Raw genomic sequence first — 56,173 nt, forward strand, 5'->3', positions numbered from 1 at the left:
CTGCCCGGACTCTACGACTCCAAACCGAACGACCCCAGCGCGCGGCGCATCGGTTCCTATCTGATGTGGGTAGCCATCGCCTCCACCTGTGTCACCAGCTCGCTGTTCATGACCGCCTTGGCGCCCAACCTGCTGGCATCGGCCCTGATCGAAAAAATCGCCGGCGTGCATATCTCCTGGGGCCAGTGGTTTATCGCCGCGGCACCGGTCGGCTTGCTGTTACTGGCCGTGCTGCCCTTGCTGGCGTACTGGCTGTATCCGCCGCAGATCAAGAGCAACGAAGAAGTGCCGGCCTGGGCGGCCCGCGAACTGGCCGATCTGGGCCCACTGTCAGGCCGCGAAAAGATCCTCTTGGCGTTGGTGGCGAGTGCGCTCGGACTGTGGATATTCGCGGGGGATTGGCTCGACCCGGCCCTGGTGGGCATCCTCGTCATCGTGTTGATGCTCCTGACCAATGTCATCACTTGGGATGACGCATTGGGCAACAAGGCCGCCTGGAACACCTTCGCCTGGTTCGCCACCTTGGTGGCCCTGGCCGACGGGCTGACCCGGGTGGGCTTTGTGCCGTGGTTTGGTCAATTCGTCGCGGCGCACCTGAATGGATTTTCTCCAACCGTTGCCATGCTGTTGCTGGTGGTGGTGTTTTATCTGGCCCATTACCTGTTCGCCAGCTCCACCGCCCACACCACCGCGCTACTGCCGGTGATGCTGGCGGCCGGAATGGGGGTGAGCGGCATCGATCTGCAAGCCTTCGCGCTGCTCCTGGGTACGTCCCTGGGGCTGATGGGCATCATTACGCCCTATGGCACGGGGCCGAGCCCGGTCTACTACGGCAGTGGCTATCTACCCAGTGCCGATTACTGGCGCCTGGGCTCGATCTTCGGTGGGTTGTTTCTCATTCTGCTGCTGGGCCTGGGCGCGCCCTGGATCCTTGCGTTGTCTTAGAGTCGCGGCGTCAACGACCTGAGAAAGCTTGTGACCGTTGGTTTTTTGACAGTCCTCTGCGGCGTGTAACGCTGACGCTACTCCAAAACCAAGATTGAGAAACCCAATGTAGTGCCCGGCTCAGTTGGACCACTACAGTCAACGCCCAGCGCAGCAGACACAAAAGCCCGCATAAGGCGGGCCTCTGCAAAAGGATCGTTCAATTACCGGTTAAAGCGCTCAACCAATGAGTATTGCGTGAACGCGGTCTTGGTCAGTTCTTTGTTCAGGTCCGCCGACTGATGTGCCTGTTCCGAGGTTTGATCGGCCAGATGGGCTATCGTGGTGATGGTACGACTGATTTCTTCGGCAACGGCGGTTTGCTCTTCAGTGGCCGCGGCAATCTGGCTGGTCATATCAGTGATGTGAGAGACCGCTTCGCTGATACCCACCAAGGCTTTGTCCGCCTCGAGCACCCAAGTCACCCCTTCTTCGGCCTGACGATGACCGCTCTCCATGGTCTGCACGGCGTTGTTGGACGAGGTCTGGAGTTTGGTGATCAGGGCATGGATCTGAGTGGTGGATTGCGAGGTACGCTGGGCCAGTTGGCGTACCTCATCAGCCACCACCGCGAAGCCCCGGCCCATGTCGCCGGCGCGCGCGGCTTCGATAGCGGCATTCAGTGCCAGCAGATTGGTTTGATCGGCAATACCTTTGATCACGTCAACGACGGTCCCTATTTCGTTGCTGTCCTTAGCCAACTGAGCAACCGTCACACTGGTCTCGCCGACAACGGCGGAGAGGCGCTCAATAGCCTCGCGGGTGTCTCGTGCCACATCTCGGCCACGACTGGTCAGCAGGTTGGCCTGTTGGGTGGCATCAGCCGTACGCTGGACGTGGCTGGCGACTTCCTGGGTGGTCGCGGCCATCTGATTGACTGCGGTAGACACCTGTTCGGTTTCGACGCGCTGGCGATCAAGGCCATCTGAGCTGCCAGTGGCAAGCACATCGGATTGTCTCGCCAATGCACTGAGTTGTTCGGCGGTATCTTGCAAGCGTGTTAAACAGGTCTTCAGGCGCAAAGTCTGGCTGACGAAGGCCGTTTCCAGGCGCCCTTCAGGTCCAAGTGCATCGCTGTACATCTGGGCAATCAACGAGTCGGAGGTTGAGGGCTCAGCCATCTGCAACAGGCGCAGCGTTCCTCGCCTCTGCCAGCGTGAAGAAAGCAAGCCCGTCGGCACAGCTATACCTACCGCCATAGCGATCGCCACGGGTGTGCTGAAGAACAGACCGCCCATGGCACCCGCCAACCCCATAGCCAGGTACGGCAGGCAATCCAACAGAACCGGCAGCCATGTGTCTTGACGGGGGATGGCCGGCTTTCCCTGGCTGATGCGTTTATAGAGGGATTCAGCACGGCGAATCTGATCAGCCGTCGGTTTGACTCGGACCGATTCAAAGCCCGCCACCTGGTCGCCTTCAAATATCGGCGTGACGTACGCGTTGACCCAGTAGTGGTCGCCATTTTTGGAGCGGTTTTTGACGATACCCATCCACGGGCGGCCTTGCTTGAGAGCGCCCCACATATGGGCAAACACGGCAGGCGGGACATCAGGATGACGGACAATATTTTGCGGGGCGTCAATCAGGTCAGCACGATCAAAACCACTGATCTCCACGAAGGCATCATTGCAGTAAGTAATAACGCCTCGGGCGTTGGTCGTCGAGATGAGTTTCTGCTGCGGTGCGAGTGAAATCTCACGCTGCGTAACGGGTTGATTATTTCTCATTCCTACCGCTCCTATGTCCTTAAAAGACTATCGGCAGACATCAGTAAAAATCGATGTATTTTCTTAAAATTCCTTTTAATAACAATGAGTTGCATTAATATCTCTTAATGCAAAATGGATCTAATCTTGAGCTTCCCCGTATCTTTGATTGCTTTAGAAAACAGATTTCGGAGCGAAAGGAATCTGCATGTTAAACAGTAAAAAACCTGCTTTGGGCACATCAGCCAAGCCTCCAACGCTAATGGCCACGGTGTCAGGTTAGCTGGTAATGGCGAGTTATCACTTTTTAAGAAGCCCCGCCACTGCTGCGGCCGCGGTAGGGATGACAGTTAGCTGCCCCATCGCACAGAAAGTGGCCTGCGACGTAATGGATATTGAGTCCATGACTTGAAGGTATGAGGTTTTTTGAAAGGCCATTTCACACTGTTTGAATACGCGCGTGGCTCACGCCGCCTAGCGGGCCCGACTAAAAAACAACGCCGCCTCAATGCCGATAGCATGGGTTGAAGCGATGCCCAGATCAAAATCGACGATGAAAGATGGTGGCATAAAAACACTCGCCCCCTCGTTTGGCATTGTTAATCATAAAGATAACAGACCGTTCGATTTAACGTGGTTTATAACGAATTTTAGACCCAGTAGAGTGATTCGCATATCGCCCACAAGCACGAATCACACAGGGAAGCACTCATGAATCCACACGCCACTCCGGTTAAAACAGCCATCGTCTACCACTCGGGCTATGGCCATACCACACGTATGGCAATCGCTATCGCTGAAGGCAGCGGCCCCGACGCTGTGCTCGTTGCAATCGACGCCGAGGGGAATATTGCCGAGGATGCCTGGCAAATTCTCGCTGGCGCCGACGCGATCCTGTTTGGTTCGCCTACCTACATGGGAGGCCCTAGCTGGCAGTTCAAGAGATTCGCGGACGCCTCCTCGAAAATCTGGTTTGAGGGCGGATGGCAAAACAAGATCTTTGGCGGCTTCACCAACAGCGCCAGCATCAACGGCGACAAGCTCAATACCCTTGAATACTTCTTCCTGCTCGCCGGGCAGCACGCCGGCATCTGGGTGGGCATGGATATCAAGCCGGCGAACGTCAAGGCGTCGAAGCGCGATGACCTGAATCGTATGGGCTCCTATATCGCGCCGATGGCGCAGACACCCGCCGATGCATCCCCTGAAGAGATGTCGTCAGGTGACCTGGAGACCGCACGTCTCTATGGTGTGCGTGTCGCTTTGATTGCCGGATATTTGCGATCCGGAAAATCTCAGAGCGCCTGAAATCTCAGCACCCTCCGGTTGGGGACGGACGAAAAAGTTCGTCTCGCTATTCCAGATACGGCGTCAGCACCTCTTCGACCCATTTCATGAATACGCGGACCCGGCGCGACAGATTGTTCCGATGTGCTACGACGAGGGACACGGCGAGCGCCCGGCGACGCAAATCGGGGAGGATCTCTACAAGCGCGCCACTCTCCAGGTATCGACCAATCCCCAGGAGTGGCGCCTGAATCAGGCCCAGACCGGCGAGGGCAGCCGCTTCGTAGGTCTGCGCGCTGTTGACGTGTAGCGCGCCTGGCAGCTGAAGCGTCGCGTAGCTGTCGCCGTCCGGATATTCCCATCCATAGGGTCTTGCACCCAACATCGTCGAAAAATGAATGATCTGATGTCCCTGGCGCTGGAGATCGTCCAGCGTTCGAGGGACGCCATAGCGCGCCAGATAGGCAGGGCTCGCTGCGTTGACCATGCGCAACTGGCCCAGTGGGCGGGCAATCAGCGTCTCGTCCCCTATGGGGCCAAGCCGCAATACACAGTCGAACCCTTCTTGAACCAGATCGACTTGCCGATCCGTACTCGACACCTCCAACTGCAACTCGGGATAAGCCGCCATGAAGGCCGGCAAGGCCGGTACGATAGTCGCGCGCGCCACCTCGGTCGGAAAATCGACCCGTAAACGCCCGCGAAGTGTCACGCGATCATCTGCGAACATCGAGTGCAGGTCATCGACTTCAGCAAGCAGGTCGCGGGCACGGGCATGAAATGCGCGTCCATCCTCCGTCAACTGCACGCTGCGCGTCGTCCGGTGCAGGAGCCTGACACCCACCTCCTCTTCCAGCCTCCGGACCGCCGTTGAGGCCCTGCCCTTTTGGATGCCCAGGCTATCGGCAGCACGGGTGAAGCTGCCCATTTCCGCCACCGTTATGAATATGAGGATGGGGTCGAGATTCTGCATTTTCGTGCCTCGCATTGTTCACCACAGAGAGAACAGTACGTTCACTTTGTCAGTGCTTATAACATCCCGGAGACACAGTAAGCTTCGAAACTGAATAATCCCAGCGGAGAATGACAAGTGTCCGAAGCTATGAAGCTGCGTCAGCGGCCTGAAACCATGACCTCGCATCGCGTCCTGTGGGCCGGTCGGATAATGAGCGCGTTGGTCGTTCTCGCCCTGGTGACAGACGGCACCCTTCAGCTGTTCGCGCCGGCGCAGATGGCGAGCATGCTGCAGGAAACCGGGTTCGCGATGGACCTGACCCATGTGATGGGTCCGATCATACTCATCTGCGCCATCCTTTACGCCCTCCCGGCCACCGCCGTCCTCGGCGCGATCCTGGTGACCGGCTTTTTGGGAGGGGCCATCTGCGCCCATGTTCGCATTGGTGAACTGGGGTCGCCGCCGGAAATCATTTCCCTGCTTCTGGGCGCGATGACATGGACCGGCCTCTACGCGCGCGATCCCCGAATCCGGGCCATTCTGCCGCTCAACCGAATCAAGATCGCGCCGAGGCGCTGACCTACTCACTGGCGCTCACGCCACTGGCCTGGGACAAAGCAGTGCGGAGCAATCAGCACCGATGTGATTCAACCTATGAAAGTCGGCTGCTGGAGATGCTGTCGGGCTGTTTTATGTCCGCAGAAAACGCTCATGACGGAGATGGATCGGCATGCCGAGTCATTCCAGAAGCGAAACCAGGCGAGGCTCGATGGAGGTTTCGAGCACCTCATGCCTGCCGATGTCGCCGGCATGAATGATTCTTTCGCAGCCCTTCAGAGCGGCAAGGGCCTCGGGACGGAGAAAGCCGTGAGTATCGGAAATCACTCCAACTTTCATGCAGCGCACCGCAACGGACTAGAGGTGGATAGCCAGTGTACCCACAAGTACCTCGGGCGTTTATGGGATAGCTGACCCGTGCTACGACTCGACAATCGAGTGGCAGTACCGCTGCTTACCGGGATCGAGGGCAGTTTGCCCTTGAGGGCTGGCTCGAGATCCCTTACTGGTCAAGCCAGATGACACGTCAGGACTTCGTGCGAGCGACGAGCGACGTGCCGCACCGACATCAACACGCGTGGCCAGTACCTGGTTGAGCTGGCGCAATTACCCTGAAGTCAGTCCGGCGTTCATGCCCATGCGCAGATGAACCGGCAGTCGCTGTCAACACCCGGTAAAGTGGGAAGCATGCCCACGGCGACCAACTCACACCTCGGGGAATCAGTTGACCGCGTTGAAGCGCCGATTAAATGCAATCACCTCATCATGTGAAGGTTTTTTGGCGAAGAGTACAGGGAGCTGTGTATTGAACGCCTCCCGCTTCTGCGCTGCCGCGCCCTTGACTGCGGCACTCAACGCCGGACGCATCTGATCCGCGGTGTAATCGCAGCAGTATGCTGGAGTGCACGGCTGTTGACGCCACGAGTCTTCGAGGCTGCCACTGTCGACCGGCTCAAATCCAACTTCATCGACGAGCTGCATCACGAGACGTTTATGGCCTGCATCATCGCCAGCAACGGCGACTCCCAGACGGCCCTCTCCACCTTTGGGCTTACCCAGATTCTCTAGCGAATAAGCCAGGATATTGTTGAAGGCCTTGATCACCGGTCGACCGAGCTGCTCGCTAACCCACACACTCTCCGTTTGACCATCTTCCAAAGCCGGGATGCGCTCATCTCTCAAACCTGGGTAATAGTTACTGGTGTCGACTACAGGAACCGAGGCTGGTAGCGCAGCCAGCAGGTTCTTTGGGAGAGCCGCCATGGCTGGCTGGGGAATGGAAAGAATCACAGCATTGGCGTCGTTGAAGACATCTTTGAGGTCAGAAGGAACGGCGCCGGCCTCTTTGGCAAAGGTGCTCACCGCCTCCTTTCCCCGAGAGTTGGCTACACGAACCTCGTGGCCAGCCGTGACTAACCGACGGGCAAGAGTTCCGCCAATAGATCCGATACCAACGATCGCGATTTTCATAATGCCTCCCAGGATTCAAAGTCCGGATACGGTATTATCAATGCTGCAACATTCGCAAGAACCGACGTTTTTGTCTGTAACCCACCAAAAGGTAAGTATCAATGGCGCGCGAATGGGAATGTGAGAACCCTTTAAGGCGGCAAGCTTGGTCTGCCGCCATCAACGCTACGCTTCGTGTTTTGGAGGGCAAGTGGAAGATCGTCATCATCAATGAGCTGATGGCCGCAAAAGGTCGGCCGCTTAGGTTCTCCGAATTGGAAAAGCTGATTCCCGATGTCACGCAGAAGATGCTTATCCAGCAGTTGAAAGGACTCCAGCAAGACGACATTGTTCAGCGCACCCTGTACCCAGAAGTACCTCCGAGGGTGGAGTACGCGTTGACAGCGCTTGGTCATGCGCTCGGCCCTGCTATGACAGCGCTTATCGACTGGGCCGAGCTCCGTCACCAGCACGAAGCCAAGCGCCTTCAAGCGGGAGCTCTATAGCGCCAAGAAGATTTCGGACCAGCTAATTCGGCCTGTGGACTTCCCCGAGCTCAGCCTGCCCGCCTGATCGCCGGCGTTTTCTCAGTCACCCAGGAGAGGCGTTCGGAACGGTCGACTTGTGACCATATATCTTATCGGTCACAAGTTGTCAGTCCGCTATAGGGTGAGTAAGCTGTTCTCATGAATCAGCCATCGATATCTTCGCCCAGCGCCCGTGGCCCAGCCGATCACGACATTCGCAACCAAATTGTCGCGGCGGCCAACGAGCATTTCAGTCAGTACGGCTACGGCAAAACCACGGTTTCCGACCTGGCTAAAGCCATCGGCTTTTCCAAGGCCTATATCTACAAATTTTTTGATTCCAAGCAGGCGATCGGCGAAGCCATCTGTACAAATTGTTTGGCAGAAATCGTTGCGACTGTTGAACAGGCCATCAATGTAGAGACCCTTTCAGCAACAGAGCGCTTTCGACGGCTGGTCAAAACGGTGATCGCCACAGGTGTGAACCTGTTCTTTAATGATCGGAAACTCTATGACATTGCGGCGTTTTCTGTATCGGAGCGTTGGCCCAGTTCGCAAGTTTATGATGCACAGATCAAGCAATTTATTTTGCAGATTGTGCGTGAAGGGCGAGAGGTCGGTGAGTTTGAGCGCAAGACCCCCTTGGACGAGACAGTAGAAGCTATACATCTTGCCCTGCGGCCATTCGTCAATCCTCTACTGCTGCAGTACAACCTCGATTTTGTCGAAGAGGCACCCACGCTCACCTCCAATCTCATCTTGCGCAGCCTCATGCCTTGATCTTCGGCTAAGGCTCGACTACCTGCCGGTCTGAGCGAGACATCACCCAATCGGTCTTTCACTTTGCCCTTCCTCCAACCGTCGAAGGGCTTTTATTTACCCATGATGTGACCATTGACTAAAATGGTCACATGAATAAATATGACCCTCCGTTGCTTCTGCTGTTTTATCTCGGTGATAACCATAGAGTTCCAATAATGAAAAAAATATTGCTCATGAGCCCACTTGGGCTCGCCATTGTGCTCGCCTCTTCCAATGTGTTTGCGAGCGGCTTCGCTCTCAATGAACAGAGCATCAGCGGGATGGGCTCTGGATTTGCCGGCCGTTCCTCCTCTGCTGAAGATGCGAGCACGGTCTTCGGTAATCCGGCGGGCATGTCACGCTTGAAAAGAGAACAAATCAGCGTAGGGGCCGCGACGCTTTTCGCGAAGTCCGAGATAAGCCAGACCCGCAGTACATTCGGAGGCCAGGAAGACGGCGACATGGTGCCCACGACTACGGTGCCTATGGGTTACTACGTCAAACCTATTGATGAGCACTGGGCGTTCGGCGTTGGGTTTTATGTGCCTTTCGGCCTGATTACCGATTATGGCAGCGGCTTTGCGGGGCGTTACTACGCGAACAAAAGCGAGATCACGACACTTACGTTCCAGCCCACCATCAGCTATGCCTTCAACGACAAAGTTTCGATCGGGTTCGGTCCCACCATCAATCGTATCAGCGGCGAGTTGTCCGGGATGGTGCCCAATCCGCTCAGCCCTGGTCGCAATGACGGAAAACTCAAGAGTACCGGTGACGATACAGCCCTCGGTTTCAACGCCGGCATTCTGGTGCAGGCTACAGATCGAACTCGCCTCGGATTGACCTACCACTCCAAGGTCAGTTACCACCTGGATGCCAAGACCAAGGTCACCGACGGCATCTTTAGCTTGTTGGGGGTTAGTGGCCAGAGCTATGACGCTTCGCTGGATGTGGATACGCCGGAGTCTGTGGACTTCTCGATCACTCATCAGCTCAGTAATGACTGGACTCTATACCTGGGGAGCACTTGGACCCGCTGGAGTCGCTTCAAGGAATTAACCATCGAGAACAAGGGGTTACCACCTTCATTGAGCGGCTCGCTGGGCACTGTTACCGAAGAACAGAACTGGCATGATACCTGGGCTCACGCTATCGGTACGGCGTACAAACTGAACGAGCACTGGGTACTTCGTGCAGGCTTGTCAGTCGACCAGTCGCCCACCAACAACACCAATCGTGGACCCCGTATTCCAACGGGCGACCGAAGGGTTATCAGCTTCGGTGCCGGCTGGACTCCGGTGGACAATGTCACGATCGATATTGCTTATTCCTATCTGTGGGAAGAGAGCGTGCAGGTCAACGATACCTCCGCGACCCGGGGCGCATACAGTGCCAAGTACAAGAACAGCGCGAGCGGACTCGGCACTTCCGTTAGCTATCGTTTCTAACATAGAGCGTCGTTCTACGATAATTGTCCGGCCGGGAGTTATCTCCCGCCCGTTTAAAGTTCATTGCCCTCGGGGGGGCAGCCGCTTGGTCGCCACTCGCACGCCCATAACGAGCGACATAAGCCCCTGATGAAATCGACGTGGCGTGGCCCAAGTCAAGACGGTGATAGCCTTGTTGCCAAAACCTGGCACGACACTCATACGTCCGGTTTGCAGCGCACGGATCTACTTGCTCAACGATGACCTCAACGCCGAAACGTTCGCGCAACTCCGCTGATAGCGCTTCGAGCCTGCTCAGCCGGCGTGCCACCAAGACGAGTGATTTCCCTTGTGCTGCGTATTGCCGCGCTTGAGGCTCCGGTGATGAGAACCCAGGAATTCTCGCTCGTTTTCATATCGCTGTTCTCTGGTTGGTTGAGCAGTTTCGGCAGTTGACCGCAGCGCAATCAGAGCGACCGGGATCAATGGGCGCCAGTCGACCAAGCGACGCCCGCTCTGGATTTGGTAGTAGCGTGCGCGCATAAAGCACCACGTCGCCTGATTAAGTCATCGAGTCGCCACGGACCTGGCGTCGGGAGGTTGCCAGCCCCCACCTAGCGCCTTGAATGCCGCGACCGCGGCCCGCGCCGATTCCGTTCGCGCCTGCGCTCGCGCATCGGAAGCCCGCAGCATCGTTTCGTCGGCGTACAAGACATCGATCAGGCTGGCCGTGCCTTTCTCGTAGGCAATGAACGACGATTGGCGAGCCTGTGTCAGAGATGCCTCGCCCCCCGTCAGAGTGGTTGCCTGAACTTCCCGATTCACCAGGGCGGAGAAGGCATTCTCAACATCCTCGGTAGCGCGTAATACGGACTGGCGGTAAACGGCCAGGGCTTCGGCTTCCTGCCCCTTGGCTTGATCGATTTGAGCGTTTATGCGGCCAAAGTCGAAAAGCCTCCAGCGCAGCCCCAGTACACCCGCCGACTGATTGGCGCCGCCGGTGAAAAGGTTGCCGCCGGATACGGCCGTGGCGCTACCCAGCAATGCGCTAAGGGAGAGTTTCGGGTAGTACTCGGCAATCGCCACCCCGATGTGTGCATTGGAGGCCGCCAGGCGGCGCTCAGCCACGATGAGATCCGGCCTACGGCGCAGCAGATCGGCCGGCGTTCCCGTGGCCTTTATCTGCGGTGCAAGAGGAATGCTCCCTGCATTTTCCAGTTGCGTGCGATGAGTACCTGGCGGTGTACCGAGCATTACATCCAGTGCATTCATGGCAGCATCCAGACTAGTCTGCAGCTCCGGCACTGTCGCTTGGACCTGCGACAGCGCGCCCTCAGTCTGGTGAACCTGATAGTGGGCAGCGAGGCCCTTGCCGTAGAGCAAGCGGACTTTCTCTAACAGTTCCTGCTGCGTTTTGACTTGTCGGTTGGCAATGTCCAGCCGGGCCTGCAATCCGCGGAGAGTGATGTAGATATCGGCGGTTTGCGCAGCGATGGCCAGTCGTGTGGCAGCGGCGCCCGCCTCAGAAGCCTGGTACTCGGCGAATGCGGCTTCGCGCCCGCGTCGCAGGCCGCCAAAGACGTCAAGCTCCCAGCCAGCACCAAGGTTAACCTCGTAGGAGCTTCCATACCGATCATAGCCAGGTGTTGAGTTCAATACCTGGCCGAGCGGGGTCTCGACTGACTGGTAGGAACGCGCGGCCTGACCACTGATGTTCCCCGAGGGCAGTAAGGCAGCATTTGCGGCCCCCAATCCTGCCCGCGCCTGCGTGACTCGCGCCGACGCCTGCGCCAGATCCAGGTTCTGTTCAAGAGCCTTGGAGACAAAGTCGGTCAGCACTGGATCACCAAAACCTTCCCACCACGCCACAAGACTGGCCGGTGTCGCGACAGGCCTCTGCTCGACAGCAGGCTGACCCTGATAACGATCCGAAAGAGGAGCGTCCGGACGTTGATAGTCCGGACCGACCGCGCAGCCTGCCATCAAGCTGGCGCTCACCAAAAGAGCAATGGGACGGAGGGGCGGCATTGAGGTTCCTTCAATCGAGGACATTTGTGACCATATTACTCAATGGTCACACACTGTCAATAAACGCCGTTTGATCAGGCCACAACGACCGCTAATGAATAATGAGAAAACCTGCGTGGTCACGGGGAACCTGAACATCCAATAGAATGTGACCATTGACAGATATAGTCACTAAACTGAGAATGTGCTGCATGTCCTATTGTTTAAGTAAGGGAACCTATGCGCCGGCTTCGACCTGTCCCTATTGCTGCTTGCTTGCTACCTCTAGTCCTGACGGCGTGTGGCGACTCATCCACCGTTGAAGATCCCCGCACGCATGCTCCTCTGGTGAGGTCCTCTGCGGTTCAGGGTTCGTCCGACGTTTCACGCTCTTTCACAGGTGTCGTGGCTGCCCGCGTCCAGGGTGACCTGGGTTTTCGGGTATCAGGCAAGATACTTGAGCGTCTAGTTGACACGGGGCAGACCGTTAAGCGGGGTCAGCCGCTCATGCGTCTCGACCCAATCGACCTCGGCTTGCAGGCGCGAGCACAGCAAGAGTTGGTCATAGCCGCCCGGGCCCGGGCCAAGCAGACAATTGATGACGAGGCCCGATATCGCGACCTGGTCGCCGCCGGGGCCATTTCTGCATCGGCGTACGACCAGGTCAAAGCCGCGGCGGATACTGCAAAAGCGCAGCTCAGCGCTGCTGAAGCGCAGGCTGACGTGGCTCGCAATGCTTCTGGTTATGCGGTGTTGTTGGCTGATTCCGACGGAGTGGTGGTGGAGACGCTCGCCGAGCCCGGGCAAGTCGTCAACCCGGGGCAGCCTGTGGTTCGACTGGCGCGGGCCGGGCAGCGCGAAGCCATCGTGCATCTGCCCGAGACGCTACGCCCAACAGCAGGATCCACCGCGCAGGCGACGCTTTACGGCAACACCATGGGTACTGTTACAGCGAAACTGCGGCTGCTTTCTGACTCGGCCGACGGTATGACACGCACCTTTGAGGCGCGGTATGTGCTTGAGGGCGCGTTGGCCAATGCGCCGTTAGGTTCGACCGTCACTCTTCGGATCGCCGAACGCAGCGCAAATGGACAGGTGCTACAAGTGCCGATCGCTGCTGTTTATGACCCAGGTAAAGGCACTGGCGTGTGGGTCATTACTGGCGAACCAGCGAAGGTGACCTGGCGACCTGTTCGGGTCTTGGGCTTGAGCGATGACGCGGCGCGAGTTGCAGGCGATCTCAAGGTCGGCGAACAGATTGTCGCGTTAGGTGCACATCTACTGCGCGATGGCGAGGAGGTGAGACTGGCCCAACAGGGTAACGTCAAAGTCGCCGGGAGCCATCCATGAGCCAGGGGCGTTTCAATCTTTCGGCGATCGCCGTTCGCGAACGCTCGATCACGGTATTCCTGATCTTCCTGATCGCTGTCGCAGGGATCCTGTCGTTTTTCCAACTGGGGCGTGCGGAAGATCCCCCGTTTACGGTCAAGCAACTGACGGTCATTACCGCGTGGCCGGGCGCTACGGCACAGGAGATGCAGGACCAGGTCGCAGAGCCACTTGAAAAACGCCTGCAAGAACTGAAATGGTACGACCGCACGGAAACCTACACCCGTCCAGGTCTCGCCTTCACCATGGTGACACTGCTCGATCGCACACCGCCCTCCCAGGTGCAGGAGGAGTTCTATCAGGCGCGTAAAAAGCTCGACGACGAGGCCAGCAAGCTACCGGCGGGTGTCATAGGCCCGATGGTCAACGACGAGTTTTCAGATGTGACATTTGCGCTTTTAGCCTTGAAAGCCAAAGGCGAGCCGCAGCGACTGTTGGTGCGTGATGCGGAGTCGTTGCGCCAGCGCCTGTTGCATGTACCGGGCGTGAAGAAGGTCAACATCATTGGTGAGCGGGCCGAACGCATCTTTGTTTCCTTCTCCCATGATCGGTTGGCCACCCTGGGCGTATCTCCTCAGGACATCTTTGCCGCGCTGAACAATCAGAACGTGCTCACGCCTGCTGGCTCAATTGAAACCAATGGGCCGCAAGTCTTCCTCCGTCTCGACGGTGCCTTCGACAAGGTACAGAAGATTCGTGACACACCTCTGGCGGTTCAAGGTCGAACACTGAAGCTCTCGGACGTGGCGACGGTCGAGCGTGGTTATGAAGATCCGGCCACCTTCCTCGTGCGTAATAACGGTGAGGAGGCCCTCTTACTGGGGATCGTCATGCGCGAAGGCTGGAACGGTCTTGACCTGGGCAAGGCACTGGACGCGCAGAGGAGCAAAATCAATGAAGGCATGCCGCTGGGCATGACACTCACCAAGGTCACCGATCAGTCTGTGAATATCAGTTCCGCCGTCGATGAGTTCATGATCAAGTTCTTCGTCGCCCTGCTGGTTGTGATGCTTGTCTGCTTTCTCAGCATGGGCTGGCATGTAGGTATTGTGGTGGCGGCGGCTGTGCCGCTGACGCTGGCCGTGGTGTTTGTGGTGATGGCGGCCACTGGAAAGAACTTTGACCGTATTACCCTCGGGTCGCTGATTCTGGCGCTTGGACTGCTGGTGGACGACGCCATCATTGCTATCGAGATGATGGTGGTGAAAATGGAGGAAGGCTACGACCGCATCAAGGCATCGGCGTACGCCTGGAGTCATACGGCCGCACCGATGCTTTCCGGTACGCTGGTGACCGCTATCGGCTTTTTGCCCAACGGCTTCGCACAGTCGACAGCCGGCGAGTACACCAGCAACATGTTCTGGATCGTGGGCATTGCCCTGATTGCCTCCTGGGTGGTTGCGGTGGCCTTTACCCCATATCTGGGCGTGAAGATGTTGCCGAAGATCAAGACGGTCGAGGGGGGTCACACGGCCATCTACAACACCCCTAATTACAACCGCTTCCGCCAGATTCTGACACGCGTCATCGCCCGTAAATGGCTGGTGGCCGGCACTGTTATCGCTACGTTTACCGTGGCGATCCTCGGCATGAGCCTGGTCAAGAAGCAGTTCTTCCCCACCTCGGACCGTCCAGAAGTCTTGATCGAAGTGCAAATGCCCTATGGAACCGCCATTGAGCAGACCAGCGCCACCACCGCCAAGATCGAGGCCTGGCTGCAAAAGCAGGCTGAAGCAAAAATCGTCACGGCCTATATCGGGCAAGGTGCGCCACGCTTCTACCTGGCGATGGCGCCGGAACTCCCTGACCCATCGTTCGCGAAGGTTGTGGTGCTGACGGACAGCCAGGAGGCACGTGAGGCCCTCAAGTTCCGTATTCGTGAGGCGGTGGCCGAAGGACTTGCCCCAGAAGCGCGTGTCAGGGTTACGCAGCTGGTGTTTGGTCCGTATTCACCTTTTCCTGTCGCCTATCGGGTGATGGGACCTGACCCAGCAAAATTGCGCGAGATCGCCGACCAGGTACAGGAAGTGATGCAGGCGAGCCCCATGATGAGAACCGTCAACACTGACTGGGGCCCGCTGACGCCGACACTGCATTTCACCCTGGATCAGGACCGCTTGCAGGCGGTGGGGCTGACGTCCAGCACTGTCGCGCAGCAGCTGCAATTCCTGCTCGCGGGGGTACCGATCACGGCAGTACGTGAGGACATTCGTTCGGTGCAGGTGATCGGGCGTGCTGCGGGTGATATCCGGCTCGACCCTGAAAAAATAGAAGGCTTTACGCTCGTGGGCACGGCGGGCCAGCGGATTCCGCTGTCCCAGGTAGGAGAAGTCGACGTCCGCATGGAGGATTCGCTCCTTCGGCGTCGTGACCGCACGCCGACCATTACCGTGCGCGGCGACATTGCCGAAGGTCTGCAGCCACCGGACGTCTCGAGTGTGATCATGAAGGAGCTGCAGCCGGTTATCGACAAGCTGCCTGATGGGTATCGTATCGAGCAGTCGGGAGCCATCGAGGAGTCGGGCAAGGCCGGCCAGGCCATATTGCCGCTGCTGCCGATCATGATTGCCGTCACGCTGCTGATCATCATCCTGCAAGTCCGTTCGATCTCGGCAATGATCATGGTGTTTTTTACCTCGCCGCTGGGATTGATTGGCGTGGTGCCGACATTGCTCATCTTCCAGCAACCGTTTGGTATCAACGCCCTGGTCGGCCTGATCGCACTTTCGGGCATTCTGATGCGTAATACGCTGATTTTGATTGGACAAATCCATCACAACGCACAAGAAGGACTGGATCCGTTCCATGCAGTGATCGAAGCCACAGTACAGCGTGCTCGCCCGGTGCTGCTGACAGCACTGGCAGCTATCCTGGCGTTCATCCCCCTGACTCACTCTGTCTTCTGGGGGACCCTGGCCTACACACTGATCGGAGGTACGTTCGTCGGAACCATCGTGACGCTGGTGTTCCTGCCGGCGATGTACTCAATCTGGTTCAAGATCAGCCCTGTCAATCAGAGGCAAACTGAAACAGCAGACTGATATAGCACGCGAACCGATTTGAAGAGAGGACGCCACCCCGTCCTCTCGTCGTTCACCTCATTACTCACGCACTCTCAATAGGTTTGGATTCGGTGGAGCTTGACGCGCAGTCTTGGCAACCCACCAATCAGCATAGCGTTGACCTTTTCGCCAATATTCGCTTGAACGCTACGAGTAAGCACCCGTTGGGGAACAAGCGATTTAATATCTGTCTTTCAATCTGGCTTTTAAGTACAGCAGGCATATTTAGAGAGTCGCTTACTTTCCCATATTTTGACTCATCAAACCATCCAAAACAGGCAATTGATTGGCCGCTTGCCATGCGCGAAAGTTTTTACAGCCTTCCACATTCACTTCAGCAGTATTGCTGCGCGAATCACAGATCATGGACCACTTCCGCTGCAACGTCGGATACTTGACGAACGCATCTTGGGTGGGTGGCTGGCAGCCGGACAAAGTGGCAACTGACATGATGACGGCGGCTAATTTCCAAGCCGTTGAATAATGTTTTTTTAATATCATGATTATCAGCACTCCAACCAAGGAGGCTCTCCAAACCTTGTTGGACGGATCTAACAACTGTCTCCAGTCGTTGAGGGCACATGAGAATCCTACGAACTGAATGGCTCTATTGCTAGATCCACTTTCAGGTCATTTGATAGATCCATTAAATTAATGGATTTCCCTCAAATACATGTCGCTCTCTCTGGAGCTGACGCTCAATCTGGTGGAAACGGCCCCAGCGGTACCGTATCAGGCCACCGCGCCGACCGATTTCTGATCACCGACGTCACCAATCAGAGCAAGAGGCTGTCGCCCCTGCAACTCACGTTCGAGAGGACAGCCTGTGACCTCCATGGGATCTGGATCGCCCCTGGAAGGCCAGGCCTATGTCAGTGTCGCGGTAATAACGGCCATCTCCATGAGCCAGCCGGACGCTGCTATCGATAATGAGCAGGAGTGCGTTGATCAGTGCAGTACGCCGGGCATTCATAGGCGAGGACAGGCGTCACTCCCTCACCGACCGAATGCTCGATTTTCACACTGACGGACGCTTGCTGCCAGGCAATGCCTCCGGACAAATGATCGATTGCAGGAGATACGATGAAGTCCTCAAAACACCTGGATAACGCGCTCGAGGCTGCCGGTTGTATTGAAGAAAAACTCAAGGCTGCGGTAGAGGCATGGCGGGCCGACATTGACCGTTTCGCTTCAAGTTATGAACTGAAGGGGGTCGATCACGAATTAAGGTGTCAGTACCGATGCAAAACTGACAATCGTATAGAACGTGATAGGGCCAAAGAGCAACGGCCTGACAGAATCGGAAAATGGATGGTCATTCTGATGACCACGGTGATAATAATTCTAACTGTTTTTAAACTACACATTGAAAGCCTTTAAAATTTTGGCAGTCCCTGCTGGTGCCAAGACCACCTGACATCAAGGTTTCAAAAACTCAACGTCAGTCGGCAAGCTTGTCTCTCTTGATCTGCGCTCACACCGTACACAGCAGTGAGCATTTGTGGGACGCGGCAAGGACGCCGCCATGGCCCCCCCTTCCCCTCGAAGCCCTCATGTTAAAACAATGTTTCCATGAGGCACACCCTGTGACAGCACGTGCGATACAAGAACACTACATCCAGAACTGAGAGCAGAGCCCCCTGCTCTCTGTACGACTGTGCGCGGCATACGTGTAGTTGCGCGCAATGAGCTAGGCCGTTTCCTACATTTTCACCGGAAGTGGCTGGCTATCTCACCCAGTGAGTTTGGATCGATGATTTGACCTGGTTAGCTGTCGTTGGCAGCACCTTCCCAAGTGGTCGTGATCTTCGAGGCCACGGTGTGCAGATAGCACATTGATCATCCCTAGTTCGCCCAGCATTCGGAAGCGCGAACAGTCGTCGACACCCTCGCCGATCGAATGCCCCAACCCCACCGTGACGGAGACCTACCGTCAGGTGGTGCCTCCTCGTCACGTCTGCATTGAGTAGGAGACACCATGAGTAGATCTATGGCTTTGTATAACGCGCTGTCAGACATCAGCGTACCACCGGAAAAAGCCAAAGCCGTCGTAGAGGCTTGGGAGGCCGAAGTGCGAAACATAGCAACGAAATCCGACTTGGTACGAGCGGAGAAGCAGTTGATCCAAAAAACCGTCGATCTGGGTCGAGAGCTGCGTGGCTCGACCCAAGAGATTAGCGACACGGTCAAAACCCATGGCGGGCAGATAAACACACTCAGCCAAGCGATTGTTACCCAGGGGATCGAGCTTCGTGCTGAGATCAAGGAGCAGGGCAACGATTTTCGGCTTGCGATGGAAAAACAAAGCAATGAGCTTCGCGCTGAAATCAAGGAGCAAGGCAGCGAGTTTCGACGTGCAATAGAAACACAAGGCCATGAATTCCGATTGTCGATGGAAAAGCAAGGCCATCAAACTGACACCGCAATCAAAGCACAGGAAACAGCACTAAACCAAATGGCTGTAAAGCATGAAAATGCTCTTGAACAGCAAGGTATCAAACTAGAGGCGGCCATCAAAAGCGTCGAGTCAAAATTCAAGTACGTGCACTGGCAGCTCAGCGTTATCGTCACTGTTGTCGTGGGTATAGGGATAAAAGTGGCTAATGATTTCCTCATTGGGAAATAGCTTCATGAGCCAAAGCTGTACTGCTCTGCCGGCAGGTTTCGGCCTGTGGTTTAAACGCTTTAAGACGTGGGCACTGTCCGCGTTGCTCTGATACACCACACTTTCTGCCCATGCGGGGAACACTCCCCGTCCGGGCGCAGTGTCTCTCCGTTTTGGGCTTTTCTGGAGAGACCTATGAAACTGGATTCACTCACACCGCAACAAGAAGCACTGCTCGACCTACCTGTCGTTTTCACGATTAAGGCTTGGAATGAAAGTGTTTACATAGCAAAGCCACTGAACATCGCCGAACAGGGCTGTCGCCTGACTGCTGTACTTCAGGCCATTCACGAAACCATCATCCAGGAGGCGTGGGACGATGAGCCTTTGTTCTTTGACGCCCCAAGTGCTACTGACAAAAACTGACGATCGTGTTTGTTACCCTTTGGCCTACGAGGAAAAGCCCCTTAAATATTTATCAATGCCGTCAGAGAAGGACACTCTAATGACACGTGCCATTACTATTCTCACCGAGAATTTTTCGGATTGGGAAACAGCCCTGATCAACTCCACCGGTCGTGGCTACTACGGCTTCGATACACGCTTCGCGACCTCAGGGGGCACCCAAGTCACCTCCTCTGGTGGGATGATCGTCACCCCACACCTGGCGATCGAAGCCATACAGCTCGATGAGCTCGACCTGCTGATCATCTGTGGGGGTACCGTTTGGCAGACCGATCAGGCCCCGAATATCACGGACCTGGTTATCGCGGCCCATGAAAGAAACATCATCCTCGCCGGCATTTGCGACGGTACCCGCGTGTTAGCACAATCGGGCGTGCTCGATAACCTGCGTCACACCTCCAACTCGGCTGAAAACCTGTCGAAACTGAATTACGGTGGAGCGGCTTACTATCAGGATGCCCCCTATGCGGTCGCCGATAAGCGCGTAATTACGGCGCCAGGTACCGCTCCGGTCAGTTTCATGGCTGAAATCCTATACACCTTGGGGATCGGTGACGAAAACCTCAAAGCCTACCTGGCAATGCACGCTGCCGAGCACCGCCGGCCCGCCTGGATATTGGGTACTTCAGTAGTAGGTGTCAGGCTCAAACGATAGAGGAACGCCTTGGAAGAGATCGTATTGGCCCATCCAAAATGGGTCTTGAGCAAGCGCGGCTAGGCACGTTCGCGCCGCTATAGTCGATTCTATTGCCGACCGTACTTCCAGGAGCTTTTCCCAGTGCCCGACATGCCGACCCATTTCGCTTACACAAAGCGCTTCAACGCCGTGCTCGCCTACATTGATGCCAATCTCGAAGGTGACCTGTCGGTGAGGACGTTGAGCCATGTGGCGAACTTTTCGGCGTTTCACTTCCATCGACAATTCACCGCGTTCGTTGGCGTGCCCGTCTCACGTTATGTGCAACTGATGCGACTACGACGTGCGGCACATCGCCTGGCCGCCCTCGCTGATCACTCGGTACTGGACGCCGCACTCGGTGCCGGCTTTGAAAGTCCCGAGGCATTTTGCCGGGCGTTCAGACGGGCATTCGGTACGACACCGAGTGCGTTCAGGAAGGAACCGAACTGGCAGGTCTGGAATGCGGTGTTCGCCATCCCTCACTTTTCCAGGACTATTGTCATGCAAATACGAATCGCAGATTTCCCTGAGGTCAAGGTAGCCGCGCTCGAGCACTGCGGACCACCCGGGCTCGTCAATGAGAGTGTGCGCAGGTTCATCGAGTGGCGCATGCAGAGCGGACAGTCGCCGGTAGCATCGAGTCGCAACTTTGGCATTCCCTATAACAACCCCGATACGACACCACCAGAAGCTTTCCGCTTCGCAATCTGCGGCGAGATTCACGAGGCCGTGGCGCCGAATGAGTTCGGCGTGCACGAGATCGTCATTCCTGCCGGTCGCTGTGTCGTGGTGCGGCACGTAGGGTCACCGGATCACATCGGCGAAACGATCTATCCGATTTACCGCGATTGGCTTCCTGCCAGTGGAGAGGAGCTTCGTGACCAGCCGCTGTTCTTCAATTACCTGAGCGTCTATCCCGAGACACCGCAGGATCAATGGCAAACAGATGTGTATGTTCCACTGCAATAGCAGAGCCAGCAGCCTTCGACCCTGAGCGGACGTTGACGAGTGTCCGTTCAGGGTCGCAAGCAGCTGGTCGTGGTAGGCAGCAATCGGCCGATGCTGTTGAAAACAGTAGCTCCCCTAGCGTTTGGAAAGTTTCGCCTTGGAATGCTATTTTCCAAGGCTTACTTCGCGAATCCCCACCCCAAAAATCCTTAATAAATAGCCGCCAATGGTCTTATCGGTTAGCGCCGATCTAGCCGTTCATACGCTGTTTTTTTACTCGATGGCAATGACGCCATTATCTCAGCACGGCAAGTTTCCAGTATTTCATCCGCGAGAGAGGAGTCATCCGGACACGCCCGCGACAACATGACGGCACCGATTGCATGGGCTAGCAGGTCGATCATTTTCGCTCGAACCTCTTGCTTCGTCGCATCCTGACCCGCGGCGTATTTTTCTTCGAGTACTGCGAGCGTGTTTTCAACGCCATTGGCAAAGGTCGCCTTCAAATCATCTGACTGACGGGCGGCGTCACCACACAGGGCGGCCATGGTACAACCCTCTCCCCGGCCATCTCTGTGATCCCTCGACACGTACAGATTTACAAATCCCGCAACGTCGAGATCGCTGGTACTCGAAAGGGATTTTGAAAGGCTGTTTTCCGCCGCTTCGGCCATCAAGTCTGCCTTGGAGCCGAAATGTTTGTAGAAGCCGCCCTGGGTAAAACCGGCAGTAGCCATGAGCTCCGCCACCCCCACACCATCGTAGCCACGCTCACGAAACAGCTCTGACGCTGTGTCCACGATATGAGCCCGGTTGGCGAGTGATTGTGTCTTGGTGATCTTCATTTCGAGCCCCTGCGCCTCCTGAACAATGGCCTGAATATACTATGATGTCGATCATAATCAAAACCATTGACAGCTTTGATTATGATCGACATCATAAAACCACGACCGCCTATCTCTGCGGTCATGCGGCGCAGATCGCCGTCTCTGATCAACGTGTATGGAATCGATATGAACGACAAAAGCTTGTTTGAACCCTACACACTAGGCTCGCTGACGCTTTCTAATAGAATTGTAATGGCGCCACTGACGCGAAATCGCGCGGGGACAGGCTTTGTTCCGAGTGAGCACGCTGCAACCTATTACAGCCAGAGAGCGTCGGCCGGCCTGCTGATTTCCGAGGCAGCCCAGATCTCGCAGCAAGGCCAGGGCTATCAAGATACGCCCGGTATCTATACACAGGCGCAGATCGAGGGCTGGCGCAAAGTCACCGACGCAGTTCATGCCAAAGGCGGACGCATTTTCTTGCAACTGTGGCATGTCGGGCGCGTATCCCACGTCGACCTTCAGAAAAACGGTGCTGCTCCGGTAGCGCCTTCTGCCCTGCAAGCCGCGACGAAGGTATTCGTCAACAACAGCTTCGCAGATGTCTCAGCCCCCCGAGCGCTAGATATCGAAGAGTTGCCTGGAATCGTTAATGACTTTCGCCGAGCGGCGGCAAACGCCATCGCTGCGGGATTTGACGGCGTAGAGATCCACGGCGCAAACGGCTATTTACTGGATCAATTCCTCAAGGACGGCTCCAACATTCGCACGGATACCTACGGTGGCTCGGTTGAAAACCGTGCGCGCTTGCTGCTCGAAGTTACTGCGGCAGTGGTGGACGAGATCGGTGCTGATCGAACAGGAATCCGTATTTCCCCAGTGTCACCCGCCAATGGCGTTTCAAGCAGTGATCCGCAGCAGCAGTTTGATTACGTCGTCGATCAGCTCGACGCCTTGGGCCTGGTTTACCTGCACGTGATTGAAGGTGCAACTGGAGGGCCGCGCAACGTCGCCCCTTTTGATTTTGGCTCCCTACGCCGGCGCTTCAAAAATACCTACATTGCCAACAACGGCTATGACCTGAATCTGGCGGCATCCCAACTCAAAGATGACAAGGCTGATCTGATTGCCTTCGGACGTCCGTTTATTGGCAACCCTGATTTGGTAGAGCGACTCAAGAGCAACGCGACCTTATCCACATTCGACCCTACGACGCTGTATGGCGGCGGTGCAGCGGGCTATATCGACTACCCGACGCTTGCCGAATCCAGCTCCGCACAGGGCTGAACAGCCATAGGCACTGAATCGCTTATCGACATCCATTCAAGAGCATCTATTACGGCATTTTTGAATGCCTGAACACCTTCGGCTCGTCTTATAGCGGCACGCTGGGGTGCGCATGTTGCCATCCCATTGAAACCATGAGAACTGAATCATGAAAGCCTTCCTGATCGACCGTTACGGCAAGAGTCATGGACGTATCGGCGAGGTACCGGAACCGGAACCGGGAATCAACGACGTCCTGGTTGAGGTGCATGCCAGCAGCGTCAACCTGCTGGATTTGAAGATCAGCAAAGGTGAATTCAAACTGATCCTGCCGTACAAATTCCCGCTGATCATGGGTAACGATTTAGCCGGCGTCGTCGTTCGCGTGGGGTCAGGCGTGCGCAACTTCAAGCCCGGTGATGAGGTCTATGCCCGCCCGCCCCAGGCGCGCATCGGAGGCTTTGCCGAGCTGATCGCGATTGAGGAAAGTGCCCTCGCACTGAAACCCCAAAATACCACCATGGAAGAAGCTGCTTCCCTGCCCCTGGTTGCGCTGACTGCCTGGCAGGTGCTGGTTGAAACAGCACGGTTGAAGAAGGGGCAAAAAGTCTTCATCCACGCAGGTTCCGGTGGAGTCGGCACAGTTGCCATCCAGCTTGCAAAACACCTGGGGGCTTTCGTTGCGACGACGACCAGCACCCGTAATGTGGATTGGGTCAAGGCGTTGGGAGCAGACGTCGTCATCGACTACAAGCAGCAAAACTTCGAAGAAGTCTTGCACGACTACGATGTTGTATTGAACAGCCTCGGCCCTGTCGAGCTGGAAAAATCACTCAGCATTCTCAAGCCTGGTGGTCAGCTTATCTCCATCTCCGGGCCACCGACGGCAGAGTTCGCAAAAGAACAAAAGCTGTTCTGGGGATTGGGTTGGGTAATGCGTCTGTTGAGCAGCGGCATACGCAGAAAAGCCCGCAAAAAAGACGTCAGATATGCGTTCGTGTTCATGCGCGCGAGCGGCGCTCAATTAGAAAAAATCACTGCGCTTGTCGAGTCCGGTGTGATCAAACCGGTGATCGACCGAACCGTCCCTTTCGAGTCAACGGCTGAGGCCTTGAGTTATGTGGAACGGGGCAGAGCCAAAGGCAAGGTGATCATCAAGCTCATATGACGACAACGGGCACTCGATCACTGAAGCTCAGGACGAGGGCGCATATCTCTTTCAGTTAGAGGTATGCGAGCAAGCTATAACCGAAAGCGACTCACGGACACACTGGAGTATCAAATGAAAACATCTTCCGAAAGAACCGCGATAGTGACCGGTGCATCATCCGGTATTGGTCAAGCTACTGCCGAGGCTCTGGTGCGTGCAGGGTATAGGGTATTTGGCACGAGTCGGAAGGCGGGGGGCAGTCCAACGCAGGTGTCCATGCTCACTTGCGATGTGACGGATGCTGACTCTGTCAATGCTCTCGTATCTACTGTGCTCTCGCAGACCGGGCGGATCGACCTTTTGGTCAATAATGCGGGGGTCGGCTTGCTGGGTGGTGCGGAGGAATTCTCGATCTCACAGGTGCAGGCATTGTTCGATGTCAATTTGTTTGGCGTCATCCGGATGACCAATGCGGTATTACCGTCGATGCGAGACCATAACCAAGGCCGCATCATCAATATCGGATCGATTCTAGGGTTGGTACCCGCGCCCTACTCCGCTCATTATTCAGCGGTCAAGCATGCTCTAGAAGGTTATTCGGAATCTCTTGATCACGAGGTACGTGCCTTCGATATTCGCGTCTCGGTCATCGAGCCCGCATTCGTGCGCACCGTCTTCGATCAAAACGGCGTTGAACCGGACTCGCAGTTGAAGGAGTACGATCAGGCTCGAGCCGGGTTCAGGGCATTGCTGGGCGAAGTGATGCCAAAAGCCGACCTTCCAGAAGTCGTGGCGGCGGTAGTAGTGAAAGCGGCGACCGATGTCCGCCCTCAGCATCGCTACACTGCCGGCAAGACAGCACAACAAATCAGTCTGTTGCGCCGCTTTGCCCCCGCAGGATTCTTCGACAAAACCTTACGTAAGCAATTCCGCCTTCCGGTCTGAAGCAAAAGGCCTGCGTTCGCCCAGACAAGGCATAGACCAGGGGTTTAAATGAGAAATCAACGGTGTCACCGTGTTGCAAGCTGTTCGGAAAGCAAACCAGCCAATCTTTTTTACCTTCAGGGCTGATTACCAAGCTTGCCAGGTCTCTATCGACTTTTTGAAATCACACCACTCATGTATTGATTTAAATCGCGCAGATCCTGAATCCTCCAAGCGAACGGCGATAGTTTCACACCATTCTCTCGCAATATTTTTGGAATCAAGTCGCCATTGGGGCGAAGTATTATCGATGAGACAATAACACCCGGATAATCACTTAGTCGTTTTTTGAAAGTCGATGTTGTGAGGTCGGCTGCAGGAGGATTGCTTTTATTAGCCAAGGGTCCTGTTCCTTTGAGATCTGCTCCGTGGCACATAGCACATCTCTGTGTATAGAGATTCTTCCCATTGGCATTATCGGCAAAGGACAGTGACGTTTGAATGAGCGATAAAATGCCTAGCGAAGCGACGAATAATATTTTCACTTTCATTTTTCATATGACCCTGTTGTATAAATCAGATCTGAATCGAGGGCACACCCGGAGGTGCCACTGCAACACTCAATTCTCTCAATCATCCCTTAAGAATCGCCGTCACCTGACGCCCCCCTAGCGCCACGGAAAAGATCGACAACAACACCAGCGTTGACCTGCGCCCGGATGCTGACCGGCACAAAGGTGGCGATTTTCTACAAGGAGCGCATTGGATTCAAATCATTTCACCTTGCTAGCAAGGCGGCGGGTGCCTTCATCGATCGGCTCGCACAGGCGGGGTTCGAGCGACAAGACAAGACCATTCTGCTCGCGAGGTTTCTGACCTCGTTTTTGCTTGCCATCTGGTTCATTGCCTAATCTCGGGAAAGATACATCCGCCATTGCGGACTAGCACCTTCAGCTCTTCGCTCACCTGCTTGGGGTTTTGACTTATCCGAGTAACGAACTCCTCGAGGTGCCGTGCGTATGACTTCGAATCGTGCTTCGCGCTCCAAAGCACGATGTTGAGCACGATGGGAATGAGGTCCAGGCCCTTCTCGGTCAGCGTGTAGAAATCCTTGCGCCTATCATCGGGATTGGGTGCCTTCGAGAGAATGCCTTGCCCCTCAAGAAAGGCAAGGCGGGAAGCCAGGACATTAGACGCGATTCCCTCTTCCGATTTCAGGAACTGGCCATACGTCTTCTTACCCACAAAAACGATGTCGCGAATGATCAGGAGCGACCAGCGGTCGCCGAAAATCTCCACGCCATAGTTCACTGCGCAATGGGACCGAACGTCTTCTTTAGAGGTTGTTTTCATGGCCTGATCCTAACATCGCTTGCATAGAGCAAGTAAACCCCTGCAATTCACTTGCTTTTTGCAAGTAAAACGACCAGCATGATTCGTACGCTGAGCGCAGTAGCACCAGCACGTTTCGTTTCTCACTGCTCAGAAGGGCCAATAACATGCTTGTTTTCGTCACTGGCGGCACCGGCCACGTCGGTTCGTACGTCATCCCCGACCTCATCGCAGCCGGTCACGAGGTTGTCGCCCTGGCAAGGTCCGACGCGTCCGCGGCAGCGGCGTCCGCGCTCGGCGCCAAGGTGCGTCGTGGAGATCTTGCCGACCTCAAAGGGCTCAAGGCGGCGGCGGTTGAGTGCGACGGCGTCATCCATCTCGGATACCGGGCCGAACTGCTTCCGTCCGGCGGGATCGCCGCCTTGGCCGAATCGGAACTCACGACCGTCCTCGCGTTCGGCGAGGCGCTGGCGGGCACGAATAAGCCACTGGTCGTTGCAGGCAGTATCGGCACGCCCATGAACGTGGGCAGGACGGCGCCTATCGGCGCACCGGTCAGTCTGGGCCGCCCGGCGACCGAGGATGATCCCGCGCTACCCAGCGGCCCGATCGATGCAGGCACTTTGTTGGCACGCAATATCGTGGAAACCGCCGTCGTGGGCCTCGCCGAGCGAGGTGTCAGATCGTCGGTCGTGCGGATTCCCACGCTCTTACACAGTGCGACCGGTCGCCTGCAGTTGATCATGCTCGCGAAAACAAAGGGTTTCGCCGGCTATCCGGGAGACGGCAAGAACCGCTGGCCCGCCGTGCACGTCCGCGATCTTGCCTCCTTGTTCCGTCTGGCGCTCGAGAAGGGGGCCGCAGGCAAGACCTGGCACGCGATCGGCGACGAGGGAATCCCGTTCCGCGAGATCGCCGAGGCTATCGCCGCTCGCCTGGGAATACCCGCCGTGAGCATCCCCGCGGACGAGCTGATGCTGCCCGGCTACTTCGGGTTCCTGGCGGCAGTGGCCACGCTAGACCTCCCCGCGTCGAACGCCATCACCCGCCAGGCTCTTGGCTGGGACCCCGTTCAGCCCGGTCTGATCGAGAACCTGGACAACGGCCATTACTTTCCGCCGGCTGACTTGAGCTGACGGCGGGGCACTGGTTCGCCAATGCGCCCGGCACAGTCCCCTAGCACCTTTCCCGCACCCCATCACCCACGAGGAGCACGCATATGCGCGTTTTTGTTACCGGCGGCACCGGCCATTCCGGTCCGTACATCATCTCCGATCTTATCGCCGCCGGCCATGAGGTCACGGCCCTGGCTCGGTCCGACAAGGCCGCCGCGGAGGCGGCTGCGCTCGGCGCCAAGGTACATCGCGGCAACCTCGAGGATCTCGACGGGCTCAAGGAGGCGGCCGCAGCCTCGGACGGCGTCATCCACCTCGCGCACCGGCAGGACTTGATTCCAACCGGCGGGATCAACGCCGTTGCGGTCGCGGAGCTTGAGATCATGCTCGCCTATGGCGAAGCACTGGCCGGAACCGGAAAGCCGTTGGTCGTGTCTGGAAGCGTCGGCTCGCCCGGGTGGGAGGGCCTGGGTCGGCCAGCCACCGAGGAGGATCCACCCCTTCCCGGCGGCGATCCGTACAAGAATACCCTGCGGGTTCGGAACATCGTGGAAACCACGGTGATCGGTCTCGCCGAAAAGGGCATACGGTCTTCGATCGTAAGGATTCCTGAGATCATGCACAGCTCCACCGATAACGCCGGTTTCCTTCCACTGTTGATCGGGCTGGCCAAGGAAAAGGGTGTCGTCGGCTACCCCGGAGACGGTGCCAACCGTTGGGGAGCCGTGCACGCCCGTGACCTCGCCACCGTGTTTCGCCTGGCGCTGGAGAAAGGCGCCGCGGGCAGAAGCTGGCATGCAATCGCCGACGTGGCTGTCCCGTACCGCCAGATCGCCGAAGCCATTGCCAGCCGGTTGAATCTGCCGGCCGTGCCTATTCCCGCGGACGTGCTGATGCTGCCTGGCTACTTCGGGTTCCTTGCGAATCTGGTCACGCTGGACACCCCGACATCGAACGCCATCACGCGCCGGGTTCTTGGCTGGGAACCGACCCAGCCCGGACTCTTCGCCGATCTTGATAACGGTCATTACTTCCCGGCCGTCTGATGAGGTGACGGCACATCGCTGGGTCGCACTGCACCCGGCGGGTGGCCGAGCCGAGACGGCGTAACCCGTCCAGAAAAGACGAAAAATACCTGATTTCAGAACGGAGACTGCACATGAGCACTATCAGCATCATCGGTTCCGGAGGCATGGCCACGGCGATCGCCGGCCGTATTGCCAAGGCCGGACACACCGTCGAGGTATTCAGCCGCGATCCCGCCAAGGCGCAGGCGTTTGCCGACAAGCTCGCATCCGGAGCGATCACAGGGGCTTACGGCGCCACTCCGGCGGGCGAGATCGTCATTCTCGCCGTACCGTACCCCAGTGCGGTGGCGGTACTGGCCGACTTCGGGAAAGCGCTCGATGGTAAGGTGATCATCGATATCACCAACCCGGTCGCTCCCGATCTCTCAGGCCTCGTTACCCCCCACGGCAGTTCCGGTGCGCAGGAGATCGCCAAGGGCGCCCCCGCCAGCGCGCATGTCGTCAAGGCGTTCAATACCCTCTTCGGCCAAGTACTTGCCAAGGACAAACGCCTCGACGCGTTCATCGCGGCGGACGATGCGCACGCCAAGGCGCGCGTCTCGACCTTCCTCGAGAGTCTCGGGCTGCGTCCGTTGGATGTCGGCGGCCTGCAGATGGCTCAGACGCTCGAGGCGCTCGGCCTGTTGATGATCGGCCTGGCCAAAAACGGCGCCGGCACCTGGGACATCGCCATGAAAGCCGATATCGGCTGAATCACCGACACCACGTCCTCACCAGCAGGTCCACGACGTGTCCGATCTGATCGGACACGTTCCCAGGTAAAGGAAATGGAGAGATTTCGATGAACACACAAGAGAATGTCCAGGCTGTGTAGAGTTTCTTTGCAGCCATGGGCCACGGCAATAAGCCAGGTCTGCTGGCGTTGTCTGCCGAAGATATCGACACGCAACGAGATGGCGTGAGCTGTTGGCGCTGATTGAAAACTGGCCCAGTCCATTCAAGAGATGCCGGGACCTACGGCTGAGCAGTCCAAACCGCCAACTCATAGCCATCTGGATCAATGAAGTGGAACCTGCTTCCGCCAGGGAACGAAAAGGTTTCGCGGGAAATAACAGCTCCCAAGGCTTTGAGCCGCTGCTGCGCCCCATCGAGATCATCCGAGTACAAGATGATCAAAGGGCCGCCGGGCCGAACGGGCTCTCCCGTAGTGAAGCCACCCGTAAGGCGACCATCACTGAATTCTGTATAGGCAGGGCCGTAATCGACGAATGTCCAGCCGAACGCCTCGCCGTAGAAGGCTTTGCTACGGGCGATGTCAGCGACATTGAACTCAATGTTGTCGATCTGTCGGTCTTTACCACGAACGCTCATGGGTGCCTCCTTGGCAGATGTCGAAAAGACGATAATAACGCATCGACCGTTGATGTAGCGTTGGAACACAAGTCCGAGTCGTTCACTACCGACCATGGCCGCGAAGCCATGCTGGTCATGGTCGAATGCAAACAGGTGGTCATGACAGTTGCCTCGGCGGCTCATGGCTGCACGCCTCTGGAGCGCTCAATGCCGCCCATCATCACGCGCCTGCTGGCGCTGCTTGTTCTTTGCCTGACGCTTGAGCCACCAGCCCAGGCCGACGCCTGCCCAACTGGCGAGAAACAGGTGTGCCTGGATGGCTGCCTCTGCCTGCCAGACCTGGGACCGCTGCTCGGCCCCCTGCCGGATGGCATCTACCAGATCGCGGCACCTGCCCTGGCGCTGTGGCTGACCCAAGCCCGCGCTGAAGCAGCCAAAGCCGACACCCACCCCATTCCAGCGCACATCCGGGAGCAACTGCTGCGCTGGTACCCCCCCAGCGTCCTCGATGCCGCGCTCTACAAAGTTGGCGACAGCGGCCAACTCAGTGCCGCCACGGCCATGCTGCAAAACCCCGACGTCGGTGCCGTGACGCTGATCGACATCATTATCTTCCGGGACGCTGAAACCGCAGAACAGAACGTCGCGCTCTGGGCTCACGAATTAAAGCATGTGCAGCAGTACCAGGAATGGGGGGTACAAGGATTTGCCCAACGCTATACACAAGACTTCAATGCGGTGGAGGCGCCGGCTTATGCCATACAGGCGCAGGTCAGACGGATGCTGCGCGAAGGGACTGACTGAAGGGTCGCGAAGCTACCAGTCATTTGTATCCATAAAATCATGGGAAGATCCCGAGATGAAAAAACCTGAAGATGCACCCGGTGCGTTCCAAGCGGCCTGGAACGACCACGACATGGCGGCTCTCAGTAGCCTGTTCGATCAAGAGGCGACGTTCGTGAATCGCTTCGGCCACTATGTCCGGGGCATTGAAGAGATCGTGGCGCTCCACGCGCCCATTCACGAAACGATCTATCGTGACTCTACGCTCCAGAACGAACTCATCGATATTGCTCATATCGCCGACGGGGTGGTTGTCATGCATTTCTGGAGTCGCCTGACGGCCGGCACCGCTCACCCGGCCGGACCACACAGGGTGGATACGCTGATTCTCGCGGTGCTGACGAGACAGAACGAGATCTGGCGCATTCGAGCGCTGGAGAATGTGACCCTGACAAACCCGCGGACCGGTGAGGCGATCCTGCGCGATGGATGAACGCGGACCAACTGCGGTTCCCAAGGAGTAGTCAATGAAACCCCGCAGCTTGGGCGCCAGCCGACAAACTGGGTCGCGGTCACGCGCGCTCATTGCTCGATGGGTTGAGTGTAGCGATCCTGGATGCGCTTCAGTTCGCCCGAGTGGCGTAGTTGCTCCAGAGCGCTGGCCCAGGCAGCTACCAGCTTGTCGTCACAGTCGCGGCTGAAGGCGATGTATAGCGATGAGCGATAGAGCTCGATGGGAATCTGCCGCAGTGTGCCCGGGGCGATGTTCAACTGGCGACTGTAGTAAGCCACCCCCGCAGCGGTGTCGCCGACGATGATGTTGGTGCGCCCGGCGAGCAGCATGCGATAGAGCTGCCGACTCTCGGTGGCAGCTTTTTCGAGGTTGTTGAAGCCCCGCGACTGCAGAACCTCGGGTATCAGGCCTGCCTGTCTCGTGGTAATCCGGGGCGCGTGCCTAAGCTCCTCCAGGGAGTTCACCGGCTGCTGAGCATTGGCAAGCTGATAGGGGTAAATGGACTCTTCCACGATCGGCCCGACCCACTTGTATAGCGGTTCGCGCTCCGCCGTGCGGAATAGGGAATACATGATGGTCTTGGGCCGGGTCGTCAATGCGCGGGTGCTTCGCATACTGGGCAGCAGCAGCACCTCGAAGTTATCCCCGGTCAGCGCCATGATGCCCCGGACGATCTCCGTGGACATGCCCGTGAGCTGATTGTTTTCCTGATAGTTGTACGGCGCCCACTCCTCGGTAACGACCTGATACTGCTCGGCCCTGACGGGACTGCCGAGTAATAGCCAGAGCAGCGCTGCAGTGAGTGTCGAATGCTTCACGTGTTCTGCCTGGTGGACTGTGCGCTGATCTGGGGTGGATCAGGTTGAAAGGGTAAAATCAGTATAGCCCCTGACACACGAGCAACGCCTGATGCAGTCCCGTAAATCGTCAACACGGCGATTGAAGCCTACCTCGACAAGCGATTCAGGATAATAAACAACCGCTATCAGTTCGAAATTGGCGCTATTCAAAAACGGCCTAACATACGCTGATGATTGGCTGGACGAGCCAATTTTCGTTGCTAGTGTTACCCGTAGAGATACACTCCAAGGCTGCCGTACCTCTGCAGAAGCACAAATACCAGCAGTAAAAACAGACTGGCACATAAAAACCTACTTATCGCCTTTTGCCAATGCCATTCATCCTTGAGTAAGCATCATAAATAGACCGCTACGTTTTCATTAGTTGCAACCGGCACACAAAAAAAACCAACAGTTCGCCATTTACTTTTGGAAAAGACCAAGGAGTAGGTTCATGGCAGCGTCTAATGGCAAAAGGACCAAGACTGACCTTTTCAAAGAATCGCATTATAGATCACGGGGACGGGCCCTGCTGCTGGCAGCAGTACTATTGCTGGTCAATATCATAGGCCTGTGGTTCATCTGGGCGGTGGCCGAACTTGATGGCAATATTTTATTGCTTGTGGCGGTACTCGCGGCCTTCACCACGCTAATCGCTGGCACCCCGCTCATCATGTTTCTGAGCCTAGGCTGGTTTTCCCGCTACAACGAATTCCAGAACAGCTTGAAAGGTGGCGCCCTGGCGGCCTATCTGCAACGGTTCTGGTCGCCTGACCTCATCCATTCACTTCAGGACAAAGGATTGCTGGATGAGAATGTCCCAGGAGATCGTTGGCGAGTATCCGCCGATGAGAACCCGTTACTCTGCGAGCGTCTGTTTGCGAGGATATACCACGAACAATATGGACTGGTGCCATTTATTGTCCCCTTCATCATTCTCCTGGCGGTAGCGTATGCAGCGGCCGCGGTGGTGGCCAGTAATTATGTCACCCAGAACTGCCCGCCCACGCTGCAAGTTGCATGCATCTATAATCTTGGCAGTCCACTGCTGGTGAGTTCGCTGGCGGGCGCTTTCATGTTTGTCGTCAGCGACTCCGTTCTTAGCATCCGCCGCAAGTCCTTGAACACTTCCGATGTGTATTGGTATTCCCTACGCTTGTTTCTCGCCATACCGATTGCCTTGGTGATCGCAAATACTGGCGGAGAAAAGAGTACACATATCGTCACCGCCTTTGCCCTCGGTACCCTTCCGCTGGATACGCTGATGAAGATCGTGCGCAGAATGGGCTTCCCACAACTCACCGAACAGGACAAGCAGGACGGCAGCTCGGATAAGTTGCTGGTCCTGGAAGGTGTGACCCTGCCAGTGGTGGCAACGCTGGAAGCAGAGGGCATCAACTCCATCGAGCAGGTCGCCACGGCAGATCCGGTGTTGCTCTCAATCCGCACGGGATTCCCCTTCAGGTTCACATTACGCCTGGGGTCCCAGGCCATCGTGCGGCGCCATCTGGGAGAGAACGCCGCCAAACTGCTGCCAGTGGGACTGGCGGATGTCGTCCCGGTCTACCTGCTGGTGCAGGCACTCGGCACTGAGCCAAACGCCGGCTCCCCCGGGCCGTTTCCGTTGATTGAGACACCCGAACTGATCATCCAGAACGCTGCCGCCCGCCTCTTCCCCGATGAAGACGAGGCCCAGCGTCAGGCCATTACCAAAATGAAATTTCGGCAAATTGCGGCTGAGGAATACACGGCGATGCTGGCACGGATCACGCCACCCGATATCGGGCTGTAGGGAGCGTGAGAAGGCACTTCGCAAGACAGACAATTGATCACTGACGGTGAAAACCATGAATCAAATTGAACATGTCGTCGTTGTCATGCTGGAAAACCGCTCGCTGGATACGATGCTCGGCTGGCTCTACCCAAATGACCGCCCACCGGCGCATGTCTTGCCGGCGACCAGCGCCGCTCAATTTGACGGCCTGCAACCTGACATGTTCAACCCCTGCTCGAACTCCACGCCTGCGCGTCATGTTGCAGTGACTCCGCAGGCCAGCAGTTTTCAGGTTCCAGATCCCGACCCGCAGGAAACCTTTGCCAACGTCACCTACCAGTTGTTCAGAGACGGTTCAGTCAGCGCCGACAATACGCCGCCGATGGGTTTTGTCGACAATTACGCCACCACGAAAACCGCCAACCCCGATCAGATCATGCAGTGCTACAGCCCGGCGCAGCTGCCGGTATTGGCCGAGTTGGCACGCGCTTATGCGGTTTCCGATGCCTGGTTCGCCTCCGTGCCCAGCCAGACCTGGCCTAACCGCGCCTTTGCTCACGCCGGGACGTCCAATGGCAATGTGGACAACGGCACGCCTCCTGACCCATTCGCCTGGGATGTGCCGACCATCTTCAATGTCCTGGGATCGATCGGATGCAGTTGGGGCGTCTACAGCAATACCATCCTGACCCCCTCGCTGACCCGGACGATGTTCCCGAAATTGTGGGACCCCATGCTGAGTCCCCACTTCAGAGGTTTTTCCGCGTTTCTGGATGCGTGCCAGACCAACTCGCTGCCACGCTATTCGTTTATCGAGCCCAGCTTTCTGGTCGACCCTAACGACCAGCATCCCCCTCACGATGTTCAAGCGGGTGAAGCCTTTCTGTATTCAATCTGGAACGCCGTCAGTACGTCGAAGGGCTGGAACCAGACCTTGCTCATCATCACATACGATGAGCACGGTGGTTGTTTCGACCATGTCACCCCGCCATTCAATGCAGCGCCACCTGATCAGGCCCGCCCGCTCGACGGCAGTGGCTTCGACTTCACGCGTTTTGGCGTACGCGTGCCAGCAGTGGTGATCTCACCCTATATCCGGGCCGGTACGGTATTCAGATCGGACACCCCGAATGCACCGTACGATCACACCAGCATTCTGGCCACCTTGCGCGACTGGATCGGCATCCCGGCACAAGAGATGCTCACCAGCAAGCGGATCGCGAATGCGCCGACGCTCAATCAATTGCTCACCCTGAGTACACCTCGGGTTGATTTACCCTCCATACCGGCGCCGACGGTCAACACCTTCGCGCAGCCATCGCTGGCTGTGGCACTCAACGACCTTCAAAAAAGCCTGATCACCGGTTCCGCAAAACGCTTCGGGCTCGACCCGGCAGCGACACTGCAGACGGTTGCTACTCGACAAAATGCCGTTGATTTCTTCACAAGACGGATCACTCACGCACATTCTTAGAGCGACCAATGGGCTCGGTGCCGGATGGGCAAGCCGTCAATGGCGGCGGTTGACAGGGCTCTGATATTTGAACGGGAAGCAGTGCTTCCCGTTCCGCTGGAGGCATGCCTGCGACAGCGCATGATCTTCGCAGGTTGACCCGGCCACAGCCACGCTCAAAACACCAACTTGTACCCGATGGAAAACAGCATGACCGCCAGGAACGGCCGCAGGACACCATCGGGCACTCGTCCCGCCAGATGGCTGCCGATATAGATCCCCGGCAGCGAACCCATCAGCAGGAAGCCCAGCAGCTCCCAGTTCATATTGCCCATGCTCGCGTGCCCCAGGCCGGCAACCAGGGTCAGCGGCACCGCGTGGGCGATTTCCGTACCCACCAGGCGCCGGGTCGGCAGGAACGGATAGAGGATAAACAAGGCCACCGTGCCCAAGGCACCGGCGCCGATGGAGGTCAGGGCGACCATGGTACCGAGGGTCAGGCCGGTCACTAGCGTCAGCCCGTTCAACTTCGAGTCACTGATCTGCGCATGATCGACACCACGTCGATGAGCAAACGCCAGCAACTTGTTCTTGAACAGCACCGCCAGTGCTGTCAGCAACAGTACAAAACCCAGCGACTGCTTGATGACGCTGTTCAAGGCTTCAGGCGCGGTGTGCAAGCTGCTCAGGAACCACAAGGTCAACAACACCGCCGGTACGCTGCCCAGGGTCAGCCAGCCGGTAATCTTCCAGTCGATATTGTCGTTCTTCCGGTGGACCAGAACGCCGCCGGACTTGGTGATCGCGGCGTAGAGCAGGTCGGTGCCCACGGCCGTGGCCGGGTTGATACCGAACCACAGCAGGATCGGCGTCATCAACGAGCCGCCACCGACGCCGGTCATCCCGACAATAAAACCGACCACCAGGCCTGCAACGACAAACCCGAAATTACCGACATCCATTAGCTAGCCCTGTGAATTCAGCGCGACCACAAAAAATCTGGCGGGCAGCATAGCGGCTAACGTTATGACTCTTTATATAAATATAATCTAACGTTATAACCATCGTGCCATGCGAACGGTGTGGATCACCCATACAGATGGGTGCAGAGGCATTCCGTCAGCGTCCCGGCTGCCACTCCGAATGCTCGATCACGCCCTCATAACGCAGCCAGGGCACATCATGGGATACCCAGATGTGATGCTCGGCCACTACGCCCGGATCGTCATCCAGGGTTGCGACACGCACAATCACCACGGGCAGGTGCAGCCTTTCGGCCATCAGATGCGAGCCGCACCGCGAACAGAAATAGCGTAGCTTGCCTGGCGAGGATTCATAGGCGGTCAATGCGTCCTGGCCCTTGAGCCAGCGAAAATACTCGCGTTTGACCCCGGCAGTGGTGGTAAACGCCGCCGCGTGGGTCTTGCGACAGGTACGACAATGACAATGCCCGATCGGCATATCGATAGCGTCGACTTCATACTCGACGGTCCCACACGCACAACTGCCCTTCATACCCGCTCCCTGACCATGACCTGCGACAAGACACGATCCTAACCAGCGGGCATCAAGCTGGCCAGCCGGTATCAGTCCAGGCGCATGCAGCGATAGGCTTCGGTCCGGTAAGGAAAGGCAATGGTCGCTTGGCCGCGCAAGGCCGGATGGGTGTTGATCAAGGCATGCAGTTGCTCGGTGACCCGTGCCTTTTCCGCCGGGGGCAGTGCCGCGATGAAGCTGACCGATAGAAAGCGGTCGATGATGACTTCCTCGGGCGTGCCCACATGGCTGTACTCAAAGCAACTCAGCTCCGGCACCGAGAAGTAGTCACCGTTGAATGGCTTGCGCCAGGCCCCGGTGTGAAAACGCGGGGTATCGCCCTCGTAAGGGGTAATGATCCGGGTAATGGCCGCCACCCAGTCAACCGACTCGTCACGCACATTCCACACCAGTCCAAGCCGTCCGCCCGGCTTGAGCACCCGGTGAATCTCGGCGAGCGCCGCTTCATGGGCAAACCAGTGAAACGCCTGGGCACACAGCAGCGCATCGCCAATCTCGGAGGCCAATGGTATTGCCTCGGCAGTCCCGGACAGCGCCCGAACCGCCGGCAGGCGTGCGACCAACTCAGCCCGCATCGCCTCGACCGGCTCGATGGCCGTCACCGTGGCGCCGGTTGTCGCCAACAGCCGGGTGAACTTGCCAGTACCGGCCCCCAGGTCGACAACCTGCGCGCCCGGCCCGATAGCCAGGCTGTCACGCAACCACGACAGCAGCTCGGCCGGATAGTCAGGACGCCCGTGGGCATAGGTCTTGGCTTCGGCGCTGAAGCCAACTTGTGCTGCCTGGTGAACGCCTGACATGACCATGACCTCTGATGAATGGATTCCGATGAATACTACCGTGCCTCAGTCTTCCAGATCCTTGGGCGGTGCTGCCGGTTTGTCGGCCTTCCCGGCCTTGGCACCTTTCGCCCCCTTCGCCGGCTTGGCTTCCGCTGCCGGCGGTGGCGTAGGCGCAACGGCGGCCTTCTCCGCGGCCGGCAAGGCATCGACCGCACTGAACACGTCCTTGAGCGCAATCGGCCCGTCGTGTTCGAGGATCTTCTGCTCGCCGTCCTTGCCGACCAGGATCACCGTGGACTTGCCCTCCGGTGTGACCCCCAGCTTGAGCCCGCGGATCAGCGCCATGGTGGCCGGTTGTTCCATCCATTTGCCCGCACGCTTGCCGACCGTCTGCGCCACCTCGTAGAGCACCAGTTGACGTTCGTCGATGTCCTTCTTGTTGGCCGGGTCATCGATCGCCTTCTTCAGGCTGACCAATGTAGGATCCGCCGTACTCGGCGCAATCACGATCAACGGACGGTTTTTCCCCAGATCCTGGGCCAGCGGAGACAGCTCATCGGCCGCCCAGGCGGGACTTGCCGCAACGATGGACAGTACAGCGAGGGTCAAAGACCGGATGAACATACACACCTCCTTCGGATATTCATGGGGTAATGATTGCGCATCGCTGGAAAAGGTCCACACGCAACGCAGTTATTTTTCGAAATTCAAGTAACTTAGTCTTTCCTCCAGCAACACATCAAACAATGCCTGGGCCGCCGCCGACAGCTCATGACCAGGTTTGGTCAACACGCCAATGGCCCGTTCGACCACCGGATCGCGCAAAGTAATGCAGCGCGCCCCCAGCTCGCGCATCTGTCCGACGCACAATGCCGGCACCGCACTCACCCCCAGCCCGCTGGCGACCATGCGCCCCACCGTGGCCAGTTGATGACTCTCGAACTCCACCGGCAAACTCATGTTCCGTGCCCGCAGATGTTCCTCCAGCATCACCCGCACGGTGGACGGGCGCTGCAAGGTAATGAAGGGTTGCGTGAGCAAGGTCGGCCAATCGATCTCCGCCAGATCGACCCAGGGCGAATCGGCCGGCACCACGGCGACGAAACGGTCGATATACAGCGGCGTGAAAGCCAGCGACGAGCCCTGCGGCGGTTCGAAAGCCACGCCCAGCTCCACCTGGCCATCCCGCACCATCTCCAGGACCTGCTCGTTGATCACATCGTTGACCGTGACGTTGACCTGGGGATAGCGTGCACGAAAGGTCTTGAGGATCGGTGGCAGCAGGTTACCGGCGAATGACGGCATGGCGGCCAAGGTCACGCGCCCACGCTGCAAGGTGAAACGCTGGCGCAGTTCGTCCTCGGCATTGTCCCAATCGGCGATCAGACGCCGGGCCAGGGGCACCAGGACCTCGCCTTCCGGGGTCAGCGCGACATTGCGGGTATTGCGGCTGAACAGCCGTCCGCCCAGACCTTCTTCGAGGGCCTTGATGGTCAGGCTCAGGGCCGATTGCGACAAATACAGACGCTCGCCCGCCACGGCAAAGCTCAGGCTCTGGGCAACGGCAAGAAAGGCCCTAAGCTGTTTAACGGTCATGGACGAGGTCTCGACTGAGGAAAAAATCATTCTTGATCTTTATCAATCAATCGACCTTAAAAATCAACTTAACAAATATATCTTCCGGAGCAACACTCACCTCCAACGGCGAGTCCGACAAACAACAAGAGGATGGTGCATATGGCAGGTTTCGATAAACGCGTGTCTTCCTATGAAGAAGCCCTGGCCGGGCTCGAGGATGGCATGACAGTCCTGAGTGGTGGCTTCGGCCTGTGCGGTATCCCCGAAAACCTGATCGCCGAGATCAAGCGCAAGGGCACCCGCGACCTGACCGTGGTTTCCAACAACTGCGGCGTCGACGGCTTCGGTCTCGGCGTGCTGCTGGAAGACCGGCAGATTCGCAAGGTGGTCGCCTCCTATGTCGGCGAAAACGCTCTTTTCGAGAAACAACTGCTCAGCGGTGAAATCGAGGTGGTCCTGACCCCGCAAGGCACCCTGGCCGAGAAAATGCGCGCCGGCGGCGCCGGTATCCCGGCCTTCTTCACTGCCACCGGGGTCGGCACCCCGGTCGCCGACGGCAAGGAAACCCGTGAGTTCAATGGCCGTCCGTACCTGATGGAAGAGTCCATCACCGGCGACTTCGCCATCGTCAAGGGCTGGAAAGCCGACCACTTCGGCAACGTTATCTACCGCCACACCGCACAGAACTTCAACCCGCTGGCCGCCACCGCCGGCAAGATCACCGTGGTCGAAGTCGAGGAAATCGTCGAACCCGGCGAGCTGGAGCCATCGCAGATCCACACCCCGGGCATCTACGTCGACCGGGTCATCTGCGGCACGTTCGAGAAACGCATCGAACAGCGCACCGTGCGCAAGTGATCCCCGGCCCTTCCCTCGACTAACGGAGAACAAGAACATGGCACTATCCCGCGAACAAATGGCCCAGCGCGTCGCCCGCGAAATGCAGGACGGCTACTACGTGAACCTGGGCATCGGCATTCCGACCCTGGTCGCCAACTACATCCCCGCCGGCATGGAAGTCATGCTGCAATCGGAAAACGGCCTGCTCGGCATGGGCGCCTTTCCTACCGATGCTGAAGTCGACGCTGATATGATCAACGCCGGTAAACAAACAGTCACCGCCCGTATCGGCGCGTCGATTTTTTCCTCCGCCGAGTCCTTCGCGATGATTCGCGGCGGCCATATCGACCTGACGGTGCTCGGCGCCTTTGAAGTCGACGTCGAGGGCAACATCGCCTCCTGGATGATCCCCGGCAAGCTGGTCAAGGGCATGGGCGGCGCCATGGACCTGGTGGCCGGCGCGGAGAACATCATCGTCACCATGACCCATGCGTCCAAGGACGGCGAGTCGAAGCTGCTGTCGCGCTGCAGCCTGCCGCTGACCGGCGCGCGCTGCATCAAGCGCGTGTTGACTGACCTGGCCTATCTGGAAATCGAGAACGGCGCGTTCATTCTCAAGGAGCGCGCGCCAGGGGTCAGCGTCGAAGAGATTGTCAGCAAGACCGCGGGTAAACTGATCGTTCCCGAGCACGTGCCTGAAATGCAGTTTTCCTGATGAGGAATGAAGCGATGCAAGATGTAGTGATTGTGGCCGCCACCCGTACCGCGGTAGGCAGTTTCCAGGGTTCGCTGGCCAATATCTCCGCCGTCGACCTGGGTGCCGCGGTGATCCGCCAGTTGCTGGAACAGACCGGCCTGGACGGCGCACTGGTCGATGAAGTGATCATGGGCCAGGTACTCACCGCCGGTGCCGGGCAGAACCCCGCGCGCCAGGCCGCGATCAAGGCCGGCCTGCCCCACGCCGTGCCGGCCATGACCCTGAACAAGGTCTGCGGTTCGGGTCTCAAGGCCCTGCACCTGGCGACCCAGGCCATTCGTTGCGGCGATGCCGAGGTGATCATCGCCGGTGGCCAGGAGAACATGAGCCTGTCCAACTACGTGATGCCCGGTGCCCGCACCGGTCTGCGCATGGGCCACGCGCAGATCGTCGACACCATGATCAGCGACGGCCTGTGGGATGCGTTCAACGACTACCACATGGGCATCACCGCCGAGAACCTGGTGACCAAGTACGACATCAGCCGTGAAGCACAGGATGCGTTTGCCGCCGCCTCCCAGCAGAAAGCCGTTGCCGCCATTGAAGCCGGGCGTTTCGTCGACGAGATCACCCCGATCCTGATTCCCCAGCGCAAGGGCGACCCGGTGGCCTTCGCCACCGACGAACAACCGCGCGCCGGGACCACCGCCGAGTCGCTGGGCAAGCTCAAGCCGGCGTTCAAGAAGGACGGTACGGTCACCGCCGGCAACGCTTCGTCGCTGAACGACGGCGCCGCCGCCGTGATCCTGATGAGTGCCGCCAAGGCCAAGGCCCTCGGCCTGCCGGTGCTGGCGAAGATCGCCGCGTATGCCAACGCGGGCGTCGACCCGGCGATCATGGGTATCGGCCCGGTCAGTGCGACTCGTCGTTGCCTGGACAAGGCTGGTTGGTCCCTCGACCAGTTGGACCTGATCGAAGCCAACGAAGCCTTTGCCGCCCAGGCCTTGTCGGTGGGCAAGGAACTGGGTTGGGACGCGGCCAAGGTCAACGTCAATGGCGGTGCGATTGCCCTCGGTCACCCGATCGGGGCCTCGGGTTGCCGGGTGCTGGTGACGCTGTTGCATGAAATGCTCAAGCGCGATGCGAAAAAAGGCCTGGCGACCTTGTGCATCGGCGGCGGCCAAGGCGTGGCGCTGGCGATCGAGCGCTAGTTCCCGACAAAGCCGGTGATGGCGGTGAATCTTACATCGCCATCGCCGGCAAGCCGGCCACAATCTCTGTGCCGAACCGAAAGTCTGCATGCAACCGGAAACCTGTGGGAGCACACCGTGTTGCAACATATCCTACAGGCTTCATAGCGTTATCCGGCACGGCCAGGTAACGATCCTGCTGCTATCCTCGATCTTTACCCCGTAGAAATCGAGCCGCCCGCATGATCCTTGTCCTGCTCCCCCACTCTGACTACGACCCCACCGAAAGCAGCGTGCCCTGGCAGGCCATGCGTCGGGCCGGGATTGAGGTGCGCTTTGCCACCCCCTTGGGCGTCCCGGCCTACGCCGATCCGCGTCTGGTGGAGCAAGGCTTCGGCCTGCTGAATCCCATGCTGATGACCCGCGACAGCGATTTGCAAAGCTACAAGACGATGATTGCCGACGAACACTTCCGCCAACCGCTGGCCTACGCCGATGTCGACCCCGGGCAATTCGAAGGCTTGCTCGTACCAGGCGGACATGCCGAAGGCATGCGCAGCCTGCTGGAGTCCGACGAGGCCAAGCGCATCGTCCTGCACTTCTTCAAAACCGGCAAACCGGTCGCCTCGGTGTGCCACGGCCCGCTGCTACTGGCCCGCACCCTCGACCCCGACAACGGGCGCTCGGTGCTCCACGGGCGCAAGGTCACCGCGCTACTGTCCACCACCATGGAACTGGCCGCCTGGCTGATCACCGCACCATGGCTCGGCCGTTACTACCGGACTTATCCGCGAACCGTCGAGTCCGAGATCAAGGCGGCACTGGCCAGTCCAAAAGACTTCTCCCAGGGCCCACCCGCGCTGCTGCGCGATTCCGCGGCCAAGCCGGGCCGTGGCTTCGTGGTCCGCGACGGCAACCTGCTGACCGCGCGCTGGCCGGGGGATTGCCATCGCCTGGCGGCCGAGTGGATCAAGCTGCTGAGATCCGCACAAGCCGCGTAGAAGCCAATTGGCCGGCGCTGACTGTCAGCTCAAGCCAGCCGGGTTGCAGAACAGCGATGGATGAAACGAAGGTTATAGCTGAATCCATCAGGGCTGCGCGGCCCCTTGCGCCCCGCGCGAACGAAAACTCCCGGGACTCTCCCCCGTCCACTGCTTGAACGCGCGGTGAAAGGCGCTGGGCTCGCGAAAGCCGACTTCCTGGGCGATATCGGCAATGCTCATGCTGGTACTGCGCAAGCGCTCGAAGGCGATGGCCCGACGCACCTCGTCCTTGATTTCCTGATAGGAAAAGCCCTCGCGCTGCAACGCCCGGCGCAGGCTGGCCTGGTGGATATCGAACTCCACCGCCAGTTGCTCCAGGGTCGGCCAATGGTCGTAGCCGCAGGCGCGCAAGCGCTGGTGCACCCGGGCGCTGAAACCCTCGCGATTGCGGAAACGGATAAACACCGACTGCGGTGCGTCGCGCAAAAAGGTGTAGAGCGACTTGCGGTCCTGCAGCACCGGCAAGCGCAGGTATTCGCGCTCGAATTCGATTTCGGTCACCGCCGCATCGAACTCCACGTAGGCCCCCCACAACAGGTGCTCGTCGCCATGGGGCGGACGGGCATGGGCGAAACGGGCGCGGCTGATGGGAATGCGCCGCCCGGCCAGCCAGCACATCAGGCCGACGATCAGGATCAGGAAGGTTTCGGTGATCACCGCTTGCAGGTAGGGATCCGCGGTCTCGGTGCGCATAACCACGACCACCCGCTTGCCGCGGACCTGCACCTGGGCCTGGATATCGCGCAGGAACAGGGCGAAATACTCCAGCGACAGGTCCAGGGCCTTGCCCACGGTTGGCGCCTGGATCAGTCCCCGGCAGATCAGGGCGAAGCTGCCGATGGGCATGCCGTGGGAGTCGAAGCCGAAAAACTCGTCGCCCAGCTCGCGGATCACCGTCAGCCAGAGTTGTGCCAACAGCTTCGGCGCGACTCGCTCGCCCAGTTCATCCAGGGAACGCTCGACAAAACCCGCCGCCTGCAACAGCTCGGCAATGCGCTGCGGCCGGTCGCGAAAACGCACCAGCAAGGCTTTGATGAAGTAGGACGACACCGAATGTTTTTCTTTCATGAATCCCAAGCTGCGTATGGCAAAAAATCACAGGTTTACTGAACAGTTTCGGCATAGGCCGAGTGGCCGGGCACGTCCTAGACTTGCATCACTGGATGCATTGCCTGCGCCTCAACCAGGATCATGCAGGCCGATCCCCACAATAATCAGGACTGCCCCCATGTCAAAGCCCGAAGTGTATATCGTCAGCGCCGCCCGTACCGCCATCGGCACCTTCGGCGGCGCGCTGAAAGACGTTCCCTTGAGCGAACTGGCCACTACCGCGGTCAAGGCCGCCCTGCAACGCAGTGACGTCGATCCGGCGCGGGTCGGCCATGTGGTGATGGGCAACGTGATCCCCACTGACACCCAGGACGCCTACCTGTCCCGGGTCGCCGCGATCAACGCCGGTATCCCGAAGGAAACCCCGGCCTACAACGTCAACCGCCTCTGCGGTTCGGGTTTGCAGGCGATTGTCTCGGCGGCGCAGACCCTGCTGCTCGGCGACGCCGAGATCGCCATCGGTGCCGGCGCCGAATCCATGAGCCGCGGCCCCTACCTGCTGCCCTCGGCCCGCTGGGGCGCGCGCATGGGCAATGTGCAGGCCATCGACTATATGCTGGGCATTCTCCATGACCCGTTCCACGGCATCCACATGGGCATCACCGCCGAGAACATTGCCGAGCGCAACGGCATCACCCGGCAGATGCAGGACGCCCTGGCCCTGGAAGAACTACTGCGTGCCAGCCGCGCCATCGAGGAAGGCCGTTTCACCTCGCAGATCGTCCCGGTGGAAGTGCGCAGCCGCAAGGGTCCGCAACTGTTCAGCGTCGACGAGCACCCACGGGCCACTTCGCTGGAACAGCTTGGACAAATGCGCACCGCCTTCAAGAAGGACGGCACCGTCACCGCCGGCAATGCCTCGGGCCTGAATGACGGCGCCGCCGCCCTGCTGCTGGCCACCGGCGCCGCGCTGCACAGCGACGGCCTGAAACCCCTGGCCCGCCTGGTGGCCTACGCCCATGCCGGGCTGGAACCGGAACTGATGGGCCTGGGCCCGATCCCGGCCACGCGCCTGGCGCTCAAGCGCGCCGGCCTGACGGTGGCCGACCTTGATGTGATCGAAGCCAACGTTGCCTTCGCCGCCCAGGCCTGCGCCGTCAGCCAGGAGCTGGACTTCGACCCGGCCAAGGTCAACCCCAACGGTTCCGGGATTGCCCTGGGCCACCCGGTGGGCGCCACCGGCGCGATCATCGCCACCAAACTGATTCACGAACTGCATCGCACCGGCGGCCGCTACGGCCTGGCCACCATGTGCATCGGCGGTGGCCAAGGTATCGCCGTCATCTTCGAACGGGTTTAAGGACTACAGAGCATGAGTATTCAACGTATCGCCGTGATCGGCGCCGGCATCATGGGCAACGGGATTGCCCAGGTCTGTGCGGTGGCGGGTCTCGAAGTGTCGCTGATCGACGTTTCGCAGCAGGCCCTGGACAAAGGCCTGGCGACCCTGACCGGCAACCTCGACCGGCAAGTGCGCAAAGCGGTGATTTCAGAAGACGACAAGCAGGCCGCCCTCGGCCGCATCAGCCTGAGTACCGACTACGCCGTGCTGGCCCGGGCTGAACTGGTGATCGAGGCGGCCACGGAAAACCTCGAGCTGAAAAAACGCATTCTCAAGCAGGTCGCCGAAGTGGCCAGCACCGAGTGCATTATCGCCACCAACACTTCATCGCTGTCGATCACCGAGCTGGCGGCGGCGATCGACCAGCCCGGACGCTTTATCGGCCTGCACTTCTTCAACCCGGTGCCGATGATGGGCCTGCTGGAAGTCATCCGTGGCCTGCAGACCGACGATGCCACCCATGCCCAGGCCGTGGCCCTGGCCGAACGGATCGGCAAGACCGCCGTCACCGCCCGCAACCGTCCGGGCTTCGTGGTCAACCGCATCCTCTGCCCGATGATCAACGAAGCCATCTTCGTGCTCCAGGAAGACCTGGCCAGCGCCGAGGATATCGACGCCGGCATGCAGTTGGGCTGCAACCAGCCGATAGGCCCGCTGGCCCTGGCCGACCTGATCGGCCTGGACACCTTGCTGGCAATCATGGAAAGCCTGCACTCGGGCTTCGACGAGCCCAAGTACCGCCCGGCGCAGTTGCTCAAGGAAATGGTTGCCGCCGGCTATCTGGGCCGTAAAAGCGGTCGCGGCTTCTACACCTACGAGCGCTGATTGCCATGCCCCGCAGCGCCCTCGCCGCCATGCCTGAAGCCGAGCTTCAGGCCAGGACCTCGCGTCATCTGGAAACCCGCGAAAAAGCCGTGGCGCTGTTTGCCCGCCGCGGCTTCGCCCAGGTGGGCCTGCGGGAGCTGGCCGGGCACCTGGGCATCCAGGCGGGCTCGATCTACAACCATATCGAGAGTAAGCAGGCCTTGCTCTTCGAACTGATCGAGAGCCTGCACCTGGAGCTACTGGGGATCGTCACGCAACCGGTGCGCAGCGCGCGCTCGGCGGAGAAACGTCTGAACGAGTTGATCGCCGCGCACCTGGACCTGCATCGCGCCAAGGGCGATTTCTTCCGGGTCGCCGAACATGAGTTCCACTGCCTGGAAGCGGCGCACCAGGCGGCGATCCTGGTCTTGCGCAGGCGTTATGAGAGTCATCTGGTCAAGTTGCTGGGGCCGTTGGGGTTGTCAACCGATGCCAGCCTGGCCCTGACCACCGTGCGCACCTTTCTCTGCCTGCTGAACAACCTGCCGGCCTGGACCGAGGAAGCCGGGCTGGATGCGGCGACGTATCGGGCGTTGATGCACAATATCGCGCTGGGGGCGGTCAAGGGCGCGCTGATAAAGCCGCCGCTGTAGGAACTGCCGGTCGACGCTCAATTGCCGGCGATGGCGACCGAACAGGCGACGCAAGACTCACGGGCCCCATCGCCGGCAAGCCGGCTCCTACAGGGGTTGCGGTGTATCCAAGACCGGGGGCGTTACAGGCAGGTCGCCACCGCCGCCAGCCTTCTTGCGCCAATCGGCTTGCTGGTGGTCGCGTAGTAGTCGACTACCGTGCCCTCGCCCTCCTGGCGTATATCGGCAAAGAACTCCGAACCCCGGGTATAAACGGTCGAGCCGCTCTTGTAGCCGGGTTGCAGATAAGCCGCCGCATCGACACCGAATACCGCTTCTTCCTGCCAGGAAAACTGGATGCACTGGGCAACGACATTCTCGGCCTTGCTCGAGGTGAAGCTCTTGGTCGGCCCGGTGCTGCGGGTCTGGTTCATGGCCGGGCCCATGCAGCCCGCCAATGCCAATACCGCCAACGCCCCGATTAACATCCGCATGACCGTTCCCTGCCGAAAAAAGAAGCGACTTTAGCACTGTGGCGGTCCAATACGAATCACTACTCGTGCAAGACCGTCGTTCAGGCATCCTCGAGAATCAGATCCGCCCCCTTCTCCGCCACCATCAGCACCGCCGCATGGGTATTGCCCGACGTCACGTTGGGGAAGATCGACGCATCGACAATCCGCAGCCCCTTCATCCCATGCACCTTCAGGCGCTTGTCGACCACCGACACCTGCGGGTCCGAACCCATCGCGCAGGAACCACACAGGTGATAGATCGACCCGCTGTTCTCGCGAAAATACTCCAGCATCGCCGCGTCGTCATTCACCGCCTTGCCGGGCAACACTTCATCGACCGTGATCGCCCGCAACGCTGGCGCCTGCATGATCTTGCGAATCAGCCGGCTGCCCTGCAATACCTCGTCGATGTCCTTCTCGGTGCTCAGGTAGTTCGGGTCGATCAGCGCCGCATCCGTCGGGTTCTTCGAGGCGATCCGCACGCTGCCGCGACTGGTCGGCCGGCAGGGGTTGAAGCACAGCAGGAAGCCCGAATAGGGTTCCGGCTTGAGACTCGCCTTGTTGTTCTTCGGAATCTGGTACGACAAGGGGTTGAAGTACATCTGCAGGTTCGGATGCGCCTGCTCTTCATTGCCACGGAAAAACCCGCCGGCCTGGTTCACGCTCATGGCCAACGCGCCCTTGCGGGTCAGCAGGTATTGCAGGCCCAGCTTGAGCTGGCCGAACAAGGAGCCCAGCTCATCGTTCAAGGTCGGGATATTGGCCTTGTAGTAGTAGCTCACACACAGGTGGTCCTGCAGGTTCTGCCCCACCGCAGGCAGGTGCTTGACCAGCGGCACCCGGTGTTCGCTGAGCAGTGTCTGCTCGCCGACCCCGGACAGTTGCAGGATCTTCGGCGTATCCACCGCACCGGCACACAGGATCACTTCCTTGTTGGCCTTGAACGAACGCGCCACGCCGTGCTGGCTGATGGAAATGCCGATGGCCCGCAGGTCGTTGTCGAACAGCACCCGGTCCACCAGCGCATGGTGCTCGACGGTGAGGTTCGGCCGACTCAGGGCCGGGTGCAGGTGGGCGAAGCTGCTGGAGCTGCGCTGGCCGTTGCGGGTATTGACGTCGTAGACCCCCGCCCCTTCGAACTTCGGCCCGTTGAAGTCGTCGCTGCGCTGGTAACCCAGTTGCTCGCAGCCCTTGAGGAACACATCGCAGATCGGGTGCGTATGCCCCTGCATCGGCGTGATGCTGATCGGCCCGCTGCCGCCGTGGTATTCGGTATCGCCCAGCGGGTGATTTTCCAGCTTGCGGAAATACGGCAGCACATCCTTGAACGCCCAGCCGTCATTGCCGTTGGCCGCCCAGTCATCGAAGTCATGGGCCTGGCCACGCACATAGACCATAGCGTTGATCGAGCCCGAACCGCCCTGGACCTTGCCCCGGGGGGCGTAGATTTCCCGGTTGTGCAGTTGCTTCTGCGGCTGGCTGTAGTACATCCAGTTGAAGGTCGGGTTGTAATACATCTTGGCGAAACCGACCGGGATCTTGAACCAGAACGAGGCGTCCTTGCCGCCCGCTTCCAGCAACAGGACCGTGTATTTCCCCGAAGCCGACAAGCGGTTGGCGAGGATGCAACCGGCGGCGCCCGCGCCGGCGATGATGTAGTCGTATGTCATGCAGGTTACCGCTGATTCGTTGAAAACGCCGCCCTGTCCCAGGGCGGCAGGATGGCTCAGCCCCTGGCCGGCGACGTGTCTTTCACATCGGCGGGGGTCGGCGCCATTTGCAGGTGCAGCCGCTGGCCGGTGTAGGGCGTGTGCTGGCGCACCACGTCCATGTTCAGCTCGACGCCAAGGCCCGGCTCGCTGGACGGGATGATGTAGCCGTCTTCCCATTGCAGCGGCTTGGTCAGCACTTCGGCGTGGAAACCGCCCCAGGTCATGATGCTTTCCTGGATCAGGAAGTTCGGCGTGCAGGTCGCCAGCTGGAAGCTGGCCGCGGCGCCGATCGGGCCGTTGTACAGGTGCGGGGCGATCTGCGCGTAGTAGGCCTCGGCCATGCTGGCGATCTTCTTGGCTTCCAGCAGGCCGCCGCAGCGCGCCACGTTCATCTGCAGGATCGACGCGCCGCCGGCCTGCAGCAGCTTGAAGAACTCGTACTTGGTGGTCAGCCGCTCGCCGGTGGCAATCGGGATCGTGGTCTTGGCCGCCACTTGCGCCATGGCTTCTTCCTGGCCCGGCGGTACCGGCTCCTCGAACCACAGCGGATCGTATTTTTCCAGGCGCTTGGCCAGGCGAATCGCCGAGGACGGCACCATCTGCCCGTGGGTGCCGAACAGCAGGTCGCACTTGTCACCCACCGCTTCGCGGATCTTGCGGCAGAAGGTTTCGCAGCGCTCCAGCACTTCCAGGGAAATCTGGTGGCCGGAATAGGCGGTGTAAGGCCCGGCCGGGTCGAACTTCACGGCGGTGAAGCCCAGCTTCATGTTCTCTACCGCGCATTCGGCGGCCAGGTCCGGGTCGTCGTAGTCATACTCGCCACGGCTGTTGACCGGGTACAGGTAGGTGTAGGAACGCAGACGCTCGTTGACCTTGCCGCCCAGCAGCTCATACACCGGCTTGTTCGCCGCCTTGCCGATGATGTCCCAGCAGGCCATCTCCAGGCCGCTGACCACGCCCATCATGGTCAGATCCGGACGTTGGGTGAAACCGCTGGAATAGGCCTGGCGGAAGAAGCGCTCGATATGGTGCGGGTCCTGGTCCTGCAGGTAGCGTTCGAACACGTCCTCGATGATCGGCACCATGGCCTTGGGCCCGAAGGTGGCGGCGTAGATCTCGCCGACGCCCTCGATGCCGCAGGCGGTCTTGAGCTTGACGAACAGCCAGTACATGCCGCCGATATGCGGCGGCGGTACGGCGACGATATGGGTTTCCAGGGAGACGATTTTCATATCAGGCACCTGCCTTTTTATTGACCAGCGCACGCAGCGCCAGGGCCGCCAGGGTTCCAAGCCCGCCGATAAAGGCGATGTAGCCGAAATAGAGCTTGTAACCCAGGGCGCCAGGGAAGTTTTCCGTGAGATAGCCATTGATCAACGGGATAAAGGTGTCCGGCAGGTAGCCGACCACCGAGACAATGCCGATGGCCAGGCCGGTGATCCGCAACGGGATCTTGCAGGTGTCGAGGATCGCCCAGTACAACCCGCGAATGGCGTAGGTCATCAGGCCGATAAAGATCACCGTGGCCACCAGCAAGCCGATACTGCCCAGTACCGGGAAGACGATCAGCCCGAGGATGCCGAGGGTCGCCAGCAGCAGCGCAAGGATCAACACCGAGATATTCGAGAACTTGTCACCCAGGTAGCCGCCACCGAGACCGCCGATGGGGCGCATCCACAACTTGATGGTGGTGATGGTGCCGGCCATGACCGCGGTCATGCCGCTGCCTTGCAGGTAGTCGGAGAAGCTGTAGGTGGCCCAGAAGATGTGATAGCCGCAGAACACGATGGCGGTCACCAGCCACAACTCGGGGATCTTCACCAGGAAGGCCAGGTCGCCGAGCAGACTGTGTGAGGCCTTTTCTTCCCGGGTTTCAACGGCCGCCACGGACTTGGGGTCCTTGAGCGAAACCAGCACGCAACCGATGGCGATACAGGTAAAGGAGTACAGGTAGACCACATGCTTGAAGCCTTCTGCCGCCGACTCGCTGCGGGTTTCGGTGGCGTAGGCGAACAACCCCAGCGCCACGGTGGCGAGCATGGCTTCCACCAGGCCGCGACCGCCATCGAGGATGCCGAAGAAACGCCCCTGCTCGGAGGCCTCGGCGATCATCTTGACCCGCTTGAGCACCGAGGCCCAGAAGGTCAGGCCGGTGGTCAGGCCCCAGCAGCCGAAGATGATCATCAGGCCGGTCATCGGCGGTGCGGTGGAGTACCAGATCCCCAGCAGGCCGGTGGCCACCAGCGAGAAGAAGATCAGGAAGCGCGGTGCCAGGCGATCCGCCAGCCAGCCGCTGGGCAGGTAGCTGAGCAGGAAGATGGTACCGAGCATCGAGTACAGGTAGCCCAGCTCGCTGTGGTTGATATGGAACACTTCGAGCATGGTGGTCTGGTAGACCTGGCGCAGGTAGAGGATCGGGTAGATCGCCCCGGCGGCCAGCACCAGCAACATCAGTTGGAAATAACGACTGCCCTTGTCGCTTTTGGCGGACGTGGCGGCGGCGTGAACCTGGACAACAGCAGGCTTGGACATGAACGGGGACCTCGGGCGATCCGGCAATGCACGGTCGCCCCTCTCTATCGATTGTTGTTATTGGAATAGCGTGTCGGGTAAAGCCTGTCTCAGTACTTCATGACCACCAGTCGGGTCTGGGTGAATTCAAGCATGCCGTGCTTGCCGTCATCGCCACCCAGGCCGGAACGTTTCCAGCCGGCATGGAAACCCTGGTAGGGGTCGGCCGGGGTACGGTTGACGTAGAGTTCACCGGACTCGATGGCATTCGCCACTTTCATCGCCGTGCGGTAGTTCTCGGTATAGAGCACCGACGACAGGCCGAACTGGTGATCGTTGGCCATGGCCAGCGCCTCATCGATATCACGGTACTTGAGCACCGGCAGGACCGGGCCGAAGATTTCTTCCTGGACGATCTCCATGTCCTGGCGGCAACCGCTGAGCAGGGTCGGCGGGTAGAAATACCCCGGGCCCTGGGGGATCACGCCGCCCGTCTCGAGTACCGCGCCGTCGGCCACGGCACGCTCGACCATGGCGTGGATATTGCGCCGTGCGCTGGCATTGACCAGCGGTCCCATCCGGCTGGCATCCACGGCGCGGTCGCCAAACCGCACCGCGCCGATCTTCTCTTTCAGCAGCGCGAGGAAACGGTCGTGCACGCTTTCGTGGACATAGACCCGTTCCACCGCCGTGCACAATTGGCCGCAATGAGTGGTCTTGGAGGCGACGATGGCACTGGCGGCCTGTTCCATGTCGGCATCGGCCTCGATGATCGCCGGGGTCTTGCCGCCCAGCTCCAGGGACGGCTTGGCGATATTGGCCTTGCAGTAGTCGAGCACGATGCGCCCGGCGTTGACGCTGCCGGTGAGGGTGATCAGGCCGACGGCCTTGTGGGTGCAGACACTGGCGGCGGTGTCGTGGTCCATGGTGAGGATATTCACCACCCCGGCGGGCAGGCTGGATTGCAGCACGGCCCGGGCGATTGCAAACGCCGAAATCGGTGTGTTGTTGCTCGGGCGCACCACCACGGTATTGCCGGCGATCAACGCCGGGGCGACCTTGCGCAGCAGGGTGTAGACCGGATAGTTGAACGGAATCAGGCAGGCGACGACACCGATCGGCTCGCGCTGCAGGAACAGGTTTTCGTCCGGGGTATCGCTGGGAATGACCTCGCCTTCGATGCGCCGTGCCCATTCGGCGTGGTAGCGGGTGATCTGCGCGGCATAACGGGCTTCGTTGCTGGCGTCGGCAACGCTCTTGCCGGACTCCGCCGCCAGGGCCTGGCCAATGTCTTCGGCGCAGGCTTCCAGGGCGCTGGCCAAGCTGCGCAGATGCTCGGCGCGTTCGATGCTGGTGAGCTTGCCCCAGAGCTTCTGGGCGGCGGCGGCGGCCTCGACGGCCTCGACCGCTTCGCCGCAGGTGGCGGCCGGGACGTGATCGATCAGGGTTTCGGTGGCCGGATTGTAGACCGCGATCCGGGCGGTGCCGGCGGGCTCGACGAACTGACCGTTAACAAAATTGCGCTGGGTGGACATCTACGGGTTCTCGTACTTTTCTTATCTGAGAACCAGCAGTCTTGTCATCCGGAGCGGGATGAACAAACGATTAATTCAAGCGGCAAACATTCAAAAAATGCAGGTTACCTGCTATGTCATAGATAAATCGCACTTGTGGCGAGCGGGCTTGCCCGCGCTGGGGTGCGAAGCGGCCCTGAAACCAGGCAATTCAGTACATTCAGACAGAATGCGCCAGACGGTTTTACGACTGCTTCGCAGCCGAGCGGGGGCAAGCCCCCTCGCCACAAAAACAGCCCTGCCCCCCTCTTTAACGGGCAGGCATGATCACCGGGGTAGAAGGCTCCAATTGTCGCCGCGCCAGTTGCAGTTCTTCCTGCAACCACTGGCTGAAAATCTGCAACTGGGGGATCTGCGTCTGCTCCTGGCGCGTCACCAGCCAGTAAGACTGGTGACCGTCGACATGTACGTTGAGCACCTGGGTCAACTGCCCGCAGGCCAGTTCGCCGGCGACCATGTGCCAGTCGGCGATGGTGATGCCCAGGCCGTCGATGGCCGCGCGGATCGCCAGGTCCAGCAGGTCGAACTCATAGCCGCTCAAGGTATCCACGCCACTGATCCGCGCCGCGTCCAACCAGTGTTTCCAGGTCAGGTAGCGCTGGTCCTCCTTGGCCAGCACATGCAGCAGGGTCAGGCGGTTCAGGTCGATCTCTTCCTGCCCGCTCAACTCTCGGGCATACAGGCTCGGCGAACACACAGCGATATGCCGCTCATGCATCAGCAGCGAGCTGTCCAGGCCATCCCATTCGCCGTCGCCGAAACGAATCGCGCAGTCCAGGGTGCTGGTCTCGGCCAGGCTGTCCTGCAGGCGGGTAGTGATGCTCAACTCCAGCCCGGGATGCTGCTGGCGCAAACGCCCCAGGCGCGGCAGCAGCCAGCGGCTGGTAAAGGTCGGCGGCGCATTGATGCGCAGGCGGTTGGCGTGGTTTTTCTCCTGGATGCCGCGCACGGTCATCTCGATCTTGTCGAAGGACTGGTGCAGCGCGCGCAGCAACACCCGTCCGGCACTGGTCAATTCGAGATGGTGGTGACGGCGCTCCAGCAGGCTTTCACCCAGTTGCTCCTCCAACTGACGAACCTGGCGGCTGACAGCGCTCTGGGTCACGTTCAACAGCTCGGCGGCGCGGGTGAAGCTGCCGGTGCTGCCAGCCACTTCGAAGGCTTTGAGCGCGTTGAGCGCGGGCATTTTGCGTTTCAAGAAAAGACACTCGGCAAGGGACGGACGGCCACAGCATCGCATGGGGCCGGGGCCGGGTAACATTCCTTTTTGTCTATCGTCCTACAAAAATCAGAATCTGCTCCGTCGTCTCAAAACACAAACCTGCCGCGGATCCAGAGCACGACACACATCCTGCAGAAGCCTGGCTTGTCGGGACGCCGCAGCGCAGGGAAGGAGCCCTCAAGATCGCCAAAAGCTTCGCTGGCAAGCCAGGCTCCAGGTTCCGTTGTGTTCTCAAGATCAGCGACCTCGGAGTTACGATCAAATGTCGCTTTTGTAAGAGAACCGTCGCTGCGAGATAAATAGCACGAGTATTTCGCACTGCCCTCATGAGTATTCAGCACTGGTTCTTTTCAACTTATAAACGCTACCCTGCCCTGTAACTTTAAACACAAACTCCCAACGCACTTACATTGGGCGCCACCGCCACTTTCGCCCCATTGTGTTGCACCTCATCCAACAACTTATTTTTTCGGGTCGCGCAATGACAGTCATAAAAAACACCCCAACAAGAGCCCTCGGCCTGCTCGCTTTTATATTCACCTGCTGCAATGCCAGTACCCACGGCTTCAGCATCTTCCTTTATTCCGCCTTGTTACCCGAGATCCGTCAGCACTTCTCCCTGAGTTACAGCCAGGCCGCCTCTATCGCCGCCTTGCTGCAACTCTTCTATATGGGTGCGTCGATTGCCAGCGGGATCGCCGCCGCCTGGATCAGCCCCTTGAACATGGTGCGCCTGACCATGCTGCTCAGCCCGCTGCTGCTGGCGTTGGCTGTCGCCACGCCCTGGGTCCTGCCCTTTGCCCTCTGCCTCGCACTGGTCTCGGCCTGCGCGGTGTCCAACTGGAACGCGATCGCGGCGCTGGCCGGCGAGGTGATTCCGGCGTCCCACCGCAGCCGGGTGCTGGGCCTGGCCTCTTCCGGGGCAGCCTTCGCCATCTGCCTGAACGGCATCCTGATCGCCGTGCTCCAGGGCATTTCCCTGGGGGCTTTCTGGCTGATCTGCGCCGGGCTCACATTGCTTGTCAGCCTGCTGACCCTCTGGGCCCTGGCGCCCCTCGGTCGCCAGCCGGACACCCGCACCACGGCGGCCACTTCGCTCGGGCGGGTGCTCCGGCACTGGCTGCGCCTATGCGTGGAGCAGCCCGTCGCCATGCATATCCTGCTGCTCAGCGGCTTTATCGGCAGCATCAGCGGCCCGTTCCTCAACTTCCTCTCGGCCTTCGTCACTGAACGCCTGGGCGCCAGCCCGCAGGTCACCGGCTCGCTCTGGACCTTGATCGGCGCCTGTGGCGCGCTGGGCGGGATGTCGCTGGGGTTGCTGGCTGACCGCTGGGGCGCGCTACGGGTGATGGCCATCAGCATCGGCGCCTTCGGCCTGGCCATGCTCGGCCTGCTGCTGCACCCCGGTCTGCTGCTGACCTGGCTGGCTGCCGGACTGTTCGCGCTGTTCTACTTTCCCGTCTGGGGACTGATGGCCGCCTACCTCAGTGCTCGCCTGACACCGGTGCAAAGCCTGCAAGTGGTGAGCCTGAGCATGGTCGGCTACGGCCTGGGCAGCGCCAGCGCGAACTGGGCCAACGGCCTGTTGCTGCAAGCCAGCGGCTCGTTCGCCATCATCCATGCCTGGATCGCCGGCTGGGTCCTCGCCAGCCTGCTGCTACTGCAGGTCATGGCTCGCCACCAGCGCCGTAGATCGCTGCTCCAGGAACCGATCTGAACGAAGCAACTGGCGCCCGAGCATCTCCACCATCGCGTCGAGCCCCGGTTCCTGGCACGCCGACGAACGCCAGAGCATCAGGCGAGCCGGCTCGATGGACGGGAAGCCGTCCCGCTCATCCAGAATCCGCCAGCCCT

General features: G+C 59.0%; 55 protein-coding genes and 1 pseudogene (2 of these 56 running past the window's edge). 32 read left to right on the forward strand and 24 right to left on the reverse strand.

Annotated elements, in window-relative coordinates:
- Positions 1–945, forward strand: the 3' portion of a protein-coding gene (locus M5B96_RS22915) for an anion permease (RefSeq protein WP_318654858.1). 507 nt of this gene lie to the left of the window's left edge; 945 of the gene's 1,452 nt are visible here — the last part of the coding sequence; its start codon lies off the left edge, out of view; it ends in the stop codon at positions 943–945.
- A gap of 203 nt (positions 946–1,148) precedes the next feature.
- Here M5B96_RS22915 and M5B96_RS22920 read toward each other — a convergent pair whose 3' ends face one another.
- Positions 1,149–2,714, reverse strand: a complete 1,566-nt coding sequence (locus M5B96_RS22920) for a methyl-accepting chemotaxis protein (protein ID WP_248799283.1) — start codon at positions 2,712–2,714, stop codon at positions 1,149–1,151.
- 690 nt (positions 2,715–3,404) lie between these two features.
- Between M5B96_RS22920 and M5B96_RS22925 the strand changes: the two genes are divergently transcribed.
- Entirely contained in the window at positions 3,405–4,001 is a 597-nt protein-coding gene (locus tag M5B96_RS22925; RefSeq protein WP_248799284.1) for a flavodoxin family protein, read from the forward strand.
- Positions 4,002–4,047: 46 nt separating this feature from the next.
- Here the strand turns inward: M5B96_RS22925 and M5B96_RS22930 are convergent, their stop codons facing one another.
- Complete coding sequence (locus M5B96_RS22930) at positions 4,048–4,953, reverse strand: LysR family transcriptional regulator (protein ID WP_248799285.1); 906 nt, start codon at positions 4,951–4,953, stop codon at positions 4,048–4,050.
- Positions 4,954–5,082: 129 nt separating this feature from the next.
- On the opposite strand from M5B96_RS22930, the gene M5B96_RS22935 reads away from it, so the two are divergent.
- On the forward strand, positions 5,083–5,514 hold the full coding sequence (locus M5B96_RS22935; protein WP_248799286.1) for a DoxX family protein: 432 nt from the start codon (positions 5,083–5,085) through the stop codon (positions 5,512–5,514).
- A 198-nt stretch (positions 5,515–5,712) separates the two neighbouring features.
- On the opposite strand, the pseudogene M5B96_RS22940 reads toward M5B96_RS22935, so the two are convergent.
- Positions 5,713–5,832, reverse strand: a pseudogene (locus M5B96_RS22940) (metallophosphoesterase family protein); the annotation flags it as partial.
- Positions 5,833–6,213: 381 nt separating this feature from the next.
- Positions 6,214–6,963, reverse strand: coding sequence for an NADPH-dependent F420 reductase (locus M5B96_RS22945; protein WP_248799287.1), 750 nt, complete (start codon positions 6,961–6,963; stop codon positions 6,214–6,216).
- 101 nt (positions 6,964–7,064) lie between these two features.
- Here M5B96_RS22945 and M5B96_RS22950 point away from each other — a divergent pair, with 101 nt between their 5' ends.
- From M5B96_RS22950 to M5B96_RS22960, 3 genes are all read left to right on the forward strand, one after another.
- Positions 7,065–7,448 carry a winged helix-turn-helix transcriptional regulator gene (locus tag M5B96_RS22950; RefSeq protein ID WP_248799288.1) on the forward strand — a complete coding sequence of 128 codons (384 nt, stop codon included), beginning with the start codon at positions 7,065–7,067 and terminating at the stop codon, positions 7,446–7,448.
- A 180-nt stretch (positions 7,449–7,628) separates the two neighbouring features.
- Positions 7,629–8,249, forward strand: a complete 621-nt coding sequence (locus tag M5B96_RS22955; protein WP_248799289.1) for a TetR/AcrR family transcriptional regulator — start codon at positions 7,629–7,631, stop codon at positions 8,247–8,249.
- A gap of 197 nt (positions 8,250–8,446) precedes the next feature.
- A complete protein-coding gene (locus tag M5B96_RS22960; RefSeq protein WP_248799290.1) occupies positions 8,447–9,718 on the forward strand; it encodes an OmpP1/FadL family transporter in 1,272 nt (423 codons plus the stop codon).
- Positions 9,719–10,264: 546 nt separating this feature from the next.
- Here M5B96_RS22960 and M5B96_RS22965 read toward each other — a convergent pair.
- Positions 10,265–11,725 (reverse strand): efflux transporter outer membrane subunit, encoded by a 1,461-nt coding sequence (locus M5B96_RS22965; protein ID WP_248799291.1) that lies wholly within the window; start codon positions 11,723–11,725, stop codon positions 10,265–10,267.
- A 219-nt stretch (positions 11,726–11,944) separates the two neighbouring features.
- Between M5B96_RS22965 and M5B96_RS22970 the strand changes: the two genes are divergently transcribed.
- Positions 11,945–13,054: an efflux RND transporter periplasmic adaptor subunit gene (locus tag M5B96_RS22970; RefSeq protein WP_248799292.1), complete on the forward strand. Its 1,110-nt coding sequence runs from the start codon at positions 11,945–11,947 to the stop codon at positions 13,052–13,054.
- The gene (locus tag M5B96_RS22975; RefSeq protein ID WP_248799293.1) at positions 13,051–16,134 is read left to right on the forward strand and encodes an efflux RND transporter permease subunit; all 3,084 of its coding nucleotides are present in this window, start codon (positions 13,051–13,053) and stop codon (positions 16,132–16,134) included. Before M5B96_RS22970 ends, M5B96_RS22975 begins: the two co-directional genes overlap by 4 nt.
- 258 nt (positions 16,135–16,392) lie before the next feature.
- Here M5B96_RS22975 and M5B96_RS22980 read toward each other — a convergent pair whose 3' ends face one another.
- A complete protein-coding gene (locus tag M5B96_RS22980) occupies positions 16,393–16,668 on the reverse strand; it encodes a hypothetical protein (protein WP_248799357.1) in 276 nt (91 codons plus the stop codon).
- A gap of 570 nt (positions 16,669–17,238) precedes the next feature.
- On the opposite strand from M5B96_RS22980, the gene M5B96_RS22985 reads away from it, so the two are divergent.
- The 5 genes from M5B96_RS22985 (at position 17,239) to M5B96_RS23005 (ending at position 20,873) form a co-directional block, all read left to right on the forward strand.
- Positions 17,239–17,535 (forward strand): hypothetical protein, encoded by a 297-nt coding sequence (locus M5B96_RS22985; protein ID WP_248799294.1) that lies wholly within the window; start codon positions 17,239–17,241, stop codon positions 17,533–17,535.
- A gap of 598 nt (positions 17,536–18,133) precedes the next feature.
- Positions 18,134–18,781: a hypothetical protein gene (locus tag M5B96_RS22990; RefSeq protein WP_248799295.1), complete on the forward strand. Its 648-nt coding sequence runs from the start codon at positions 18,134–18,136 to the stop codon at positions 18,779–18,781.
- Positions 18,782–18,955: 174 nt separating this feature from the next.
- Entirely contained in the window at positions 18,956–19,186 is a 231-nt protein-coding gene (locus M5B96_RS22995) for a hypothetical protein (RefSeq protein ID WP_248799296.1), read from the forward strand.
- Between the two features lie 79 nt (positions 19,187–19,265).
- Positions 19,266–19,880: a type 1 glutamine amidotransferase family protein gene (locus tag M5B96_RS23000; protein WP_248799297.1), complete on the forward strand. Its 615-nt coding sequence runs from the start codon at positions 19,266–19,268 to the stop codon at positions 19,878–19,880.
- A gap of 123 nt (positions 19,881–20,003) precedes the next feature.
- Positions 20,004–20,873: an AraC family transcriptional regulator gene (locus M5B96_RS23005; protein ID WP_248799298.1), complete on the forward strand. Its 870-nt coding sequence runs from the start codon at positions 20,004–20,006 to the stop codon at positions 20,871–20,873.
- Between the two features lie 218 nt (positions 20,874–21,091).
- On the opposite strand, the gene M5B96_RS23010 is transcribed toward M5B96_RS23005, so the two are convergent.
- Positions 21,092–21,697: a TetR/AcrR family transcriptional regulator gene (locus M5B96_RS23010; RefSeq protein WP_248799299.1), complete on the reverse strand. Its 606-nt coding sequence runs from the start codon at positions 21,695–21,697 to the stop codon at positions 21,092–21,094.
- Positions 21,698–21,865: 168 nt separating this feature from the next.
- On the opposite strand from M5B96_RS23010, the gene M5B96_RS23015 reads away from it, so the two are divergent.
- The 3 genes from M5B96_RS23015 (at position 21,866) to M5B96_RS23025 (ending at position 25,040) form a co-directional block, all read left to right on the forward strand.
- The gene (locus tag M5B96_RS23015) at positions 21,866–22,966 is read left to right on the forward strand and encodes an alkene reductase (protein ID WP_248799300.1); all 1,101 of its coding nucleotides are present in this window, start codon (positions 21,866–21,868) and stop codon (positions 22,964–22,966) included.
- Between the two features lie 148 nt (positions 22,967–23,114).
- Complete coding sequence (locus M5B96_RS23020; protein ID WP_248799301.1) at positions 23,115–24,113, forward strand: NADP-dependent oxidoreductase; 999 nt, start codon at positions 23,115–23,117, stop codon at positions 24,111–24,113.
- A 114-nt stretch (positions 24,114–24,227) separates the two neighbouring features.
- A complete protein-coding gene (locus tag M5B96_RS23025) occupies positions 24,228–25,040 on the forward strand; it encodes an oxidoreductase (protein ID WP_248799302.1) in 813 nt (270 codons plus the stop codon).
- A gap of 146 nt (positions 25,041–25,186) precedes the next feature.
- Here M5B96_RS23025 and M5B96_RS23030 read toward each other — a convergent pair whose 3' ends face one another.
- Positions 25,187–25,570 (reverse strand): c-type cytochrome, encoded by a 384-nt coding sequence (locus M5B96_RS23030; protein ID WP_248799303.1) that lies wholly within the window; start codon positions 25,568–25,570, stop codon positions 25,187–25,189.
- A 168-nt stretch (positions 25,571–25,738) separates the two neighbouring features.
- Here M5B96_RS23030 and M5B96_RS23035 point away from each other — a divergent pair, with 168 nt between their 5' ends.
- Positions 25,739–25,930 (forward strand): hypothetical protein, encoded by a 192-nt coding sequence (locus tag M5B96_RS23035; RefSeq protein WP_248799304.1) that lies wholly within the window; start codon positions 25,739–25,741, stop codon positions 25,928–25,930.
- Here M5B96_RS23035 and M5B96_RS23040 read toward each other — a convergent pair.
- Entirely contained in the window at positions 25,920–26,372 is a 453-nt protein-coding gene (locus tag M5B96_RS23040; RefSeq protein ID WP_248799305.1) for a winged helix-turn-helix transcriptional regulator, read from the reverse strand. The genes M5B96_RS23035 and M5B96_RS23040 overlap by 11 nt on opposite strands.
- Before the next feature lie 146 nt (positions 26,373–26,518).
- On the opposite strand from M5B96_RS23040, the gene M5B96_RS23045 reads away from it, so the two are divergent.
- The 3 genes from M5B96_RS23045 to M5B96_RS23055 all read left to right on the forward strand — a co-directional run bounded on the left by M5B96_RS23045 (position 26,519) and on the right by M5B96_RS23055 (position 29,246).
- Positions 26,519–27,487: an SDR family oxidoreductase gene (locus M5B96_RS23045; protein ID WP_248799306.1), complete on the forward strand. Its 969-nt coding sequence runs from the start codon at positions 26,519–26,521 to the stop codon at positions 27,485–27,487.
- Positions 27,488–27,570: 83 nt separating this feature from the next.
- Positions 27,571–28,512: an SDR family oxidoreductase gene (locus tag M5B96_RS23050; protein ID WP_248799307.1), complete on the forward strand. Its 942-nt coding sequence runs from the start codon at positions 27,571–27,573 to the stop codon at positions 28,510–28,512.
- A 113-nt stretch (positions 28,513–28,625) separates the two neighbouring features.
- Positions 28,626–29,246 (forward strand): NADPH-dependent F420 reductase, encoded by a 621-nt coding sequence (locus tag M5B96_RS23055; protein ID WP_248799308.1) that lies wholly within the window; start codon positions 28,626–28,628, stop codon positions 29,244–29,246.
- Between the two features lie 262 nt (positions 29,247–29,508).
- Here M5B96_RS23055 and M5B96_RS23060 read toward each other — a convergent pair whose 3' ends face one another.
- Positions 29,509–29,865 carry a VOC family protein gene (locus M5B96_RS23060; protein ID WP_248799358.1) on the reverse strand — a complete coding sequence of 119 codons (357 nt, stop codon included), beginning with the start codon at positions 29,863–29,865 and terminating at the stop codon, positions 29,509–29,511.
- A 189-nt stretch (positions 29,866–30,054) separates the two neighbouring features.
- Between M5B96_RS23060 and M5B96_RS23065 the strand changes: the two genes are divergently transcribed.
- Together M5B96_RS23065 and M5B96_RS23070 are read left to right on the forward strand one after the other, a co-directional pair.
- Positions 30,055–30,651, forward strand: coding sequence for a DUF4157 domain-containing protein (locus tag M5B96_RS23065; protein WP_248799309.1), 597 nt, complete (start codon positions 30,055–30,057; stop codon positions 30,649–30,651).
- 55 nt (positions 30,652–30,706) lie between these two features.
- Positions 30,707–31,123, forward strand: a complete 417-nt coding sequence (locus M5B96_RS23070; protein ID WP_248799310.1) for an SgcJ/EcaC family oxidoreductase — start codon at positions 30,707–30,709, stop codon at positions 31,121–31,123.
- 89 nt (positions 31,124–31,212) lie between these two features.
- On the opposite strand, the gene M5B96_RS23075 is transcribed toward M5B96_RS23070, so the two are convergent.
- On the reverse strand, positions 31,213–31,962 hold the full coding sequence (locus M5B96_RS23075; protein ID WP_248799311.1) for a substrate-binding periplasmic protein: 750 nt from the start codon (positions 31,960–31,962) through the stop codon (positions 31,213–31,215).
- 475 nt (positions 31,963–32,437) lie between these two features.
- On the opposite strand from M5B96_RS23075, the gene M5B96_RS23080 reads away from it, so the two are divergent.
- Positions 32,438–33,775, forward strand: coding sequence for a hypothetical protein (locus M5B96_RS23080; RefSeq protein WP_248799312.1), 1,338 nt, complete (start codon positions 32,438–32,440; stop codon positions 33,773–33,775).
- 55 nt (positions 33,776–33,830) lie between these two features.
- The gene (locus M5B96_RS23085) at positions 33,831–35,231 is read left to right on the forward strand and encodes an alkaline phosphatase family protein (RefSeq protein ID WP_248799313.1); all 1,401 of its coding nucleotides are present in this window, start codon (positions 33,831–33,833) and stop codon (positions 35,229–35,231) included.
- Positions 35,232–35,386: 155 nt separating this feature from the next.
- Here M5B96_RS23085 and M5B96_RS23090 read toward each other — a convergent pair whose 3' ends face one another.
- The 5 genes from M5B96_RS23090 to M5B96_RS23110 form a co-directional block, all read right to left on the reverse strand.
- Positions 35,387–36,172 (reverse strand): sulfite exporter TauE/SafE family protein, encoded by a 786-nt coding sequence (locus M5B96_RS23090; protein ID WP_248799314.1) that lies wholly within the window; start codon positions 36,170–36,172, stop codon positions 35,387–35,389.
- Between the two features lie 157 nt (positions 36,173–36,329).
- Positions 36,330–36,725 (reverse strand): GFA family protein, encoded by a 396-nt coding sequence (locus tag M5B96_RS23095; protein WP_248799315.1) that lies wholly within the window; start codon positions 36,723–36,725, stop codon positions 36,330–36,332.
- 71 nt (positions 36,726–36,796) lie between these two features.
- The gene (locus M5B96_RS23100) at positions 36,797–37,567 is read right to left on the reverse strand and encodes a class I SAM-dependent methyltransferase (protein ID WP_248799316.1); all 771 of its coding nucleotides are present in this window, start codon (positions 37,565–37,567) and stop codon (positions 36,797–36,799) included.
- Positions 37,568–37,612: 45 nt separating this feature from the next.
- Entirely contained in the window at positions 37,613–38,173 is a 561-nt protein-coding gene (locus M5B96_RS23105; protein WP_248799317.1) for a DUF4174 domain-containing protein, read from the reverse strand.
- A gap of 69 nt (positions 38,174–38,242) precedes the next feature.
- On the reverse strand, positions 38,243–39,145 hold the full coding sequence (locus tag M5B96_RS23110; protein ID WP_248799318.1) for a LysR family transcriptional regulator: 903 nt from the start codon (positions 39,143–39,145) through the stop codon (positions 38,243–38,245).
- Between the two features lie 141 nt (positions 39,146–39,286).
- Between M5B96_RS23110 and M5B96_RS23115 the strand changes: the two genes are divergently transcribed.
- The 4 genes from M5B96_RS23115 to M5B96_RS23130 all read left to right on the forward strand — a co-directional run bounded on the left by M5B96_RS23115 (position 39,287) and on the right by M5B96_RS23130 (position 42,855).
- Entirely contained in the window at positions 39,287–39,985 is a 699-nt protein-coding gene (locus M5B96_RS23115) for a CoA transferase subunit A (RefSeq protein ID WP_103499279.1), read from the forward strand.
- Between the two features lie 37 nt (positions 39,986–40,022).
- Entirely contained in the window at positions 40,023–40,682 is a 660-nt protein-coding gene (locus M5B96_RS23120; protein ID WP_248799319.1) for a CoA transferase subunit B, read from the forward strand.
- A 14-nt stretch (positions 40,683–40,696) separates the two neighbouring features.
- A complete protein-coding gene (locus M5B96_RS23125) occupies positions 40,697–41,875 on the forward strand; it encodes an acetyl-CoA C-acetyltransferase (protein WP_248799320.1) in 1,179 nt (392 codons plus the stop codon).
- 221 nt (positions 41,876–42,096) lie between these two features.
- Positions 42,097–42,855, forward strand: a complete 759-nt coding sequence (locus M5B96_RS23130) for a DJ-1/PfpI family protein (RefSeq protein WP_248799321.1) — start codon at positions 42,097–42,099, stop codon at positions 42,853–42,855.
- Positions 42,856–42,942: 87 nt separating this feature from the next.
- On the opposite strand, the gene M5B96_RS23135 is transcribed toward M5B96_RS23130, so the two are convergent.
- On the reverse strand, positions 42,943–43,965 hold the full coding sequence (locus M5B96_RS23135) for an AraC family transcriptional regulator (protein WP_248799322.1): 1,023 nt from the start codon (positions 43,963–43,965) through the stop codon (positions 42,943–42,945).
- A 160-nt stretch (positions 43,966–44,125) separates the two neighbouring features.
- On the opposite strand from M5B96_RS23135, the gene M5B96_RS23140 reads away from it, so the two are divergent.
- Genes M5B96_RS23140 through M5B96_RS23150 form a run of 3 tightly spaced genes read left to right on the forward strand, consistent with a single transcriptional unit; the run spans position 44,126 to position 46,806 of the window.
- Positions 44,126–45,307, forward strand: coding sequence for an acetyl-CoA C-acyltransferase family protein (locus M5B96_RS23140; RefSeq protein WP_248799323.1), 1,182 nt, complete (start codon positions 44,126–44,128; stop codon positions 45,305–45,307).
- 12 nt (positions 45,308–45,319) lie between these two features.
- Positions 45,320–46,174: a 3-hydroxybutyryl-CoA dehydrogenase gene (locus M5B96_RS23145; protein WP_248799324.1), complete on the forward strand. Its 855-nt coding sequence runs from the start codon at positions 45,320–45,322 to the stop codon at positions 46,172–46,174.
- Between the two features lie 5 nt (positions 46,175–46,179).
- Positions 46,180–46,806 (forward strand): TetR/AcrR family transcriptional regulator, encoded by a 627-nt coding sequence (locus tag M5B96_RS23150; RefSeq protein ID WP_248799325.1) that lies wholly within the window; start codon positions 46,180–46,182, stop codon positions 46,804–46,806.
- 122 nt (positions 46,807–46,928) lie between these two features.
- Here the strand turns inward: M5B96_RS23150 and M5B96_RS23155 are convergent, their stop codons facing one another.
- From M5B96_RS23155 to M5B96_RS23180, 6 genes are all read right to left on the reverse strand, one after another.
- A complete protein-coding gene (locus tag M5B96_RS23155; RefSeq protein WP_248799326.1) occupies positions 46,929–47,279 on the reverse strand; it encodes a hypothetical protein in 351 nt (116 codons plus the stop codon).
- Positions 47,280–47,359: 80 nt separating this feature from the next.
- A complete protein-coding gene (locus M5B96_RS23160) occupies positions 47,360–48,970 on the reverse strand; it encodes a GMC family oxidoreductase (protein ID WP_248799327.1) in 1,611 nt (536 codons plus the stop codon).
- A gap of 56 nt (positions 48,971–49,026) precedes the next feature.
- The gene (locus M5B96_RS23165; RefSeq protein ID WP_248799328.1) at positions 49,027–50,244 is read right to left on the reverse strand and encodes a mandelate racemase/muconate lactonizing enzyme family protein; all 1,218 of its coding nucleotides are present in this window, start codon (positions 50,242–50,244) and stop codon (positions 49,027–49,029) included.
- 1 nt (position 50,245) lies between these two features.
- On the reverse strand, positions 50,246–51,544 hold the full coding sequence (locus M5B96_RS23170; protein WP_248799329.1) for an MFS transporter: 1,299 nt from the start codon (positions 51,542–51,544) through the stop codon (positions 50,246–50,248).
- 89 nt (positions 51,545–51,633) lie between these two features.
- Positions 51,634–53,058, reverse strand: coding sequence for an aldehyde dehydrogenase (gene aldA / locus M5B96_RS23175; protein ID WP_248799330.1), 1,425 nt, complete (start codon positions 53,056–53,058; stop codon positions 51,634–51,636).
- 289 nt (positions 53,059–53,347) lie between these two features.
- Entirely contained in the window at positions 53,348–54,295 is a 948-nt protein-coding gene (locus M5B96_RS23180; protein ID WP_248799331.1) for a LysR substrate-binding domain-containing protein, read from the reverse strand.
- 505 nt (positions 54,296–54,800) lie between these two features.
- Here M5B96_RS23180 and M5B96_RS23185 point away from each other — a divergent pair.
- Positions 54,801–56,036: an MFS transporter gene (locus M5B96_RS23185; RefSeq protein WP_248799332.1), complete on the forward strand. Its 1,236-nt coding sequence runs from the start codon at positions 54,801–54,803 to the stop codon at positions 56,034–56,036.
- Here M5B96_RS23185 and M5B96_RS23190 read toward each other — a convergent pair.
- A protein-coding gene (locus M5B96_RS23190) for a LysR family transcriptional regulator (RefSeq protein ID WP_248799333.1) crosses the window boundary here: on the reverse strand, positions 55,977–56,173 show its final stretch. The gene runs 715 nt beyond the window's last position; 197 of the gene's 912 nt are visible here — the last part of the coding sequence; the start codon falls outside the window, past its right edge; its stop codon occupies positions 55,977–55,979. The genes M5B96_RS23185 and M5B96_RS23190 overlap by 60 nt on opposite strands.

Source organism: Pseudomonas sp. MWU13-2105 (assembly GCF_023242315.1).
In the GTDB taxonomy this organism is placed as follows: Bacteria; Pseudomonadota; Gammaproteobacteria; order Pseudomonadales; family Pseudomonadaceae; genus Aquipseudomonas.

Bases quoted from the DNA above. Each gene is read 5' to 3' on its own strand.
- M5B96_RS22920 (WP_248799283.1), bottom strand. From the start codon at position 2,714: ATGAGAAATAATCAACCCGTTACGCAGCGTGAGATTTCACTCGCACCG.
- M5B96_RS22925 (WP_248799284.1), top strand. From the start codon at position 3,405: ATGAATCCACACGCCACTCCGGTTAAAACAGCCATCGTCTACCACTCG.
- M5B96_RS22930 (WP_248799285.1), bottom strand. From the start codon at position 4,953: ATGCAGAATCTCGACCCCATCCTCATATTCATAACGGTGGCGGAAATG.
- M5B96_RS22935 (WP_248799286.1), top strand. From the start codon at position 5,083: ATGAAGCTGCGTCAGCGGCCTGAAACCATGACCTCGCATCGCGTCCTG.
- M5B96_RS22945 (WP_248799287.1), bottom strand. From the start codon at position 6,963: ATGAAAATCGCGATCGTTGGTATCGGATCTATTGGCGGAACTCTTGCC.
- M5B96_RS22950 (WP_248799288.1), top strand. From the start codon at position 7,065: ATGGCGCGCGAATGGGAATGTGAGAACCCTTTAAGGCGGCAAGCTTGG.
- M5B96_RS22955 (WP_248799289.1), top strand. From the start codon at position 7,629: ATGAATCAGCCATCGATATCTTCGCCCAGCGCCCGTGGCCCAGCCGAT.
- M5B96_RS22960 (WP_248799290.1), top strand. From the start codon at position 8,447: ATGAAAAAAATATTGCTCATGAGCCCACTTGGGCTCGCCATTGTGCTC.
- M5B96_RS22965 (WP_248799291.1), bottom strand. From the start codon at position 11,725: ATGCCGCCCCTCCGTCCCATTGCTCTTTTGGTGAGCGCCAGCTTGATG.
- M5B96_RS22970 (WP_248799292.1), top strand. From the start codon at position 11,945: ATGCGCCGGCTTCGACCTGTCCCTATTGCTGCTTGCTTGCTACCTCTA.
- M5B96_RS22975 (WP_248799293.1), top strand. From the start codon at position 13,051: ATGAGCCAGGGGCGTTTCAATCTTTCGGCGATCGCCGTTCGCGAACGC.
- M5B96_RS22985 (WP_248799294.1), top strand. From the start codon at position 17,239: ATGAAGTCCTCAAAACACCTGGATAACGCGCTCGAGGCTGCCGGTTGT.
- M5B96_RS22990 (WP_248799295.1), top strand. From the start codon at position 18,134: ATGAGTAGATCTATGGCTTTGTATAACGCGCTGTCAGACATCAGCGTA.
- M5B96_RS22995 (WP_248799296.1), top strand. From the start codon at position 18,956: ATGAAACTGGATTCACTCACACCGCAACAAGAAGCACTGCTCGACCTA.
- M5B96_RS23000 (WP_248799297.1), top strand. From the start codon at position 19,266: ATGACACGTGCCATTACTATTCTCACCGAGAATTTTTCGGATTGGGAA.
- M5B96_RS23010 (WP_248799299.1), bottom strand. From the start codon at position 21,697: ATGAAGATCACCAAGACACAATCACTCGCCAACCGGGCTCATATCGTG.
- M5B96_RS23015 (WP_248799300.1), top strand. From the start codon at position 21,866: ATGAACGACAAAAGCTTGTTTGAACCCTACACACTAGGCTCGCTGACG.
- M5B96_RS23020 (WP_248799301.1), top strand. From the start codon at position 23,115: ATGAAAGCCTTCCTGATCGACCGTTACGGCAAGAGTCATGGACGTATC.
- M5B96_RS23025 (WP_248799302.1), top strand. From the start codon at position 24,228: ATGAAAACATCTTCCGAAAGAACCGCGATAGTGACCGGTGCATCATCC.
- M5B96_RS23030 (WP_248799303.1), bottom strand. From the start codon at position 25,570: ATGAAAGTGAAAATATTATTCGTCGCTTCGCTAGGCATTTTATCGCTC.
- M5B96_RS23035 (WP_248799304.1), top strand. From the start codon at position 25,739: ATGCTGACCGGCACAAAGGTGGCGATTTTCTACAAGGAGCGCATTGGA.
- M5B96_RS23040 (WP_248799305.1), bottom strand. From the start codon at position 26,372: ATGAAAACAACCTCTAAAGAAGACGTTCGGTCCCATTGCGCAGTGAAC.
- M5B96_RS23045 (WP_248799306.1), top strand. From the start codon at position 26,519: ATGCTTGTTTTCGTCACTGGCGGCACCGGCCACGTCGGTTCGTACGTC.
- M5B96_RS23050 (WP_248799307.1), top strand. From the start codon at position 27,571: ATGCGCGTTTTTGTTACCGGCGGCACCGGCCATTCCGGTCCGTACATC.
- M5B96_RS23055 (WP_248799308.1), top strand. From the start codon at position 28,626: ATGAGCACTATCAGCATCATCGGTTCCGGAGGCATGGCCACGGCGATC.
- M5B96_RS23060 (WP_248799358.1), bottom strand. From the start codon at position 29,865: ATGAGCGTTCGTGGTAAAGACCGACAGATCGACAACATTGAGTTCAAT.
- M5B96_RS23065 (WP_248799309.1), top strand. From the start codon at position 30,055: ATGCCGCCCATCATCACGCGCCTGCTGGCGCTGCTTGTTCTTTGCCTG.
- M5B96_RS23070 (WP_248799310.1), top strand. From the start codon at position 30,707: ATGAAAAAACCTGAAGATGCACCCGGTGCGTTCCAAGCGGCCTGGAAC.
- M5B96_RS23080 (WP_248799312.1), top strand. From the start codon at position 32,438: ATGGCAGCGTCTAATGGCAAAAGGACCAAGACTGACCTTTTCAAAGAA.
- M5B96_RS23085 (WP_248799313.1), top strand. From the start codon at position 33,831: ATGAATCAAATTGAACATGTCGTCGTTGTCATGCTGGAAAACCGCTCG.
- M5B96_RS23090 (WP_248799314.1), bottom strand. From the start codon at position 36,172: ATGGATGTCGGTAATTTCGGGTTTGTCGTTGCAGGCCTGGTGGTCGGT.
- M5B96_RS23095 (WP_248799315.1), bottom strand. From the start codon at position 36,725: ATGAAGGGCAGTTGTGCGTGTGGGACCGTCGAGTATGAAGTCGACGCT.
- M5B96_RS23100 (WP_248799316.1), bottom strand. From the start codon at position 37,567: ATGTCAGGCGTTCACCAGGCAGCACAAGTTGGCTTCAGCGCCGAAGCC.
- M5B96_RS23105 (WP_248799317.1), bottom strand. From the start codon at position 38,173: ATGTTCATCCGGTCTTTGACCCTCGCTGTACTGTCCATCGTTGCGGCA.
- M5B96_RS23110 (WP_248799318.1), bottom strand. From the start codon at position 39,145: ATGACCGTTAAACAGCTTAGGGCCTTTCTTGCCGTTGCCCAGAGCCTG.
- M5B96_RS23115 (WP_103499279.1), top strand. From the start codon at position 39,287: ATGGCAGGTTTCGATAAACGCGTGTCTTCCTATGAAGAAGCCCTGGCC.
- M5B96_RS23120 (WP_248799319.1), top strand. From the start codon at position 40,023: ATGGCACTATCCCGCGAACAAATGGCCCAGCGCGTCGCCCGCGAAATG.
- M5B96_RS23125 (WP_248799320.1), top strand. From the start codon at position 40,697: ATGCAAGATGTAGTGATTGTGGCCGCCACCCGTACCGCGGTAGGCAGT.
- M5B96_RS23130 (WP_248799321.1), top strand. From the start codon at position 42,097: ATGATCCTTGTCCTGCTCCCCCACTCTGACTACGACCCCACCGAAAGC.
- M5B96_RS23135 (WP_248799322.1), bottom strand. From the start codon at position 43,965: ATGAAAGAAAAACATTCGGTGTCGTCCTACTTCATCAAAGCCTTGCTG.
- M5B96_RS23140 (WP_248799323.1), top strand. From the start codon at position 44,126: ATGTCAAAGCCCGAAGTGTATATCGTCAGCGCCGCCCGTACCGCCATC.
- M5B96_RS23145 (WP_248799324.1), top strand. From the start codon at position 45,320: ATGAGTATTCAACGTATCGCCGTGATCGGCGCCGGCATCATGGGCAAC.
- M5B96_RS23150 (WP_248799325.1), top strand. From the start codon at position 46,180: ATGCCCCGCAGCGCCCTCGCCGCCATGCCTGAAGCCGAGCTTCAGGCC.
- M5B96_RS23155 (WP_248799326.1), bottom strand. From the start codon at position 47,279: ATGCGGATGTTAATCGGGGCGTTGGCGGTATTGGCATTGGCGGGCTGC.
- M5B96_RS23160 (WP_248799327.1), bottom strand. From the start codon at position 48,970: ATGACATACGACTACATCATCGCCGGCGCGGGCGCCGCCGGTTGCATC.
- M5B96_RS23165 (WP_248799328.1), bottom strand. From the start codon at position 50,244: ATGAAAATCGTCTCCCTGGAAACCCATATCGTCGCCGTACCGCCGCCG.
- M5B96_RS23170 (WP_248799329.1), bottom strand. From the start codon at position 51,544: ATGTCCAAGCCTGCTGTTGTCCAGGTTCACGCCGCCGCCACGTCCGCC.
- aldA (WP_248799330.1), bottom strand. From the start codon at position 53,058: ATGTCCACCCAGCGCAATTTTGTTAACGGTCAGTTCGTCGAGCCCGCC.
- M5B96_RS23185 (WP_248799332.1), top strand. From the start codon at position 54,801: ATGACAGTCATAAAAAACACCCCAACAAGAGCCCTCGGCCTGCTCGCT.